The organism is Mesorhizobium sp. M0029 (assembly GCF_040323735.1).
Classification (GTDB): Bacteria; Pseudomonadota; Alphaproteobacteria; order Rhizobiales; family Rhizobiaceae; genus Mesorhizobium.
The window spans coordinates 1-56886 of record NZ_JAMYVF010000013.1 but is presented as its reverse complement, the minus strand read 5'-3'; the positions used below and the strand labels follow the sequence as shown (position 1 = coordinate 56886).

Genomic DNA, 56886 nt, shown 5'->3' with positions numbered 1-56886 from the left:
CTCCTCCCAGAGGCAGCCTATCGTCTGCGGCACGGCGACGACCGCCTGCAGTTCCGTGTACGCAACTACCGCATAATTGTATACCTATTTCAAGATAAATCGTATCCCATATTGACAAAAATATGTCTTGATCGATAAGTTGCGGGAGCTTAGGGGGATGCGATGACCAAATCGAGTCGAGCCGAAAACGTCTACTTGTCGCTGCGTCGCGCCATCATTGAGCAGGCGCTTCGCCCCGGTATGAAATTGCCCGAAGACGCGATCGGCGAGCAGTTCGGCGTTAGCCGGACCAGCGTACGAAACGCGCTTGTCCGACTGAGTGCCGAAGGCCTGGTGGAGGTCAGGAATAATCGCGGAGCCTGCGTCGCCGAACCGACGCTCGAGGAAGCGTTAGATATATTTTCCCTACGACGCTGCCTGGAGCGCGAGGTAGTGGACCGGCTTTCGCGAAAGATCACACCCGCTCAATTTGCGGCACTTGAGGCCCACGTCAAACTTGAAGGGGACGCAGTAAACACGAGCGGACCATTATCGATACGGCTGGCGGGCGAATTCCACATTCTGCTGGCCGAACTCACGGGATCGAAGCCGCTGACCCGTTATGTCAGCGAGATTGTATCGCGCTGTTCGCTGATCCTAGCCTTGTACAGCCGTCCGCACTCCGATCAGTGCGGCGTCGACGAACACGTCGAAATCATTCAGGCGCTGCGCCAACACAATCCCGAGCGCGCCATGCATGCGATGGAACACCATCTCGAGGCACTCGAGGCTCGGGCGCAAATCAGCGATCAAACTGAGCCCGACGTTCGCTCCATCCTGAGCACATACGCTCAGGCAGGGTAACCAACTCTCAAGCAGCTTGGCAAAATTCAGGAGGATATAATGCTCAACCCCCAGCCCGAGCCGGTGGGGCAGCGGAGCCACGTGAGCATCGACTTCGCCCGCATCTCGGCACGCGAACGCTACAAGCTGCTGATCGGGGCAGTGGTGCCTCGGCCAATCGCTCTGGTGACCACACGACACCCCGACGGGACTGTCAATGCTGCGCCCTACAGCTTCTTCAATTGCCTCTCGGCCGATCCTCCAATCCTAGCCCTGGGTGTGGAGAACCATAATGACATGTCCTTCAAGGATACGACGCTCAACATCCGACTGACTGAGGAATTCACAGTCAACATCGTGGACCATGCGCTGGTTGACGCCATGAACGTCTGTGCCGTCCCATTTCCTTCCCACATTGACGAACTGGCCGAGGCCGGGCTGACGCCTGCGCCCGGTGAGACGGTCCAATGCCCCTACGTTTTCGAAGCGCCTATAGCCTTCGAATGCCGCCGACATTTGACGCTTGGCCTGGGTAAGTCGCGCGAGATTGTCCTTGGTCAAGTTATGCGGATGCACATTCGTGAGGATCTTGTTGACCAAGAGCGTTTCTATATCGATCAACTCGCGCTAGACGCCGTCGGCAGAATGGGTGGACACGGTTATTCGACCACCCGCCACCAGTTTGACCTGCCAACGATGTCGCATGAGCAATGGTTGGCAATGAGGCCTATGCCACCCAACACCGATGGATAGGGCCCTGATCGCGCAACGCGCTCGTCGCTTCAATCATCCTTCCTGATCGGGCAGAGACGCTGCTTGCGGCCAAGGACTCTGCCGATGCCGGGCTGGCAGAATTTTCACTGCAGCTGGGCTACAGCGCACTGGAAGCTGTTAAAACCCCTTGCGGCAAAGGGTTTCAAGATCCGCCTTTGTCATTTCCTCGATGCCGAGCGCAGGAAGAATATCATTATCTCCCTTGAGATCCCGGCCATAAGCCGCCGACAAGATGGAAATTCCGGATTCATGGAGTATGGCCGGATTTCCGCTGATTTTCCCAAGGACTGCCGTCGGCAACAAGCCGAACGGAACGTCCTCAAGAATATAGCGACTTTCGATAGTTGTCGGGCCAAACCCGCCCCGACCTTGACGATCCATCTCCTGGTTCATGTCCGAAACAGTGCTCATGGGCACATGAAACGACAATGAAAAATGTTCCTGGACGGTACGAACCGCGATACCGAAATGGGCAGCTATGGCCAACCGTTCGGCATCCAGAGCCTCGATAAAGCGGCCAACGGCAGGAGTGACATTTCCCCCCTGGCTCCACTGCTCGGCCTTCTCCATGCGTGTGAGATTGAGAAGGGCAATTCCCAGATGGTTCTGCGGATTGAGGTTGCTGAGCGCAATCGCCAGCAGACCATCCCGCTTGACGAAACGATCGCCGAACAAGGCCGTGCAAAGCTCGTACCCTTGGTCGAGCGCATCGAAAGGCAGCGTCGCGACATCAAGCTTCTGGCGAATGGAAGTGACATTGACTTCGGTTGATCCGAGCTGGCGACCAGTCAGAAGTGTTGTGCCCCAAACGACGATCGGCAACCTGACTTTGCGTTCGGCCAACCGCTTGGAGAGATACAGCGCCCCGAACGAACTGTGCGAACTGATGACGACCGGAATACCATCTGCCAGATGAGGGACGGCGGCGTCCATCACGATCTTGTGGCCGTAAGCGGGAAGCGCGATCACCACCACGTCCGCGTGCTCGATAGCATCTCTACAATCCTTGGCAATGCGCACCGGCACCGTCGCCTCGATATCCCCCGTCGCCTTCAAAAATTCGCCAGTAGCCAACGTTCTGGTGCGGTGTCCCGACGGTGACCAAAGTGTTGGCGAGTGTCCCGATTGTGCCAAATACGCCGCAAGGCCATAGGCAATTGCTCCGGCGCCCAGAATACTCACGCGCATAACATTCCTCCTGTTGCAGGCTTTATGGTTCGAGAATCCTTGCCGTCCCCGCCTACAAGTTTTTTCATCACGAGGTTCCGAATTGGAGTCACGTCGGTTGCCCCCAGCCGTGTCGATCAAGGGCTCCGGCCCTGAGCCGGAAAGCGCCACTGTGAACATTAGTTTCCGCTTGACATATATCAAAAATGAATGAGACGATGTCAATCATACGGATTTCACATGTAGGGAGAATATGGAAACTCGGGACCTACAGACCTTCCTTGCGGTTGCTGCCAGCGGCAGCATTACCAAGGCGGCTGACATGCTCGGGCGTTCCCAACCTGCGGTGACACGCACCATTCAGGATCTTGAGGCAGAACTTGGCTTCGAATTGCTGCACCGGGTCGGTCGACGGGTGCAGCTATCTGAAGAGGGTGTCGCATTTGAAGAAGAAGCGCGGCGACTGCTGATGTCCTTCACCGAACTCGCGGCGCGGGCCAAGATGATCGCCGCCGGCCGGGGTCGGATCCTGCAGATTGTCACAACCTCTGCGATCGGCACTGGCCTAATCCCGACGGCCATGGCCGAGCTCAAGGGTGTCGAGCTTCCGCACGAGACACATCTCGGACAGTTTCTTCCCTCCATCGTCGCCCAGGAAGTGCGCAGCGGTCGTGCCGAGATCGGCTTTTCAAGCCTGCCGCTCGATACGCCCGGTCTGGATGTCCTACGGCTCTATTCGGCGCCCGATGTTGCTGCCGTGCGGGAGGACGATGCGCTGGCTGAACTTGATGTCATACCGCTTTCGGCTTTTGCGGGTCGTCGCGTGGCTACGTTGCTCAATCCGCTGCGGTTTCAGTTGCATGTCGCCAAGGCACTCGCTGCCCGGGGCATCGACACCGGCCCGGTGATCCGGACCAATACTGCCTACGGCGCGTTGCAGATCGTGCGCCATACTGGTGTCGCGGCCGTCATCGATCCCCTCACGGCCTATGGCGTCGCCCTGCCTGGGGTCGTCATTCGCCCGATCGATGTAACCGTTCTCTTTTATTGGGGCGTTGTGGCTGCCTCAAAACGTCCCCTTCGCCCAGTCGCGCAGGCGCTGATGGATGCGGTCGAAGCGGTGGCTGAACGATCGATCGTTGGTTTCAAGAAGCTCGATCCGGCCTTGGCCAGCCAATTGGTGAACGATCCCGCGTCGGGCACAAATAACGGAACTGGAATATGAAGCATACTCCCACCCCGGCAGCATCGACAGGCCTTGCCGCGTTGGAAGCCCAGCTCGCGCAGGATCTCGACTTGCTTGAGCTGCCTGCCAAGCCTTGGGTCCCCACACGCATGCATGAGGGCGCCCCGGTCCGTGATGTCGTTGTCATTGGCGCTGGCATGTGCGGACTTGCAGCCATTGCAAAGCTGGTGCTTACCGGGATTACCAACGTCGTCGCCTACGATGCGGCTCCGGCCGGGCTCGAAGGACCATGGGTAACGTTTGCCCGCATGCAAACGCTCCGGTCGCCGAAGACGCTCAACGGTCCGTCGCTCGGCCTGCCACAATTGACGTTCCGCGCCTGGTTCACGGCGCAATGGGGCGTCGAGGCCTGGCTGTCGCTGGACAAGATCCCCAAGGGCCAGTGGATGGACTACCTGGTCTGGTACCGCAGGGTTCTTGGTCTGCCAGTGCGAAACAGCGCGCGCATGACCGGACTGGCACCCGTTGGAGATCTGATTGCGATCGACATCGAGGGCGCGGAAACCGGCCGGGTTCTAACCCGTCGTCTCGTTCTGGCCACCGGTCGGTCCGGTTTGGGCGGTTTTGCCGTGCCCGATTTCCTCAACGGCATCGATCGCGCCTATTGGGCGCATTCTGCCGACGACATCGATTTCGATGCGCTGAAAGGCAAGCGTGTGGCAGTTATCGGCGCCGGTGCCTCTTCCATGGACAATGCTGCGACCGCACTCGAGGCGGGCGCCGGCTCTGTCGACATGTTGATCCGGCGCAAGGAGATGCCGCGCATCAACAAGCTGACCGGCATCGGCAGCCCGGGTGTTGTACTCGGCATGCATGAATTGCCCGATGCCTGGAAGTGGAAGTTCTTCGACTACACCGCCTCCACCCAGACGCCGCCGCCGCGTTCATCGACGCTTCGCGTGTCTCGGCATTCGAATGCTCGGTTCTTTCTCGACTGCGGCATCGTCGCGGTCAAGGAAGATGCGGGAAGCCTCCTGGTCGAAACCACACAAGGTCCGATGCGCTACGATTTCCTGATCGCGGCAACCGGCTTCTCAAATGACTTCGACGGCCGCCCGGAATTTGCAGCCCTCGCGCCACATATCCGCACCTGGTCGGATGGCCGATATACGCCGGATATGGGGCTGCCGCGTGCAGGCATGTCGGACGCGCCGGATCTTGGTCCCGCCTTCGAATTTCGCGAACGCGTTCCCGGCTCCTGCCCGATGCTGTCGCATATCCACTGCTTCAACGACGCCGCCATGCTGACGCACGGCAAGGTCTCCGGCGATATCCCAGCCGTCAGCGCCGGTGCCGACCGTATGGTCCGCGGCATTGCCGCATCGCTGTTTGCCGAAGATGTCGAAACCCACTTCGACAATCTGATTGCTTACGACACGCCCGAACTTCTGGGCGACGAATGGGTCGATTCCACACCCTTGCTACAGAAGGAGGCCGCGTTGTGATCGACGCAATGGACAAGGCCGCCGGTATTTCCCCGGACGACGCCCTTTTCGCCGCACGGCGATTTCGGCCGGAATTCGTGCGAGGGGCAGAAGAATGCCGCCTGTCCGTTCTGCAGCCAGCAAACGACCAAGGGCTTGCGCCCAATTTGAGGGTTGCTCTGGCCCGTCGCATGGCCGCTCTGAATGCCGATCCGGTCCTGATGGCCGAATATGATGTGCAGCTGGCTCAGCTCGATCCGACTGAGCAGCTTCTGGCCTTAGCCCAGGGGGAAACGGATTTGGAAGAGCCATTGGCGACCATCGCACGTCATGTGGACCTGATTACGCTGACACCGAAAAAGGCGGAAGCGGGCCACATCGCCCTGCTCGCCCAAGCTGGATTGAACAATCCTCAGATCGTCGCCCTTTCCGAGCTCATCGCCTTCGTCAATTTCCAGACGCGGGTGGCAACCGGCCTGCGATTGTTGAGGACGGCATGATTTCCGCGGTGCGCCTGAAGCCCTTGAATTGGCATCCGTACATAGCGCCGGTCGAGCTATCCGAGGCCACGCCGGAACAGCTTGAAGCGATGAAGGTCACGCCATCAGCCAAGAAAGTTTCGGAATATGTGCGCACCCTTGCGCATGACCCTGAGAGCTACCTTGCCCGCACGGTTCTGTTCAACGCAATCATGTATGTCGAAGGCGGGCTTGCCCGCCCTGACCGCGAGCTTGGTGCATTAGGTGCGTCCACCGTCAATGGCTGCAAATTCTGCGCCGTTGTTCACGCTCGCAGGCATGCAGAGCTGACCAAGAACGACGAAGTGGTCACCGCGCTCTATCTCGATAAACCTGAAGCGCTCGGCCCACGCGATGCGGCAATCTACAGTTTTGCCCGCCGCCTGTCGGCGGCCCCGTCGGAAGCGACGGCAGACGATATCGCCGCGCTTCGATCAGTCGGCATGGACGACCGCGAGATTATCGACCTGATCCACGCCATATCGATCTTCGGCTGGGCGAACCGGCTGATGCACGTTCTCGGCCATGCGGAAAGCGGGTGATGATGTCGCATGCGGTCGAAGCAGTCCGTCTCACACTTTCCGAAGGGCCAACCAGCAATGCTTGAACTCAAAGATGTAAAGCTGTCTTACGGAAGCACGCAGGTTCTGAACGGCGTCAATCTCTCGGTAAAGCGGGGTGACGTGGTTTCGATCATCGGCCCCAGCGGCACCGGCAAGACCACGTTGCTGAAATGCATCAACTACCTGGCCAAGCCGTCGTCAGGAACCATCGCGTTCGATCAGATCCGGATGGATTACCAGCGTGCCGACAAAACAGCTGTCCAGGCGATCCGGTTGCGAACGGCGATGGTCTTTCAACAATTCAACGTCTTCAAGAACATGACGGTCCTGCAGAACGTGATGGATCCACTGGTCGTCGTGCAGCGCAAGTCCGCGGACGAGGCGCGGGAGATCGCCTTGCGGGAGCTCGAGCGGGTCGGCCTCACCCCGAAGCGAGACAGCTATCCCTCCCAACTGTCGGGCGGCCAGCTCCAGCGCACCGGCATTGCGCGCGCCCTGGCGGTTCGTCCCGACGTGATACTCTTCGATGAGCCTACGTCATCGCTGGATCCAGAACTCGTCGGTGAAGTCCTGAAGGTGATCAAGGACGTCACCTCGTCAGGGATCACTTCGCTGCTTGTGACCCACGAGATGCAATTCGCAAGGAACATCTCCAACCGGATCGTCTTCATGGACCGTGGCGTGGTCGCCGCCGATGGCAGCCCGGCTGATATCTTCGACGCACCGTCCAGCCCACGACTTGCTCAATTTCTGCAGTCAGAACTCGCTTTTCAATAATCCAACAAGAGGGGAACCTAAGAAATGTCTGCAATCACATCCAGTTTTTCTCGCCGCTATGCCCTGGCCATCGCTGGCGGCATCGCAATTGCCCTTGCAACAGCCGGGATCAGCCATGGCCAGACCGTTCGGACGATCAAGATCGCCACGTCTGCCGAATCCAAGCCGCTGGCATGGGGCGCGATCGGCGTCGAGCCGCAAGGCTATGAGCCCGATCTTCTGAAGGCGATCAACGCAAAGCTGCCGCAGTACAAGTTCGAAATGGAAGGTGTCTCCGACATTGCCCAGGAAACCGGCCTCGCCACGGGCAAGTACGACATCGCGGTCGGTGGCTACTACAAGTCGCCCGAGCGCTCCAAGCAGTTCCTCATTCCGGAAAATCCCATGGGCGCCAGCCTGATGAAGATCTACAGCAAGAAAGACAGCGGCATTAAGGAAATGAAAGACCTGGTCGGCAAGAGGATCGTTCCGACCACGGCCGGCGGTGGAACCTACAAGTTCATCATGAATTGGCAGAAAGAAAACCCGCAATACAAGCTCGAAGTCACGGCATCGAGTGCCGGTATCCCCTACCCGAACCGGCTGGACGAAGTTCAGAACGGCAAGTTCGACGCTCTCGTCCTGCCGTCGAATCTCGGTGAGCAGACCGTCATCGAGCAAAAGAAACTCGATATCGTGGCGTCCGAACCAGTGTTCAGCAACAACACCTACATGCTGATCCACAGATCTGACGAGAACAAGGTTCTGGCCGACGATGTGAACAAGGTTCTCAAGGAATTGAAAGACGACGGCACGATCGAAAAGCTCTCGCAGAAGTGGTTCGGCGAGGGCATCGTCCAGTACATGAAATAGCACAGCCGTCGACCGTCATATTCGCTAGTCAGCGGCAAGGCTGAATTGCAAGAAGGAGCGTTTCAAGTGGATGTTTCTGCTATGATCCCCGAGTTGCTCTCGGCACTGCCGCTGACGCTCGCCATCACGTTCACCGCCCTCATTTCCGGGTTCTGCCTGGCACTCATCGCGACAACCCTCCGGGTCCGCAGGGTGCCAGTCATAAGTCACCTGGTGGACCTCTACGTATCTTATGCCCGGAGTGTTCCTGTCGTCCTGCAGTTGTTCGTCGCGTTTTATGGGCTTCCGTTGTTGGTGATCCTGTTCGGCGCCAGAGATTTTATTTCAGCGACTATCGCTGCCATGGTGGGGTTGAGCCTCTACCACGGCGGCTATTTGTCGGAAGTCATGCGGCCCGCATACTTGGCCGTCGATCGCGGCCAGCATGATGCGGCCGATAGCCTTGGATACACGTTCCGACAGAAAATTACTCGCGTCGTCGGCCCGCAAGCGGTGCACTTCGCATTGCCGGGCTACGGGAACTCCATCATCTACCTGATCCATAACGTTGCGCTGGTCATGTACATCGGCGCGGCCGACGTCATGGCGACTGCTCATTTGATCATGGAGCGCGACTACAACCAGTTCCAGTTCGAAACCTACCTCGTCCTGGCGGTGATCTATTCGCTGATGTGCCTGGTCGCATGGCTCATCGTGCGCTTCTTCGAGCTTCGATCACCGATGCAAGCGCCAGAGGCGACGACAACAACTCCGATCAAGAACGAGCTCCTCGCGAGCGTCTGACGTAAGGGTATTCAACCATGTTTGATACCGATATTTTACTCCAGGACACGCAGGAAATTCTGAGTGCCGTACCCGTGACGATTGGAATGGCGCTCATGATTTTCGTCCTGTCGACGATAGTCGGCAGCATATTCGCGCTTATCGAATACAGACGGGTGCCGGCGCTGCGAGAACTCGTCATGACTTACAAGATCGTCTTCAAGGGCGTTCCGATGGTAATCGTGATTTTCCTCGCCTATTTCGGTCTGCCGCCCGCATTCCAGTTCCTGTTCTCATTGCTGGGGATCAACTTCAACGCCCACGAAACCCCCAATTGGGTCATCCTTGTAGTTGCGATTACCGGCTGTGTCGCCGCATTCCAATCGGAGATTATCAAGGGAGCCCTGAATGCATTCGACACCGGTCAGTCGGACGCAGCCCATTCGCTGGGCTATACGGGCGGCCAACTGTTCCAACGTATCCTGTTTCCCCAGGTGGCCCTCACGGCAATTCCTGACCTGACAACTTCGATGATGGTCATCATGAAGGCCCTTTCTCTCGGATTCGCCATCGAGGTTGTCGATATTTTCGCCCAGTCCCAGTTGACCGCCGCGCTGAACTACTACTACCTCGAAGCCTTCGTGATTGCCGTCGTGATCTATATGGTGATTGCCTATATCGTCACACAGATTGCCGACAGGCTGGAGCAGGCGCTGAGGGTGCGGACGTGAGGCGGATGTGGGATAGAATCGTCAAGCTTCGGATATCGAGCCGCACCCGGGAGGCAATTCTTTCGGGGATGAAAAGCTTGAGGAGAAACCCAAGTAGCCGATGTATGTACCGGTGAGTTTCACGCTTTGGTTGATAAGCATCGTTGTCGCTGCCGACCGGCTTCATGCCGACCGAAGCACCGATCGCGCGGACGCAACGTTGCGCTTGTGACGACCAGACCGTTGGCGTCATCGAAGCGGTTGCCAAGATTTCGAAGAACCGCGTGGCGGATTCCGCAGCCGTCGCACGACTCCATCTACCACGGACAATATCGTGGTTGCGCTGGAGGACAGATGCAAACTCGCCTACCCGGCATCGTTATCGACGTGTATCGCCTTCAGCCCTCAGAAGGCTTGTCGCCGCATGACGCGCATCCGCCTCAAGGTCGATCTTGCTGCGTAAACTCAGGTCGAATCGTACCGTAACCGTCAAAACACGGGCATACAGAACATCGTCGAGCGTGCCGCGCATTTCATGCAGACAGGTCAGAGACGACTTCCCAACCTTTTCGACAACCGAGCGAATGGTGACCAAGGTTCCAACCGCGGTTTCGTGCGCATAGTCGATCTCCATCCTGACGTCCGCCCAGCCGAGAGTCGGCGTTAGATTGGGAGCGGCAATCCTGCCCAGCAGCTGGAAGCTGGCATCATCGAACATGGCGACGTAGTGACGAACGTTGAGATGGCCCATCGCGTCGCACATCCAAGGGTGCACGACGCCGACATAGGTTTCAATGCCGGGCGCGGTCAAAACCCGACCTCGTTGCCACCCTTGAGATCCAGCAGCTGCCGCGCCTCTTCGGGCGTCGCTATTTCAAGCGACAGTTCGCCAAGGATGCGCTTGATCTTGGCGACCTGCTCGGCATTGCTCTTGGCAAGCGCGCCCTTGCCGATATAGAGACTGTCTTCCAGCCCGACACGCACATTGCCACCCATGATCGCACCCATCGTGCAGAGGTTCATCTGGTGCTTGCCGGCGGCAAGGATCGACCAGAGATAGTCGTCTCCGAACAGCCTGTCCGCCGTCCTGCGCATGTGCATCATGTCTTCGGCGTCGGCGCCGATTCCGCCCAGAAGTCCGAAGATCGTCTGGACGAAAAGCGGCGGCTTCAGCAGCTTGCGGTCGAGAAAGTGCGCCAGCGTGTAGAGGTGACTGACGTCATAGCACTCGAACTCGAACTTGGTGCCGTAGGCCTGGCCAACCTCGAGGATGATGCGCTCGATCTGCTCGAACGTGTTGGAGACGATGCCCTTCTTCGTGTCTTCCAGGTAGCCCTTCTCCCAGTCGTACTTCCAGTCGGTGTATTTCGGCGCGATGTGGTGCAAGGCGAAATTCATCGACCCCATGTTGAGCGAGCAGAGTTCGGGTTTGGCGGCATGGGCGGCTTCGAGACGTTCGTCGAGCGTCATCTTGAGGCCGCCGCCGGTAGAGATGTTCATCACCGCGTTGGTTTGCTGCTTAATGCGCGGCAGGAAGTCCATGAAGAGCTTAGGATCGGGGGTCGGTTTGCCCGTCTCGGGGTCGCGGGCATGCAGATGGATCACCGACGCGCCGGCTTCGGCTGCGCCGACGGCGGCATCGACGATCTCTGACGGCGTTATCGGCAGATAGGGGCTCATCGTCGGCGTGTGGATCGAGCCGGTGACCGCACAGGTGATGACGACTTTCGGCGATTTCTTCATGGTTGGAGTCTCCCTTGTCTGCCTTTTGTTGTTATCTATCGAGCGCGAGGCAATCCTCACGACCACAGCCCAGCCGGATCGCCGTACCTGGATCGAGCTTCGGCTGAGACGACGAAGTAGCAAGCTTGACGATGAATTTCTGGCCGCTCGCGGTCGCGGCGACGAGCCGGACATGATCGCCGACGTAGATTGATTGAACGACCGTCGCCGGAATCTCGTTGAGCGCCGTGACGCCGTCCTGCAGAACGGACAGGCGCTCGGGCCTTATCGACAGCGTCACCCTGACACCCGCAGAAAGCGCAGCACCGCAGGACATGGCGTTCAACACAACGTCGCCGTCGTCGAGGCGGACGGATACGCCGCCATCCTCGCTCCCGGCCAGCACGGCACCCAACATGCGGTTGCTCTCGCCGATGAAACTTGCGACAAAGCTCGCCGCGGGACGCTCGTACAGTTCGCGCGGCGTCGACAGTTGCTCGATGCGGCCGGCGCTGAACACTGCGATCCGGTCCGACATGGTCAGCGCTTCAGTCTGGTCGTGCGTGACGTAGACGAAGGTCACGCCCAGCCGGGCGTGAATATCCTTGATCTCGAACTGCATCTGCTCGCGCAGCTGCTTGTCGAGGGCGCCAAGCGGTTCGTCCATCAAGACAAGATTTGGTTCGAAAATCAGGGCCCGGGCAACCGCCACGCGTTGTTGCTGCCCGCCCGAAAGCTGCGCTGGCCGCCGATTGCCGAATTCGGGCAACTGGACCATGTCGAGAACGTTCCCGACACGTCGCCTGACCTCCTCGCGGCCAAGTTTGCGGACCTCGAGCGGGAAAGCCAGATTTTCGGCGACCGTCATGTGCGGGAAAAGCGCGTAGTTCTGGAACACCATGCCGATGCCGCGACGATTGGCGGGAACGTTGTCGATGCGCTGACCGTCAATGAGAATTTCGCCCTCAGTCGTATCTTCGAATCCTGCCAGCATCATCAACGCCGTCGTCTTGCCGGATCCGGAAGGGCCTAGCAGCGTCAGGAATTCGCCGCGCATGATTTCCAGGTCGAGCTGGCGCACCGCCTGGACCGCATGCCCGTAGCGCTTGCTGACGCCGCGAAACTCGACGTGAACCGGCCCACGCGGAGATCCGCCCATCACCGCGGCTGCGCCTTCGGATCACGGCGTACCGAGGCCGGGCGCTTGCGAGCAGGCTGCGCCTCAGCCGCCGCCGCGGCGCGAAGAATGATGTCGGCGGCCTCGCGCAGATCGGCCACCAGGGCCTTGCGCGCAGCCGCGCCATCGGCGCGACGCAGCGCGGCGAGCATTTCGTCGTGATGGTCCAGGCCCAGGCCGTAGGTCACGTCCGAGCGGACGATGTTCAAAAACGGTCCTGCCTGCAGCCACAATTTCTCGATGATCTGCTGGATGAGAGGTGATCGCGCGGCATGGTACATCGTGAAATGGAAGCGCCTGTTCAGGCCGAGATAGTTAGCCATGACGTTGCTCTCGACGCACTCGCGCATCAGCCTGTTCAGCTTCGCCAATTCATCGAGTTCTTCGGGCGTGATGGTCGTCGCAGCCCATTCGGCCGCCGTCCCTTCGACGCTGCAGCGCACACGCACGAGATCCGAAATACGCGCCACCGTGGCCTCGGGGACGATGACGCCCCGGTTTGGGTGGTCGAACATCGCCTCGTCGCTGACGAGTTGCCGCAAGGCCTCGCGCACCGGCATGGCGCTGGTCCGGTACTGTTCGGCAAGCTGTCGCACGACCAGTCTTTGGCCGGGCAGGAAGTCACCGTTCATCAGTGCTTCCTTCAAGCCCGTATGGACACGAACATGAGCTGTCTTTTGCGCGGCCGAGCCAGCGGTGGCATCCTTGCGATCGAGCATCAGTTTGTCCGGCGGGGCAGTATTTTGAGGTTGCTCGACAGGAAATCGTCGAATGCGGCGGCGAAGCCGTCGAGTTCGGCGTCGCCAAATGGCAGTGACAACGCCAGCATGCCGCGCGGCGTCACGTAGTACCCTCGCAACAGCATCTCGATATGCCACAGCGCAATCACCGATGGATCGGCATCGTCGAGCCGCGCCGGCGTGTCCACCGGCCCCCTGACGAAATGCAGGTTCATCAACGACCCGCGCCCTATGACGATCCCCTCGACGCCATGTCGTTCAAGGGAGACGTTCATCGCTTCACGCAAGCGATCGCCGCGCGCATTGATGGCGCGGCTCGCCTCTTGTGTCAGCACCTGCGTCAGACCGGTGAAACCAGCAGCCATGCTGAGAATATTGTTGTTGAACGTCCCACCATGCGAGAACGCACCAGCCAAAGCCGGATCGAAGCGGTCGACGAGGTCGGCGCGTCCACCGAATGCGCCAAAACTCGCACCGCCGCCGATGTACTTTCCGAGCGTCACGAAATCGGGAAAAATTTCATGAGCGCCGTGGAGCGCTCGATAATCGAGGCGCGAGGTCATGACCTCGTCGAAGATCAGCAGCGCGCCTGTCTCCTTCGTCGCTGTGCGCAGCGCCTGCAGGAACTCGCGGGTGGCCGGGATGCAGCCGCCGCCGCCCATCATCGGCTCGACGATGACGGCGGCAAGCTCGCCGCCCTGTTCCTTGATGAGCGCCACGGCGCCTGCACTATCGTTGTAGTCGGCGAAGACAAAGGGGAAAGGCAAATTGAGCGGTGAGCCGCCATGCGCAAAAGTCAGTACGCCGCCGTGATAGCCTTCCCGGAAGGCGAGTATCTTCGAACGCTTCGTGATGGCGCGAGCGGCGGAAATCGCCATGATGTTCGCCTCGGTGCCCGAGTTGCAGAAGCGCACGCGCTCGATGGCTGGAAAACGTTCGACCACCGCCGCTGCCAGGCGCGCCTCGTAGCGGTTGGGTGCACCCAGCATGATGCCGCCCTGTATGACGTCCACAAGGGCCGCCGAAATCGCCTTGTCGGAATGGCCGTAGAAGCCGGCGCTGTATTCCGAGACCAGATCGACATAGGTATGGCCGTCGAGATCGGTGACCCTGCAGCCCTGGCCGGAGACGAACGAAACAGGGAATGGCGGGTACCAAAGTACAGCCCTCGTATTGCCGCCCGGCAACGATGCCGCGGCCTCGTTCTGACGCGCCAGGCTGTTCGGGTTGGCGTCAGCGAAACGCTGTCGCGCCTCGTCCAGAACAGCAGCGAGACTTACATTGGCGCGCACGTCTCTAGTGCCTTTCAGCATTCGATCAAATCTCCTTGTCTTTTTAACTTTTTTTCACTCTATCGCAAATTCCTGTTGCTAATCAATCCATTTTGCGTTTGAAATTTGATCAAATCGACAAGAATAGGAAAGGGGAACTGCGATGAGGACTTATCTGCAAGCCGTATCTGCCGCCGCGATCTGCCTCGCGACCTCGACTTTTGCCGCGTCCGCGGCCGATCCCGTCACGGTGGTCGGCTGGGGTGGTACATGGGACAAGGCCTACAAGGATGGAGTCTGGGACAAGTACACCGAAAAGACGGGCGTCCCGATCGTCATGGAAGAGTGGGGCGGCGAGGTCGCCAAGGTGCGTGCCCAGGTGCAGGCGGGCAACATTACCTACGACGTCGTCTCGGTGGAAGCGCCCGCCATGGAAGTCGGCTGCGCCGAAGGCCTGTTCGTCCCGCTGACGCCCGAGATCACCGGCGACGCGGCGAATTATCTTCCAGGCACCCTGCACGAATGCGGTGTCGCGTCCGACACATGGGCAACGGTTCTTGCCTACAACACGGATGTCTATAAGGGCGACGCAGCGCCAAAGAGCTGGGCGGACTTCTGGAACGTCGAGAAATTTCCGGGAAAGCGCGGCCTCTACCAGCAAGCGCAGTTCACGCTGGAGAACGCGCTCATGGCCGACGGCGTGAAACGCGAAGACATGTACAAGGTGCTGGCCACGCCGGAAGGTGTCGACCGGGCTTTCGCCATGCTCGACAAGATCAAGCCGAACGTCGTCTGGTGGTCCACCACCACGCAGGGCATCCAGAACCTCGACAGCGGCGAAGTGACGCTCAGCGACGCGTTCAATGCACGCATCACCAACGAAGCCATCAACGAGAAGAAGCCCTACGCCATCGCGTGGGACGCCGGCTTCTTCTACGGCACCGACTACTGGGCCGTGGTGAAGGGCGCACCGCACCAGCAGGGGGGGCTGGATCTCCTCAAGTGGTTCTCCATCCCTGAAAATCAGGCCGGCTTCTCCAAGCTCTATGCCTATGGCACCGGCCGCAAGGAAGCCGCCGACCTCATTCCCGCGGACTGGAAGGCCAACCTGCCGACGTCGCCGGAGCACCTCCAGTACGGCGCCGCCTATGACAACGACTTCTGGACCGAGCACAAGGAAGCGCTGGAAGAACGCTTCAAGGCCTGGCTCGCGAAGTAACTTGGGCATGTTGGTCGGGACAAAACCGGCTATGAAGCGACGCCAACGGGGCGGCATGCTCGCCCTGTTGACGGCTCCGCTTATATTATTCGTCGTCATTCTGTTTCTGTGGCCGGTGGCGCGCTTCCTCGCTCTGGCCGTCGACAACTCGGATTTCTCGAACAACCTGCCGCGCACCATTGCCGCTCTTGCCGGCTGGAAAGCAGAGAGCGGCCTGCCTGGCGAACCCGTCTTTGCAGCACTCGTCGAGGACCTGGCCGACGCGCGGCGCGCCGGGAAGGAAGGCGTCCTGGCGCAACTCGTGAACCAGCGCGTTGTCGGTAGCCGTTTCCTCGTCATCAAGACGGCAAAGGATGCGGCCGACGGCAAGCTCGGCATGCGCCCCGTGCGCGACGAGGTGCTCGCCCAACAGGCCGGCTGGAAAAACATCGATCTCTGGCAGGTCATAGCGCGTCAGCAAAGCGCGCGAACGGACTATTATCTGCTTGCGAGCCTCGACCTGAAGCGCGGCGCGGACAATTCGATCGAAGCCGTTTCGGCCGACCGCGCCATCTTCGTCGACGCGCTGCTGCGTACGATCTGGATCAGCATCGTGGTGACGGTCATCTGCGCGGTGCTCGCCGTGCCGCTGGCGCAGGCGATCGTCAGCGCGCCGCCTGCCTGGTCGAAGCTGATGTTCGCGCTGATCCTGTTTCCGCTCTGGACATCGCTGCTGGTGCGCACCGTCATCTGGATCATCGTGCTGCAGAAGAACGGTCCCGTGAATTCCACACTGCTCGGATTGGGTATCGTCAGCGAACCCCTCGACCTCATCTACACCCGCTTTTCGCTGTACCTGGCGATGGTTCAGGTTCTGCTGCCCATGATGGTCCTCTCCGTCGTCGCCGTCATGCGGCGGGTTCCGACCACCTACATGCGCGCGGCGCTGTCGTTGGGCGCGCCGTGGCTCACGGCGTGGCGCCGCGTCCAGTTGCCGTTGATCCTGCCCGGGATCCTGTCCGGCGGGGCGATCGTTTTTGTCTTCGCTCTCGGCTATTACATCACCCCGACGCTTGTCGGCGGGCCGACAGACCAGATGATCTCCAGCTACATAGCCTTCTACACCAACAGCACGCTGAACTGGGGCATGGGCGCAGCGCTTTCCCTGCAACTGCTGATGATCCTCGTATTGTTTGCGTTCCTGTTCTGGACGGCATCCGTCCTCTTCCGCAGCAAGGCGCATGTCGTATGAGCGCCGACCGCTTCCGGAAATGGCTGATGTACGCCTATGCGGCGACGTTGCTGGCTTTCATCATCCTGCCCCTGCTGATCGTGGTCCCCATGTCGCTGACCTCGAGCAATTCGCTGGCATTTCCGACGCCGGGCTGGTCGTTGCGCTGGTATGCCGAACTGTGGGTCGACGAGCGCTGGCCGAACGCGCTGTGGAACTCGGTCATCATCGGGCTATCCACCACGGTTCTGGCTTTGCTGCTCGGCATACCTGCGGCGATCGGGCTCGCCTGGGGTGATTTTGCCGGGAAACGGATCCTCTACGCGATCATCGCCGCGCCTTTGGTGACGCCGGTCGTCATCGTCGGCGTCGCGGCCTTTTCATTCTTCGCCACGTTGGGACTCGTTGGCAACAAGCTATCGATCATTCTGGTGCACACGGCGATGGCCGTGCCTGTGATGCTAACCACCGTCGTCGCCAGCCTTTCGACCTTCGACCGGACGTTGGTTCGTGCGGCGGCATCGCTGGGCGCCGGCGCCATGCGCACCTTCTTCAAGGTGGTGCTGCCGCTGATAGCGCCGGGCGTCGTTACAGGGGCCATCATCGCCTTCATCATTTCTTTCGACGAAGTCGTCGTCGCAAGCTTCCTCTCGACGGGCGCGGAGCGAACCTTGCCCCGCATGATATTCTCCGGGGTGCGCGAGTCCATCAGCCCTGCCATCGCGGCTGTCGCCGTGCTGCTGATCGCTTTCTCGGCGATCCTGCTTGGGCTCATCGCCATCCTGCAGAGCCGCTCGCAAGCTCTCCGCGCAAAGGCATCGGCATGAAACTGGTTCCGTCGGTGCAGCAACTCGAGACCGAGATGACGGCGTGGCGGCGGCATCTCCATGCCAATCCCGAGCTCGGTTTCGAAGAGTTCGAGACGGCCCGTTTCGTGGCGGACAAACTGCGCGCGTGGGGCATCGAGACGACCGAAGGCGTCGGACGCACAGGTGTCGTCGGCACGCTCAGGGGCAGGCTTGGCGCTGGTCGCAGCCTTGGCATCCGCGCCGACATGGATGCCCTGCCGATGACTGAGGCACGGCCGCTGGCGCATGCGTCCCGCACCCCCGGGCGGATGCATGGCTGCGGCCATGACGGCCATACCACTATGCTGCTCGGCGCAGCCTCGGCGCTTGTTCGCTCGCCCGACTTCGCCGGCACGGTGCATTTCATCTTCCAGCCGGCCGAGGAGGGTCGAGGTGGGGCGCTTGCCATGCTGAACGAGGGCCTTTTCGAGCGTTTCCCCTGCGATGAAGTCTACGCGCTGCACAATTGCGAACGGCCGCTCGGCGAGATCGCCGTCCACCGCGGAACGGTGGCCGCGGGGGCCGATCGCTTCGGGATCGTCGTCCACGGAAGGGGCGGCCATGCGGCGATGCCGCATCTGGCGATCAATCCACTCCCCATCGCCGCGCGCATCCTGCTGGCAATCGAAGCCCTGCCCGGCCGCGTCACCGATGTGCATTCTCCCGCAATCGTCACCGTTGGCAGCCTGCGCGCAGGCGAAGCCTTCAACACCATCCCCGATACGGCGTTTCTGACCGGCACCGTGCGCACCTTCGACCACCAGGTTCAAAAGACGCTGGAGACGGCAATCCGCCGCATCGCGAAAAACGAAGCTGAAGCTTTTGGCGCCGGCATCGACCTCCGCTACGAAACGCCCTTCGCACCGACGATAAACACTGCGGCGCAAGCCGACGCGATGATCGCGATTGTGAACGAGGTGATGGGACCGGCAAGTCTCGTCATCGATCCGCCTCCCGAGATGGGTTCTGAAGATTTCTGCTACATGCTGGAACAGCGGCCCGGCTGCTATTTCCTGCTCGGCCAGGCCGACGATGCGCACCAGGCCGCGGCTCACGACACCAACTACGATTTCAACGACGCAATCCTGCCGATTGGCGCGAGCCTTTGGGTCAGGCTCGTGGAGCGCCGCCTATCAGCCAGAGGCGCATCGTGATGCAACTGACGGAAAAGGACATCGTCTGGCGAAGCCATTGGCTGCGGCAGGCCCTGCCCGAGGACCCGAACCTTGCGCCTCCGCTCGAAGAGGCGACGCAGGCTGACATCTGCATCGTCGGCGGCGGCTATCTGGGCCTGTGGACCGCTATACGCCTCAAGCAGCACAATCCCGCCTTCGATGTTGTCATCGTCGAGCGCGACATTTGCGGCGGTGGCCCGAGCGGCCGCAACTCCGGCATGGTGCTCTCGGCATGGGCGAAATACAGCGCGCTCGCCGCGCTGCGCGACGGAAACGATGCACTTTCGATCATCAAGGCATCCGAAGCCGCAATCGGCGGCATCGAGGCTTTCTGCAAGGCCGAGGGAATAGACAGCTGGTTTGATCGCATCGGCTGGATCTGGGGTGCGACGTGCGAAGCCCAGCTTGGCGTCTGGGACGACGCGTTGAACAAGCTGGCGGCGCATGGCTACGTGCCGGCGCGACGAGTTTCGCGCGACGAGATCGCAGCGATGGCCGGCACGACGAGCCACCTCGGCGGCGCGTTCGATGCGTCGTCGGCAACCGTGCATCCCGGTTTCCTCGTGCGCGGCCTGCGCCGGGCAGCACTAACACGCGGCGTGCGCATCTATGAAAAGTCGCCGATGACGCGGTTTTCGCGCGACGGCACGCTCAAGGTGGAGACGGGGAGAGGCACTGTGTCCTGCGGCAAGATTGTGCTTGCCATGAATGCATGGTCCGGCGCCATTCGAGAACTGGCGCCGGCAATCTTCAACATCTCCAGCGACGACGCCATGTCAAAACCCATTCCAGACCTTCTCGACAAGATCGGCTACCGCCGCGCGCCGCTGATGATCGATTCCCGCGTTTTCGTCGGCGGTTGGTCGCCGACGCGCGATGGTCGGCTGTCTGTCGGCGTCAGTGGCGGCGTCATCGGCCTCGGCGGCATCGTCGACAGGCGGTTTCATGGTCTATCGCCACGGGTCGCCGACATGCGCCGCGCGTTGCGGGATGGTCACCCGGCGCTCGCCGACTTTCCGCTCGATACATCATGGAACGGCCCGATCGATCGGACCGTCAGCGGCGTGCCACTGTTCGGCGCCCTGCCCGCCAACCGCGACATCGTCTACGGCTACGGCTTCTCCGGCAACGGCACGACGATGGCCTATCTCGGCGGCAAGATCCTGACCGGCCTGTTGACCGGCGGCGAATCCGAGCTCACCCATTCGGCGCTCGTGCGCCCAGTGACGCGAGGCTTCCCATCCGAACCATTCCGGTTCGTCGGCGCGCATTTCGTCCGCGGCGCGGTGCGGCGGCGCGACGATCTCGAACATGCCGGCCGCAAGCCCGGCCTCGTGACCAGATGGCTGGCGGGATTGGCCCCGTCAGGCGTCACCCCTTCGAAAGCCAACCTCCGCGCAAGGAAAGGATGAACTGTGTCCAAGGCCAAGATATTCAAGCACAGCGAATTGACCCTGAAGCCGTCGGTCACGCCGACCGGCACATCCTCGATTGCCCGCGTGATCAATGCCGATATCAGTCGGACAATGGGCGGCGGCATCGAGTATCTCGAGAACGCCTCGATCGACTGGACCGTGACCTATGACGAGGTGCTGTTCATCCACGAAGGCACCTTGACGATCGAACTTGACGATGGCCGCCATGAGTGCAATCCGGGCGACATCGTGTGGCTGCCCAACGGCACCCATCTGAAATACATCGCCACCGAACGGACCGGTTATTTCTATTGCCTTTACCCATTCGACTGGGCAGCACGGCAGGGAACGGTAGAACCCTGAACTGACAGGCACTCCTTCTCCATCCGTTGGCCATCCGCAGCGCAGTTCCGAACCCGGACGTCCAGACATCGACTCCGGCTCCTACTCCTCGGGTTGTCACTTTCATCATATGTCATGCTGGCGCGCATGTCTGGCGGCAGATAGCAGCGACACAGCTCACCCGCACCACCTAAGCAGGAACCGGTAGCTCGACGAGTGGGGGGAAAGCCGGTAGCGCTTTCTCGCTACCATTCGCGGACAATGTGAACAAGTTTAGCGCGAAACCGCCACCGCTAGCCACACTATTGCGGTTGCACCTGAAAATTCCGTCGACTGAAAATCAGCCAACCCAAACCGCATGCCACGGCGACGTTAATCAGCGCAAGGGCGGAAAGTGTCGCCAGTGTGCCGTAGGCACCGAAGCGCTCTAGAAGCACCGCGCCAGGGAGGGCGCCGCCGCTTGGGCAATCAGGCTCGGCATGGCAAGGCGGCCCATCAGCTTGGCGTAGCCATTAGAGCCGAACATCGCGAGCGGGAGTGTTCCACGCGCGATGGACTCTAGGCCAATGCCTGCTCCGTAGAATGCGAGTGCCAACGGAACGATCGGCATGCCGAGCCAAAGAGCAGACACCCCGATCGCAACGAAGGTCACCGAAGCGAACTTGGTCCAGATCGGGTGATGGAACCGTGCGATCACCATCTCGATTGTCCGCGCAGCCACCTGGAACGGACCGACAAGGGCTCCAAGCCCCACCGCCGCCGCAAGCGTCATGCCGCCCTTCTGCAGGATCGTCAGCAGATGCACCGACAGGGTCGAGGAGATCACGGCGGCAAGGGTCAGGGTCGAGGCAAGCACGACCATGATCGGTAGATTGGAGCCGGTTTGGAGAGCAGGCGTCACTGCCGCACTCGATGCGGCCTTGACAAGCGGTTGCGGCAGGCCGCGAGGCAAGATCACAAGGTAAAGCGGTAAGGCGAGGCAGAGCTGGACAGCGGCGTAGGCCAGGCACGTGCCGCGCCACCCTATCTCCCCCAGCAAAAAGGCCGAGATCGGCCAGCAGATCGTGCTCGCAAAGCCGGCGAACAGAGTGAGCGTCGTGATAGCAGAGCGCGCACCATGGCCGTAGAGCCGGCCAAGGGTGCCGAAAGCAGCGTCGTATAGACCTGCCCCCATGCCGAGGCCGATAACCAGCCACGCCACGATGTAGGCGGCCGGATTGGGGGCTACCGCAAGTCCGACCTGGCCGAGCCCGATGCAGCGAGCGCTGAAGGCCAGAACGTTGCGGCCACCGTGCCGTTGGATCGAAGACCCGGCACGCGGCGAGATAACTCCCGCCGTGAGCAATCCGAGAGACAGGCCTCCGAGGACCCAGGGCAGAGGCCAGCCTGTATCCGCAGCGACTGACGGCGCAATAACAGCGGGGAGATAATACGATGATGCCCACGCCATGATCTGTGTCACGCCGAGCGTCGTGATGATCGTGCGACGCCCGCGCACGACGGCAATCGGCTGAGGCGAAAAGGTCATGCCGCGGCGCTGCAGCCGCAGCCAGCCTTGCCACCCTCCTTCGCTTACGCGTCCGCGACACAGCAGGCGTCAACCGCCTCGGCCGCCGGGCCACCGCAGCAGCCTTTCGAAGCTGAGCCGGAAAACGATGCCGGCACTGCAGACGCCGGTCTCCGGCAGCACCAGTTGAACGGCATCGGCCGCCGCCATGTCACCAGCGATCGCCGCAGCGACGGAGCGAACCTGCTCGTAGCCCGTCAGCAGCAGGAACGTCGGCGCACTGCCATAGCTCTTGATTCCGACCGTATAGAACCCCGGTTCCGGATGGCTGAGTTCACGGTGGCCATGCGGGGGGACGTCCCCGCAAGAGTGCTCGTTGGGATCGATGAGAGGGCCGAGGGCCTTTACGCTTTCAAGCCATGGATCCAGATCGAGCCGCAGCTCCCGGGTCAGAGCGAGGTCCGGCGCTGGCCCGTGGCCGCGATAATCCTGTCGACAGGACCGATGGTCAGAACACCATCTTTGGTTTGCCCGTCCACAAGCAGGCGACCATCTATCTCACGGATAACTGTGGTGGCAAAGCCGGTCACAAGACGAACGCGGCCGCTTTCGGCAAGGTCCTTGACTTCGGAGCCGAGTTCACCGCGTGCGGGCAAAGCGTCAGCATCGCCGCCACCGTAGATCCGTACCAGGTCGGTGCTGCGTGTCGTCCAGATTGCAGAGGTGCCTGGAGCGCTTTCTGACAGATTGGCCAGTTCCAGCAAGGCATTGGCAGCGGAATGACCGGCTCCCGCCACGAGTGTAGTGCGGCCAGCGTAGAGGTCGCGATCCCGGCCCAGGACATCGGGGATGCCGTAGCCGATCCGGTCGCGGAACTCGCTCTCGCCTTCAGCGGACAGGCCGCCGGCGCCGAGCGGGTTCGGTGTTTGCCATGTGCCTGACGCATCGATGACGGCCCGGGCATTATCCCGGCGCTGTCCACTCGTGGTTTCAACCATCAGCATGAAGGGCCTCAGTTCACGCCCCTTGCTGACGACCTTGTCGGCGCCCCAGCGAGACACGGCGATGACGCGGGCGTTGGTCTCGATGGTCGGTGCCAGTTCCGGAAGCTGCGCGAGCGGGCCGATGTATTGGTTGACCATCTCATCAGCGGTGGGAAATGCCTCGAGCTCCGGCATTGTCCATCCATGGCCCTTGAGCAGCCGTCGAGCGACAGCGTCAACGCAATAGCGCCAGGGCGTGAAAACGCGAACGTGCCCCCAGTCCAACAGGTTCGAACCCGCGTGCGAACCAGCCTCGTAAACCTTCACCTTCAGTCCACGGCTGATCAGTTGAGCGGCCGCGGCGAGACCCACCGGCCCCGCGCCGATCACTGCCACCGGGAGATCTGCCATGTCGTTCATTCGTTCGATCCTTCCAGTATCTTCGAATTATTCGGGCAAAAAAATCAGGCGACAACTTTGGTGGTCGAGGGCGCACATTTTGCGTCGGCACAGCACTCGTCAGCCAAATAGCCGATCAACGCATTCATGCCGGGATAGTTGGCGCGGCAGATCAGCGTCGTCGCCTGACGCTCCTGGGTGACAAGTCCCGTATCGACCAGCCGTTTAAGGTGATGCGACAGCGTTGAAGACGGGATCTCGAGTCTCTCCTGGATACTGCCGACCGGCAGTCCTTCGTCCCCTGCCCTGACCAATATGCGATAGAGCTGGAGCCGCGTCGGATTTCCGAGACTTTCGAGCTGGGATGCAGCTTGTTCGAGTTTCATGGAAATAGGAATAACCGTGGCAGCTCGCAGATCCCGCAGTTCCTGGACCTTCGGATGATCGGCAGATGTCGAATCGGGGAGTGGCAGGCCCGAGGGATTGAAGATACGCACCTCGGCACCCAAACGGCGCAGGATATACGGGCAGCCTCCTCCGTAGCGAGCCGGGAATAGGACCGTTCGCGCAAAGATCCGTAGAGCATCAGCACGCGCGGTTTGTGATTGGAGCGGGGCGCGTCCAGCAGAGCCTGCATTTCGATCGGCCGAGACTGCTCGTCGTCGACGTTCGGCAACGTGTCATCGGCCGCGTGGTTCTTTTCAGCCAATGCGCTTACCCTTGTTGTCGACCACGACTTCGCCATCCTGTTTCACGAACGGCCCGATATCGGGATTAGGCAGGATGTCGAGAACCGCTTCCGAGGCCGGCCTGGAACCACGCCAAGAGGTGTGACCACGATCGGCCGGTTGATCAGGATCGGATGCGCCAGCATGAAATCAAGGATTTCGTCGTCGGTCCGCTTGGGATTGACCAGATCAAGTTCGGCATAGGGCGTGCCTTTCTCGCGCAGCAAATCGCGTGGTTTCCGTGGCGGCGATCAACCCAATGAGCTTTTCTCGTGATGGCGGGGTTCTCAAACACTCGATGACTTCCGGTGTCTCGCCGGATTGCCGGATCATGGCGAGCGTGTTGCGCGAAGTGCCGCAATCGGGATTGTGATAGATGGTGACGGTCATTTTGCTGCTTTCATTGATGTGACTGGTTCGGGCTCGGCGAGCAGCCATCCGGCCAAGCCATGGCGACGCTTGCTCCCAGCAATTCGGCAACGATAAACCCCGGCACGCGACTCAGCCCGATCGGTGACGACCTCGACCGCGGCTGCTGGGTCAACGGGCCCAAATGGCTTGGCTAATCGGCAGAGGCGATAGCGGCATGGGTTTGCATGACGGGGTTCTTCTTGGAACCGCGGTCTACGGCCTCTGCATTTGGCCGACATTCTTGTGAGCCTGCCAGACGGTGCTCTTTTGAAGCGCTTGCGCGCAGCCGCCGATTGGCTCGGCGACATTGCCGGCGCCTTGCTCCAAAAGGCTTGCGTCAAAAGCGCCGCGCCGACGGGGCGCCGGCTGCGCGTCGATGGCAGTTCGATCTCGCGCCCTGGCAGTGCCGGCACGGACTGGCGGGTGCATGCCACCTACGAACCGGCGCTCGCACGCTTCACGCATCTGGAGATCAGCGACGTGCGCGGGGGTGAAAGCTTCTTGCGTGTTCCGCTACGCCAAGGCGACATTGTTGTTGGCGATCGCGCCTACGCCCGCGCTCCATCCCTTGAAAAGGTGGTGTCGGCGGGTGCCGACTTCATCGTGCGCACGGGCTAGACCAGTGTTCGGCTGACCACGCCCGACGGGCAACGGGTCGACTGGAACGCCATCTATGAGCCCATGCAGCCTGGTGAGGTTTGCGAGATGAACGTGCTCGTGGAGCATTCGGGTCGCAAGGGACGAGGCAAGCGCCCTTGCCGACAAGGCTCATCGTCAAGCGCAAGGATGAGAAGGCCACGCAAAAGGCCCACAGGCTGCATAGTCTCCTGCGTTCTGAAATCCTCAACGCCATGCTGATGGTGATGCGGCCGGGAAAAATCCTCACCCGCGTCACTGAAATCATTCGTCACGTCTGCGATCCACCAAGACGGCGCAAAAGCCAATCCGCCGCTGCAAGAAGCGCCGTCTTGGTGTAAAGTTAGCGCTTATGGGCTCTTCTCTCACCCCAGCAGGTGCACGCTATCTTTTAAGATGTGGAGGCGCTGAGCTTGCGCACCGCTCACTATCCACCCCAACGACGGCTGCCCCGATAGCCAATCCTATTGTTCGCGCAGAGCCCGACCCATGGCAGCGTAGACCGGAGCGCTAAGATATTCCCATGCTGACCTCGCTCCAGTCTCGATCATCACTTGTGTGTTCATCCCGGCTTGCAATGCCACGGGCGTTGCCTTCAGGGACTGAGGTGTCAGAACGATGCGAGCTGCATAAAATGCCTTGCCAGTGCGCGGATCGACCAGCCGGTCTGCTGAAAGGGTGCGGACATCACCGTTCATGGGCTGCTGATACCGCCTGCCCACCGCGCTGAGCCAGATGGTCGCGTGCAGCCCCACTTTCACCTGGTCGACGTCGAGCGGGTCCACGTTGGCAATCACGACGAAGTTGTCGTCGACGGGCACGATATCCATCAGAGGATCGCCTGCTGCTATCACCCCGCCAATGGTGTGAATCTTGAGCCCCACTATGGTGCCTCCGATGGGAGCGCGGATCTCGGTTCTTGTCATCACGTCATCGGCGGCGGCTATTCGTTGAGCGGATTCATATATCTTGGCACGCACCACCCCAAGCTCAGCGACAATGTCGGCCGCCGTGGATGCGTTAAGTTCAGCAACCTTGAACTTCGTCTCCTCCATTTTTTGCCTGGCAACGCCAATTGACGCGATATAGCCGCTCAGGTCGCCTCCCACATCCGCCTTTTCAGTCTCCAAATCTGTCAGGCGCGTCCTTACCACCAGCTTCTTTTGATAAAGGGCACGAACATCGCCCAGCTGCTCCTCGATCAACTCCAGTTTCCGTGTGGCCGCAGCCACCTGCCCTTCATAGCCCTCTATCTCCTTATGCAGGCTTCCGGTCGTTTGCTGCAGCAAGGAAAGTCTCTCACGAAGCAAGGTCTGACGTGTTCGAAAGATACTCTCCTGGCCGGAAACAGCCTCGGCCGCCATTTTACCGGGCTCCTTTAACTCTGGCGGAATCTCGATTGAGTCCTTGCCGTCTCTCTCGGCGATCAACCGTGCCTCGGTAGCTTTCGCCTCGTACCATTGCGCCTTGATCTCGTTCGCAGCGGCCGTAGAAGCAGTGCTCTGCAGTCGTACCAGGACCTGACTTGCCGATACGCGATCGCCCTCCTGAACCAATATCTCGGATACAATCCCACCTTCGAGATGCTGCACTGTCTTTACGTTTGAGGCTACCTCCACCAACCCGTTGGCAACAATGGCGCCCTGGATTGGAGCCGCAACAAGCCACATGCCGGTCAGGGTCGAAAAAATTGCGATTATCGCGAAACCGAGAACAATGAAGTTCTTACCAAAGGGCGCAGGATCGTCTCCGGGTTGTTTGGCGCCAACGGCGAGCGGGACTGTCACTTTACACTCCGCAACTCAGTTTTCACGGAACGAACCGCGCGCTCCGTGGGATCGGAGAGCTCAGGCGTTCGGCCGCCCAGGATCAGCGTCCGGTCGATCAATCCGACAAGACGGTTGGTTTGTCCCGACATGGTAATGACTACCGAGCATCCCGATCCCTTCATGACTTTCACCGCTGCTTCAAGCGCCCTTCTCGACGAACTGTCAAAATTGGCGAATGGCTCGTCCAGAACGATAAGTCTCGGAGCGCGAAACAGCGCCCTTGCAAGCGCAATCCGTTTCCGTTCGCTGCCAGACAGCCCGATCGTGTCGTCAAGCACTGTGTCATAGCCTTGGTCCAGGCGAATAATAACATGGTGGATTCCTGCTATTTTTGCAGCAGAAACCACATCATCGATGGAGCTTTGTTGAAACCGGGCAATATTCTGGGCGACGGTTCCCTCGAACAGTTCGACCTGCTGTGGCAAATAGCCAATGGCCTCGGCTCTAACATGATCCGGAAGCCGAGTGACGTTCATGTCTCCCAGGCGAACCTGTCCGGTTCGTGGCTTGAGCAAGCCTATCAGGAGGCGGGAGAGCGTTGTCTTGCCCGTCGCTGCGCGCCCGATGACCAATAGCAACTCGCCTGGCGCCAGCGACAGCGACAGTTTCCTGAATACGTCTTCTCGCGATCCCGCGTGCCTGAACGCTACTTCATCAAGAATTAGTGTGCCGCGCGAAGTTCCAGGCAGCAAGGACGGGTCCCCGTCCGACGGCCTGGCCAGGTCCGCCTTGATTTTGGCGTATCCTTCGCGCGCCTCGCGGAGGCCTCTGAGTTCCCCAACCGCTTTGCCAACCATCCTGTAAGCGAAGTTGGCTATGAGTCGGGCTGCAAATATCCCCCCTAGCGACGCCTGGTCGTTCAGGAACAGCCATATGCCGGAGGCCAGCAGAATAATGTAGAGGCTACGATTTAGCACCCGGATCGCGGCATCCAGGCTGGATCCCCAAGCATTAAGCCGGTCTCTTTGCAGGAAGCCGTCCGCCCGGCTCCTAGCCCAGCGCCCGGCGATTGCGTCCGCCATTGCAAAGGCACTAACAACGTCCTTGTGCCGCTCCGCCGAAACCAACACCTCTTTTGCCTGCTTGGCGGCATCGCGTTCCGCTTGACGGGGTTCGCGTGTGAACTTTTCCTTCAACAGGCTCATACCAACCAGCAAAACGGTAGCTGCCAGCGCGATCAGCCAGAGAACCGGATGGATGAAGTACACACACAACAGGAAAATCGGTGCCCAAACGACATCCAGCCAGGCAGATAGCCCGCGTTCAACAAAGCTGGAGACCTTTTCGATGCTGGCCAGAAGCGGCGGATTGGCTACGCCTGACGTCAATCCGGCTTTCACGGAATGGCTGGTCAACTGATGCTCGATCCAGACACTCCAGCGCGAGAGCATGCGACGGCGAATGGTTTCCAGTGCGACGCCGGCTACCAGGGCGAGCAAGGCAGCCAGGGTCAGGATGACAAGGGTTTCAACGCTGCGGCTCGAGATGACCCGGTCGAATATCTGTATGAGATAGAGCGGGCCGGCAAAGCGCAAAACATTGATAAACACGCTGAATACCACCAGAGCCGCAAGGCCGGGTATCGACTTTCTCCACATTTCGCTGAGGGGGCCGCTATACCGACGCCTGCCTCGTGTGTTCATCGGGACACCGTCTTTCACGCGCGTCCAAGGGGAGCGTGCTGATCAGAATGCTCATTGAAGAGGCCAGAGAAATTCATGATCACCGCATCAATGTCATCATGAGCATCCAACGGCGGCGCCTCAAGTGCGTTTTGCAGAGGTCTATCGTGATGATCGGCCGCCTCAAACATTGACCAGGTTTCGTTCAGCAGGTAGGACATCCGGGCAGCCGGGAGCGGAGCGCAGCCGAGGGCCTGCACGATGCCGCCGAGCGACGACTTGAGGGCACCGCGGCTTTTTGCCAGCACTGCTGCCTCTACTATTTCCGCGGGCGCCTGCACCGACATGAATGTGGGGATAGAACCCTGGGAACCCTGGGAAGGCCGCTCAGGCAGAGTGACCAAGATGCTTCCGAATGGACTGGGCCACGTCGCCAGGCTGCCATTGGCATTTACTTCTCCCAGTTCGGCTACAATCAACTCGCGCGCGACCTTTGCCAAGAAATCAATCCGGAGTTGGTGAGAATGGGCTCGATCCACGCCGAGCGGCATGGCTGCCTCCGACGATGCCGCAATGCGCCGCAGGTACGGGTTGTTGCTCTGTCCGTTGGACAGTTTTTCCGCAGCGCGGGCCCTAAACACAGGACCGAGCGCGCCATCCTGGAGATCCCACGGGGAATAGCAATGCAGCCCGGTAGCTTCCTCAGCCTCTCTCACGCCAAGCGGTGATCGGCCAAGTCTGCCGCTGATGGCCAGCACCTTGTGGCCGGCAGCGCGCAACGTATCCACTCCATACTTTGCACCCATCGCGTCGTAGGACGCGAATATTGTGCCAAGAGCCATGCTGCGAAATGATTCCGCCAGAATTAACTCGGACGTTTCCTTCTGCTGCAGCCCGTCGGCAATCTCGATGACAGCAACGTCGCATCCATTTTCGGCTGCATGGTTCAGCAGGCGGAAAGCGCCCTTTTCGATCATTTCCACTGAGGCAAGATAAGTGGTTGCAAACCCGGCGTCGGTGAAATCAAGAACGATGTCAGCGCCCGCATCGCGCACAATCCAGGTGTCGCCACCGGACCCAGTTCCGGTAATCTTCAGCGCGGCAACCTTAAGCCCTGCTCTTTTGAAACCTCTTACCAACGACGTCGCCGTCAATGTCTTTCCCGCGTTCATGGATGTTCCCAGCGACAGGACAATCGGCAGAGAGGGGCGAAGGTCGTCGGAGCTGACCTTGTAATCCCAAACATTCAATCGGCGACCGAACTTGTCCCCGATCAGTCCGAGAGGGGTGATCTTCGTTGGCGCGATCATGCGATCATGTCTGGAAAGCTCACACGCTGCGATGCCTCCCCCCGCCACTAGGTCACATGGTCCGAGATCAGGGCCAATAACAGCTTCGAACTGGTCCGGTGCGTATCTGTTTCCATAGCAAATGATTATCTCATCGCCGGGAAACATGATCGCCTTTCTCCCGTTGATCAGTTCCAATCTGCTGTGATTGCCGAGTTTGTCCACACGAGCCAGGACAAGATCGCCTGCGACCGGCTGCAAGGAACCTGTGATCAACGTACGCATATGCGAGGCCGCGACCCGGCGAGTCGCGAACGAACGCTTGGCTTTCTTCATGCGCCCGCGCTGAATTCTACAAACAGACATGATACTCACCCCAACGCTACTTCAATTACGCAGTCCGAGTCTTTTTATCTTAAACTTTATTGAAGTTTTATTTTCCTCTGGTTCCAACCTTTCTTTATTTTTTTGTTGCCTTAACCATTAGCTAACCATAATATAACTGAGGGTTGCGCGCAAGCGGTGGAGGCAGGAACCTTTCGTAAAGCAGACGGAAGGTTAATTGGGGGGCAAAATGTATGGTTATGGTATGCCCAATTGAGGAGTTGGAACCATTTGAGATTGCCGGTTTCAGGACGCTATCCGGCCTCAATGTGTATAACGCGAATACAGTCGTTAAATTAACGCTGAATTTAGGGCAACTGGCTACTGCCCGCGTGTCCGGTTTATCTTCCGGGGCTTGCTCAGTGCTTGCCGGACTGTTTCCGGAGTGCGAGCAGGATGCTTTGGTGCCCTCGTATCTAGCTGATGCGATCCTGGTCGCCGACCTCGAGCTTCGCCGCGCGATGAATTTTTATACGTTTCCAACTGTGGCCACGTTGGTGAGCGATCCGTCCGAGATCAATTCAGTGATCGTCTGGGAGTCGGACGACCCGCAAATGTCGCGAGCGGCCGCGGCGGCTGTCGTTGATGCGGTCAGCGAGGCAACGCGAGATGGGAATGCCACATCGAAGTATTGCCTCGCACGGGAATTGAACCTGGAAAGAGCAAAGAAACGGCGACTTTCAAATTCGACCGCAGTGCTGGTTGCGGCCGCCAAGAGGAACCGCATCCCGTTCGAGTTTGTTGCGCGCAACCACCTTCGTCTCGGCCAAGGCAAGAACCAAAAGCAGCTCTTCTCAACGATATCCGGTTCGACATCGTTTGCGTCGGCGAAAGTGGCGCTGGACAAGAGGCTGGGCAACAGGCTTTTGGCGCAGGCCGGCTTGCCCGTACCGCGCCAGCTTACGGTTCGCAGCAAATCCGAGGCGGTCGCTGCCGCCAAGCAGCTGGGCAAATCTGTGGTGGTGAAACCCGCCCAAGGCAATCAGGGGCGCGGAGTTTCAGTCAAGCTGCGGGGACGCCGCGCTATTGAAGCCGCGTTCGACATAGCGTGCCAGGTGGCTCAGTCTGACCGGTATGGCGTGCTGGTAGAAGAGTTCATCGCCGGCCCGGAGTATCGAGCGACGATTGTTGATTTTCGTGTCGTGGCAGCAGTCCTATGTTGCCCGCCGCAGGTTACCGGCGACGGCGAAAAAACGCTGCGTCATTTGATCGATGATTTGAATCGGGAACCCGACAGGGACGGCAGGCGTCTGTCGCCTCTCGAAATCGACGACGACCTGCTTAGACACCTGTCATTGCACCATCTTACGATGGAGACTATCCCGATTGCCGGGCAGCAGGTGGTTCTGCGGCCAAACGGTCACCTCGCACGCGGAGGCGTACCGGTTGACGTTACAAACTCCGTCCATCCGGACAATCATAAGCTATGTGAACGTATCGCCAGGGTCATTGGGCTCAGTATTGCCGGGTTGGATCTGATCATGCCCGACATTGCGCAATCTCACAAAGATGTCGGGTGCACTGTCATCGAGGTGAACGCTAGACCAGGGATCGAGTTTCATCTTTGGCCGCGGGCCGGCACGGCAAGGGATGTGAGCGAGATAATCCTGGCCAATATGTACGACGATCCGGCTTCATCGGAAGTTGCCACGGTGCTCGTCCTTGGCGACCGGCATACCAGCATGGTGGCAAAAGCAATCCAGCACCGGTTCATGGCAGAGGGGCGGAGCATCGGCCTCTTGTCGAAGAAAGGCGCCTACATCAACACCGCACCACAAGAATTCAGCCAGCGAGCAACACCGCAAATGCTGGCCAGGGATCCTTTATTGGAAGCGCTGGTTTATGCCGCTTCTCCAGCAAGAATCTCGGAGAACGGTCTTGGTCTGGGCGCTTGCCACGCCGTGTCGGTGACGGCGACGGACGTCGAGAATTGCGAGCTTCTCAAAAACCTGGCCAAAGCAGTTTTGAACGCCGGCAACCGTGGCTATTTTATAGTCGACAATGAGGATTTAGTATCCCGCCAGGCGTTGTCGGCGCTGCCTGTTGAAAGATTGATTCTGACAAGTGCCGAGACTGAGCTTGGCCCTGATTTGCGGCGACATCTACAACGCGGTGGATTGGCTCTATCGATGCGGTGGAGCACCGATGGGTCCGGAGCCAAGATGACGCTTGCATCGGGATCTGGCGAGCTGGTTGCGGAACCTGCCACGTTTGCGTCGCGACCGCCGCAGCTCAAGGCTGCCATGCATGCAATGGCAATTTCGTATCTGGCAAAACGGGATGCATGGTTCGATGAGGTGGCGTCGCCACCTTCGAATCGACCTTACGCAAATGGAGTTCAGCAGCAGGCAGGAGTTTCTCTGCTGAGGTAAAAAGGGAGTAGCGTTCATGGATACTGTTTCAGCAACTGCGACACCAAATGTTTCCCAAGGCGACGCAGCAGCACTCGTTGCCTTGGCCTTGCAACGCACCAAGAACAAGGCGGGGCAGCCTAGAACCCGTGCAAGGATGTCTTACAAGACATTCAGGCGCTTGACCGGGCGTCGTATAGGGGGGGCAAAATTTGTGAGGGAGTTCACTGCGGAGATGATGAACCTGGGTTGGCTGATGGTGCGCATGCCGTCGGCCTACGGCTTCGTGCGCGCAGCCTCCCTGGACAAATGGCAGCTCACAAAATCGGATGCGGTCGCGCAGGAACTCAAGCTGATTAATGAGGGGGCAGTGGCTGAGGCGTTGGACATTGCTCGGCAGGAACTGGGTGAACCCGGTCACGTGGGCAAGTCAACAAGCGCTTATGCCGCGCCAATTCCGCGGAAAAAACCAGGCGCAATGGACAAATAGATCGATCTCGGCGGCCTTGACCACCAGAAGGCTTCTGTCGACGCAAACGGTCATCTCAACCAGGATGGAGACCATGGCAAACAAACAGACACTCCCTGAAGAAGTTCGCGAACTCCCTAAACTTAGCATGAAACCGATCGAGGAGATTGACAGCATGCAAATCTCCACCGCACTCGGGAAAAATCGGCCGTTTGTTGTACGAGGCTGGGTTAAAGCCTCCGACGGTTGGGGCTTGGACGACCCCAAATGGGCGCGGCATACCGGCCAGGTTACGCTAGTTCCAGGGGACGACACCACGGTGTCCGCTGCATCCTATGTCTTACGCAAGAGCGGGATGACTCGCGAAATGACCTTTCAAGAGTTGTTCGAGCGGATCCTAGGCCAGGGGAAATGGCAACCACTGATGGACCCCAACGAGCGCTACTACATGTTTGGTGGAAAAGTTCCCAGCAGTCTTCTGGAAGCATTGCCTTGGCCAAGCGATCTGGAGTTCATTGGCTCGTCTCCCTATGTTGCTTCCGAAGGGGTTACCGCCAAGGCACACTATGATCATTGGTATGCGTTCCTCGTGCAGCTACACGGGACAAAAGCGGTCAAAATGTTTCCCCCTTGGGACTATAGTTTCATCTATCCGGAGCATGAAAAGACGACCGACAATCCTAGGCGAGCGCTTGTGGATTTGAATAATCCCGATTTTAACCAGTTCCCCTTGCTGAAGCAACTGCATGGAGAGATTGCCGTACTGAATGCAGGTGACCTTCTGTATATGCCAGTCGATTGGTGGCATGAGGTTGAAACTGCGGGATTCTCCGTCAGCATCAACCGGCGTTTGAGACGGAGTGCGCTGGACTGGGCCGGCGCTCTGCTTATATTTGGATATTCGGTCCTGCAGGGCGCATACCGTTACGGGATCGAACCGATCCCTAGCAAAGAAATTAAGGGCCTGGCCACGCATGCCTATGATGAGTGGAAGAGCGACACCGGCAAAACGCAATACGATCAATGGTGCGGATACCTTGCCAAGTTGGGGCGGGACCAATCGAAATCGTTGCGGATCCCCGAAGATTTCGGCGTCCTCATGGCGCAGTGGTTGCAGACTGAGCAAGAGCCAACGAACGCAGAGTTTAACGGGCTCTCGCATCCCACGGCTGGACTTCCTGTTCGGCAGTGACCTGCATTCCGGCTTTCGGACCATTGGGAGCTGGAAATTTCCACTGAGTTGAAAGTTTTCGGGAGCGCAGATCGCGACAGGCTGATGAGGGACGGCGGTTGCGGAGCATCGTTGGTTCACCGGACCTGAGCTCGGCCATGACCTTCGCTGCCCTCGAGCAGTGGGCGAGGCAGAGCGGGCCGCTCGACGTCTGCTATCCGCTTGTGCTATCCGCTTGGTGGCCTCGCGACCTTCGGATCGACCTCACAGGAATGGAGTTCACCGCAGGGAGGAGCTTCTCTACTGAGGTAAAAGGGAGTAGCGTTTATAGATATGTTTTTCCAACTGCTATCCACACCGACTGTTTCGCGAGTTGATGCCGCGAACTCGTGGATTTGGCCTTGCAACGCAGCAAGAGCAAGGCGGGAGCCTCGAACGAGGATGTCATACAAGAGGTTCGGGCGCTTGACCGGGGACGCTTCGGTGCTGGGAGGTTCCGAGAGAATTCACCACGGAAATGATGAACCTGGGTTGGCTGATGGTCCATATGCCGTCCGGTTACGGTTTCGTACGCGCAGCCTCCCTGGACAAATGGCCGCTCACGAAATCGAACGTGGTCGCGAAGGAACTCAAGCTGATCGGTGAGGGATCGCTCGCGCAAGTGCTGGACAATGCACGGCGGGAGCTTGGCGAGGCGACCGACCCAAGCAGCGGGCGCCCTCAATGGGGCGACCCGGAAGAAGAGTGGTCCGATAGGCACGAATTGACGGAAAAGCGGTAGCGAATATCCTCAGGGCAGCGGTTACTGCTTTGCGTACGGGTATGACGGCGAAAGCAGTAACCTCTACAGGGGAGTAAATATGGCGACTGGCTCTGTTTACGTCTGGGAGCCATGTGACTCCGACTTTACCGGCGGCCGCGTTCATCTGGCCGAGGTCGAATTGCCATATCTCTCGCAGCGCGCCGGAAGGCGCGGCCTGCGTGGGCGGTACGTGGACGTAATCAGCCATCCAGGCATGGAAGAGGATTGGCCGACAGGCCAGATGGGCGAAGTGTCGCCCGACGAAGACGGCAATTTTTCTTTCCAGCCGTCTGGCGGTGGCGTTTGCGGCGGGCTGGAAAGCCGCGAGGCCGGCGCGGGCTTTGGCCAAGTCAACGTCTACTACCACATCTCCATGATGAGCCAGCGCATCAACGATGTGCTTCGCTCACTTGGAGTGGGCCCCCTGCCGAAAGTCAGGGCGATCGTCAATGCACGTCGGCCGAAGCAAAGGTCGGGCAGTTCTGAAGACACCGGCAGGTGGGTGCCGGTCAAAGGGGTCAGATATCGTTATCCGGCAAGAATGGAAAATCTCGATGATTTTTCAATTCCCCTCTGCGGAGAGTTGCTTTTTGGACCGGGGCATGGGGTCACCGCGGAAGGGTGGCTGCCGCGAATTTCAGGCGGCGCCTATCTCTGCGACCCATCCCACGACGCCGGCATGATATACCAGGCATTCGGGCTTCACGTCGTGCGTCATACCGCTGACGTGCAGGCCGACAGGTTGCGTACACCGCGTGCCGCGTTCAGCAGACCGGGCGCCCTGGAATATGCCGTGAGCACTTACCTGGCGGCCTCCATGCTGTCGACCCCGCACGTGTGGTGCTGGCACGCTCGTCACGATGCCGAGTTTGTGCCTGCGGGCAGCCTTGCGAATGACGCTCGCATTGACGATGACGAAGTGCAGCCGCAGGAGGCGCTGGTCGCACAAGCCGTTGCGGGGGCGATATGGGATCTGCACAAGGCATTTCTCGGGCACGAATTTGCCTGCATAGAATTGGTTGTTGGTGCCCTTTTGGAGCTTGGGCGACTTTCCGACAGCCTATTCGACCCTTCCCGCGTCAGAACGATCGCGATCAGATCATCACCACGCAGCTTTGCCTCGTGTCTGCTTCATGCGGACCGCGTGAGGTCCGGCGGCCTTTATGAGAGGCTGATCCGGGAAATCTTCGAGAAGCGCGGGATAGGCTTTAGCTCGCCTGTGACCAACATGCTGAGTGCACCTTCGGTTCTGCCTCTCTCCTCTCGTCTCAATGGGTCTGACGAGGTTCAGCGCCATGTTGCCAAAATTCGCGAAAGGTTTGCGGAGGTCATAATTCCGGACGATGGCGATCTCCTCGACCCGGACCAACTTGAACTGTTCCTCTCGTCGTCTACCACCGCCCCATACCATCTCGCCGCAGTGGGAGACGTCATGACAGGCATGCGGATGCGGCATCGCATCCGCAGGTTCGGCCCGGACTATTGCTTCGCCTGGGTCCGCCCGATCCTCAGCCGCTGCGCTCTGATTACAGGGAACCTCGAAGGGCCGTTCTCCTCGGATTCCGAGAAGGAAGAAACCACGCGCAACCACTCTTACAAGATCGATCCCAAGTCTGCCTCAGTCCTGCGTCGCGCCGGCTTTGCTGCGATGACTGTCGCAAACAACCACATACAGGATTGTGGTCGAGATGGTGTGATTGAGACCCTTGACACCCTGGAACAACACCATATCAGGCCGTATGGTGGCGGAAGAAACCAGAGCGTGGCGCACGATCCCGCGATCTTTGACGGCACAGATATCCGTGTCGGACTTCTCGGCTATTACTGGAACGACCGAACGGCGGCTCGTGACGACCTCCCGGGCTCCGCCCAGGATCTTCCCGAACTCGTCGAGAGAGATCTCGCACGGCTGCGGCCACTGGTCGATCGGATCGCCGTGATGGTACATTGGGGCGCACCATACCAGCGCCAACCTTCCGAGGAAGATCGCATGAAAGCACAGCTTTTCATCGATATGGGCGCAGACGCGGTTATCGGCCATCATCCCCATATCCTCCAGCCGGTCGAGATTTACAAAGATCGCCCCATACTGTACAGCGTCGGCAATTTCGCCTTCGGATCGGGAAACAGCAAGGGCGAGTCTATCTTGCCGTGCTTCCACTTTGGCGCGAGCCAGATAGATTTGGATATATACCCAGTTTACGTTCAAAACAGAGATCCGCGCCTCGACTACCAGCCAAAAATAATGGGAGGGGCGGCCGGGCGGGCGACGATCGATCGGCTGCTCGATTTGTCGCCTGGATTGGGCGGTGCAATAGCCGATGTCCAGGACAGATGCCTCAAATTGTCTATCCCGTCGCGCTGAGATGATCGGACCGCCCTCGTTAGAGCCAAGTCGTCTCTCTCCAACCAGGCATATCGAGTCGGGAAAGCAGTCCTTCGATAAGCACCAGTCCCTATGATGAAACGAAGTCTTTACCGCCCGGGCGGTTTTGATTTGTTTAGAAGTCTCTAATGAAATATGGCATCATGCCAATCGTCATAAGGAGGGGCAGGTGCGATTTCCAATCCGTCTGTTGATTGCGGCGGTGATGGCCTGCGGCTTGGTCTACTCAGGCCCAGTGCTTGCCTGGAAGGTGGGCAAGGGTACGACCACAGCAACCATCAACGGGACGAAGCTGACCGTCTATACCTATCACCCCAAGAGCTGCAGCAACCCCGCGATTCTATTCGTCTTCCATGGGTTGAGCCGAACGGCGTCTTCCTACAGGGATTATGCGCAGTCTCTCGCGGATCGAAACTGCCTGATCGTCATGGCGCCGCTCTTTGACTTGGAAAGGTTCCCAAGCTGGAGCTATCAACGCGGGGGGATCGTCAACAGCGGCGCTATTCAGCCACGGGATCGATGGACCGTCTGGTATGTGAAGGGCCTGGTGAACTGGGCGAGGTCACGAGAGGGGTTGCCGAACGCGCAGTATTACCTTTTCGGGCACTCCGCCGGCGGCCAATTCACGTCTCGCGTCGCGGCATTCGCCTTGGCCGACGCGAAAAGATTGGTGGTTGCCAATCCATCCTCATATGTTCTGCCCTCGCTGGCGGAATCCGTGGCCTACGGGCTCGGCTGCGTCTCGTCGGGATGTGTCTATACGCCGGATCAAGCCACCCAGGAGATGAAAGCGTACCTGGCTTTGCCGCTGACGATCTATCTGGGAGAGGAGGATACAGGCGATGCAGAGTTGAACGAAGGCGCGGCCGCTATGCGCCAGGGGGCGACACGCCTGGAACGGGGCCAGTACACATACGAGTTAGCGCAAGCTGTCGCGACCGCCAACGGGTGGCCCTTTAACTGGCGTCTTGTGATCTTGCCGGGCGTCGGGCATTCGGCAAGTGATATGTTGGGTTCGGATCAGGCAGCGAACGCATTCGGACTCAAATAGCGGGATCTGCGGTCCTGTAGCTCGGCAAGATGTAGATACCTCGATGAGCGAGATAGCCTAGCGCGAGTCGCTTGGCCAAAGTTTGCGCAGCCTGCAGCGGAATGCAATTTAGTTAGGATATTCTAATTTAGTAAAGTTTAAACGCGATTCGATCTAGGCTGCTTCTCTGCGAGGGCATCTCAATGCGAAAGCTGAAGGACCTGCTGCTCGATAGGAGCGGAAACTTTGCCGTGGCAGCGGCGTTGGTGGCGCTACCGCTATGCTTGGTCTTGGGCGTGGCCATTGACCTTACCAGTGCCGTCACCTGGAAGTCCAGACTGCAAGAGTTGGCCGATTCAGCGGCTCTGGCAGCTATAGAGAGCGACGGTGGAGACGAGGAAGCCGTCGCGGCCGCCAAGAACATTGCGCTTGGCAACGGCTCTTTTGCGGTCGGCGGGGTGGTTGAAGTCGACATCACAACGCCCACTCCCGTGTCGCGGGAGGCAGCAGTTGAAATCACCGCCTCAATGCCGACGGACTTTATGAACCTTGCCGGCATTCGGGCGATCAGCCTTCACGTCACGGCAAAGGCACGAAAGGCGCCCCCGGAATACTGCATCTATGCTCTCGATCCAGAGTCAACCGGAGCGCTGAGTGTGACCGGGTTGGGAAAGGTGTCGGTGCCAAATTGTGGCATTCAGGTAAATTCTTCCAGCCCCGAAGCACTGAGACACGTTGGGGCCGGCAAAATCGCCGCGACAAAAATCTCGGTAGTCGGCAATTACCAAGGCGGCGGATACAGTGTTTCCCCGAAGACGAACCAGCCCTTCCTCGCCGACCCACTTGTCACCACACCAGAACCGGTTCCCCCGACCGGTTGCGATTACAGCAACCAGGCGCTCTCGGATGTCACCATTCCGGCCGGGCGGGTGTTCTGCGGAAGCATCGACTTCGGTGGAAAAATTGTGCTTTCCCCAGGCGTTCACTACTTTCACAATGCGATAGTCGGCATCAGCAACAATGCGAAAATCACAGGCAAGGAAGTCACCATATTCGTCGATTCCAAGTCCAGCATCATACAGGCAGGTGGTAACGGCGCCATGAAACTTTCCGCTCCTACAAGCGGCGTTTATACCGGCATTGCCATCTTCGGATCGCGTACCGCCTTGCCATTGTTGCCGACTATATCGCTTGCAATAAATAACAATTACTCTGTAAATGGTACAATATACTCGCCAATGCACCACCTTAAAATGAAAGGGAGCAATGACAAGAAGTTGGCTACCGGCCTGGGATGGATTGTTGCTTGGCAATTCTCTTACAATGGAGATTCGAGCGTCAACCTGGATGGCTACAGCGGCACCCCACCAAAGGGTCTCGGAGACGCAGCAATCGCGTTGCTGCAATAGATGGAGACGGTACCCGCTTCGTGGCTTCGAAGGTGCCCTTCCGGCTGAGTTAGCGAACTCTCAAACGCAGTCCTTAACGGAATGCGACCCGCTTCTAAAGTCACCGTCGCGGGGTAACCGTCGTTTTCACCGATCTACGCGCCTTTGCAGCATTCGCCGAGACTGCGAACCCGAGCGAGTTGCAGCAAGCTGACGATGGTATTTGCAAAGACCTCTAGCCCTCGCTGCTCTAGACGGCCATCGGTCTCTCCTTTCTGGTCATCGTAGTAGTTGCTTCTTAACCAAGTCGAGCGCATCCTCTCTCCCGGCTTGAGGAGCGATTTCCGCGTGGGCTTTTTGAGAATGCTTCTGATTTGCGCGATTGCGAGCGCCGGTGCCGGTGGGTTCGTCACCGTTGTCCAATACTTGATGTTTACCCCACCGGCTCCGGTCGCGGCCGACGCTCCGGTCCTTCTGAAGAAGGCCCCCCCAAAGAAGCGAATATGGCGGCGAGCGCTGACCTAACTTCCGCACCGAGGATAGGGCTATCGGCAAAACTGGCGATCTTCGGCCTTTGCTACGCCGGCGTCGCGGCTGGCCTTTTCCCTGAAACCTACCTCGCGGCACTGGGAACGCGGCGACTGCTGATCCTCTATTTCCTGCTGCCCTTCATCATCCTGCTCGGGATCGGCATCGCGGCACCATTCAGTGACAGGCGCGCCCCTGCGACTTGATTCCTCGGGAAAATCAGCTCCCGCTGGCGCGGCGCGACCCTCACCCTTGGCATCTTCATTCTCTGCCTGGCCGCCTTCACCACGTACAAGTATGAGCTTGCGCAGATGGTGCCGTTCTTCGCCGACCAGCAGCTTGCCGAAATCGATGCGGCCTTGCATTTCGGGCATGTCTGGAAATGGGCGCGCTCGGTTCCTTGCCAGGTGTTGTCGATCAAATCCTCTATGTCCTCTATGCCCAATTGTGGTTCGTGGTGGTCGCCTTCGTGGTGGTCGCAGCCGCATGGATGGATCACGCCGCCGAGCGCCAGCGATACTTCTTGTCGCTCTCTGCGACCGCGGTCATCCTCGGCATTGTTGCGCGGGTAGCGGGATCATCCGCAGGCCCGACTTTCTACGATCGGCTGTTTGACCCGGACCTGTTTGACGATCTCACCGCCTCGCTTCGAAGCAGCAATGCAGGCGCGGCCATCCTGCGCATAAGCGACTATCTCTAGTCGTCCTATACAAGCCGCCAGACCTCGATCGGGAGCGGCATATCCGCCATGCCAAGCTTCCATGTCGCCATGGTCACGCTTAACGCGCTGCTGCTTGGCAGCATCAACCGGCCGGCCGGCATCTTCGCCTGGCTCTACGTCGCAGCGATCATGTTGGGCTCGGTCTATTTCAGCTGGCACTACGCCATTGACGGCTATGTCTCGATCATCCTGATATGGCTGATCTGGCGTGGCACGGGAGAGTTTACAGGCGCAAAGCAATAACAGGTTATATTTCAACGGAGCCACCCGTCGAGTGGCAAGCGCTGTTTAGCCTCGATGCCAAGTCTGCATGTAGCCATGACGCCGCCCCTCAACGCGCGTTGTTAGGCGATTTGTTGGTGGAAAGGTGATCTCGTTGGAATAGGAGGTAGCCGTGTACAATCGCGGTACAAGCAGGCTCAGTTTGTTTCGACCCGACGATCTTTCATACCGATCCGAAGGCCAGGCTGGGCGTTCGACAGCCACCCTGCAATAGCCCAGATGATTGGCGTCATCAGCATGGAAGCGTATCCATCGACCGCATAGTGCCAGGCCAAGTGCACCGAGCCCAGCTGGATTGCGGCCAGAAACGCAATGCTGACCCAGCGGAGCAAACGCCGGAAACGCCAGAGATAAATCGCGTTCAGGGTCGCGACAGCCACGTGCAACGACGGAAATGCTGAAATGCCGCTGCCCAAGCGTGGACCATCAAACCCGGCATCGACCAGCAGATAATTTTGCGTAGCCAGCGCCGAGACGGGATAGGTCAAATTGGTCGACTGAAGGTAGTCCATCAGGGGAGAAAAGGTACCATCGCCGTAAAAGGGCATAAAGAATGCCGGCCCAACTGAAGCGAAGGCTGCCGCCAAAACGTTACCTATCAACACCCAGGTAAGGACAAACGCGACCAGAAACTGGGAACGCAGCCGTCCATTCCCCGCTGAAAAAGCGACGCAAAACAAAACGATGAAAACCTCGGCAAACCAGAGATTGTAAAGAACGTTCAGCGAAAAGGTGACAGGGCCAAAGCCAAGCACAGGATGAAAAAACCTCCATGCATCGACCCCGCCATGAATTGCTCTGTCGATCGCCACCAGGGACGTGTCGGCGTAGAATGGTTGGATCCTGTTGAGTCCCCCCTTGATGCTGGTGAACATCGAGAAAAAGAGCGGGATGACGAGCGCAACGGGCAGTCCGAATGCAATTCGATCCGGCAGGTTGTTGGCCAGCATGAGATCCTTCATGGCACGCAACGGTTGCTCCGGCCGTTGAATAGTCAACCGAACCAGGACTACAGCGAGAAGGATCAGGGTTACGGCTGCCCCAAAAAATAAGAAATTCTTATTATATATTTTCAAGTTTATGACGATGTTCCAATGCGCCGCAGCAATAAGCGCCAGTAGAACATAGGCGAATACCGTCACGAAAAATGGCTGATTAGCGCGCCACGCCTCCGAAGTGGTACGGATCGCCAGCCGCGCTATCGACATGGAAGAAAATCTCCGGAACCAAGCGCTAGTTAAGCTGCCGCAGTATCCCAGAACTGCCCACCAGCGCCAGAGTGGCATAGATTTGGAACGCTATCGTGCAGATCGCAGCAGCTGAAATCGGCACGCCAAAAGGCACGACGCCCTTGCGGTCCAAGTGCTGTATATAGACCCGAAACGCGCCTGCCGGCAGCATGAAAGGGTTTTTCATGATCGCCACTGTGGCGACGGCGAAAACCAATAGCAGCACCGAGAACAGGGCGAGACCGTTTCCACCGGTCAGAAACGGAACGACCGCCATCAGCTTGACGTCGCCGGCTCCGACCTTGCGCAAAATCCAGAACGGAAAGAGCGCGACGAACAGCACAAATCCGGCGACCGCGCTCAATCCCATATCCCACCACGATCCACTAGCTATGGAAACAAGCTGAAGCGATCCCAGCCCGAGACACAAGAGCAGCAGCACATCACGGTTGGATATCTTCTGCGCCGAGAAGTCTATCCAGGCGACCCATGCCAGCAGAGGGATCACAAGCGCCTTTATCGACAGCGACGCGGCAAACAACATCCTACCGCTCGATGTTCTGCACGCTGGACGACAGCAGCTTCAGATTGTTGACCACAGTCGGGTCATTGGGCGCCAGCTCGTAGGCCTTGAGGAAATTGCTGCGCGCGTCCTGCAGCTTGCCGCGCAGCAGAAAGGAATAGCCGACATTGTTGTAATATTCGGGCGTCGCACCCGACAGCTTGAAGGCCCGGCCATAGGCCCGATCGGCAAGGTCGAAGCGATGGATCCGGTCGCAAGAGGCGGCCAGTCCCATCCAGGCGCCGCCATCATTGGGGGCAAGCTGCGTCGCCTTGAAGAACAGTGCGCCGGCATTGCCGTAATTTTCTGCACGAAACTGGTTCTTGGCCTCCGCGACGGCCTGGTCCGAGGCGTAGTATTCAACATCGCCGACCGTCTTCAACCCGTCGAATGCATCGCCAAAGGACGTTACGTCGCCTTTCGACGGCTCGTTGGTTCGAACGACGCCGTCCGCTCCGTTCGTCTGGCAGCCGGCGAGTGCCGCCATGAACAGGCAGGCCACCACTGCAATTGGCCTTTTCATACAATCTCCCCGAGTCCCCCGACCGATATTAGGAACAGAGCATATAGGCAACTAGAAGAAAATGCCCTTCATGCGAATGATCACCGGCAGCATGATTACCATCATCACCACCGGAAAGATGCAGAGTCCGAGTGGGATCATCATTTTGACAGGCAAGGCGTTGGCGCGCTCTTCCGCCTGCAGAATCCTCTGGCTGCGCATCTCCGCGCTGTAGACACGCAGGGCGTCAGTCAGGCTGGTGCCCAGTTCTTCCGACTGCCGGAACAGCACGGCCAGCGCCCGCGCCTCGTCAAGGCCGATTCGGTCAGCCAGTTCGCGAAGCCCTTCCCGAAGTGGCTTGCCGGCGCGCAGTTGCAGATTCATGATCGTGAGCTGAATCCCCAGCCATTTGTGCGTGGCCGCAAGTTCCTGGCTTACCCGTTCGACCGCGGCCTCGAGGCTCATACCGGCGTCGGCGCAAGTGATCATCATATCCATGAAATCAGGGAAGGCGCGACGATAGACTTGTTTCTGTGCATTCTCGAACCGGTCCAGCATGATGCTGGGAATAACAATGCAGGCTAACCCAAGCAAGGCCGAGCCGCCGAAAGTTACGAATCCCGGCAGTCGTGGGGGCAGCACCCACGACAGCAGGGCATGCATGACCAGAAAGCCTAAACCAACGGCGCCGAGGCGACAAACCGTGTAGACGAGCGGCGCGCCCGCTCGATAAAATCCAGCGCGGAAGAGTTTCGCCTCCAGAGCATTGGGCTCGGTGCGCTCTTTCTCGATCGACCTGAAGTAAGCGTCGACCGGCTTCTGCGCCGCGATCTTGGCGAGGCGCTCCCGTCCCAGGATCGATCGCGGATCGACAGAGCCTTCGCCCAAAAGGCTGTCCGCAACCAGCTTCCGGGTTTGCAATGCCGGCAGGAAGACCAGCGCCGCAAACAGGAACAGCGCCACCGCCGACGCGAAGACTGCGATGGATACAAAAAAGGTCAGGTCGTCGGTGTTCGAAAACAGATTAATGACTGGCTCCTGTCAGAAATCGAAATTAACCATTCGATACATGATGTAGTCTCCCAACAGCGCCCAGCTTCCAAAGATGACGAATGCAGGCGTAATGAGAGGACTACTCCAGACTTTGCCGTAGTAGCTGGGTGCGATCAGCCAGAGCGCCCCAAACATGACGAGCGGAAACAAGGAAATGATCCAGGCCGAGGCCCGGCCTTCGGCCGACAATGCCTTGATCTTCAACCGCAGTTTCTGGCGTTCCCGCAGCACGGTTGAGAGATTTGCCAGGATTTCGGTAAGATTGCCGCCGGTCCTCGCCTGAATAGAAAGGGACACCGATAGCAGATTGAGTCCCTCGAAGCCGACCCGTTGCGTTAATTTTCGCACTGCCTGCTCCATGCTGAGTCCGAAAGTAATCTCGTCGGCGACGATGCCGAATTCGGTGCCAAGCGGGTCAGGGATCTCGCGGGCGACGAGACCTATCGCAACTGAGGCAGGATGGCCCGCGCGCAAGGAACGAACGATCATGTCCAGTGCATCGGGCAATTGCTTGGCGAATTTCCGAATCCGTTTGTTACGTGCCCGGCGCAAAACAAGAACAGGCAAGGCAAAGCCCACCACGAGAAAGATGATGAAGGCTGCCGGCGCCGAAACGTGCAGGAAAAGCCAGAGGAGCAAAGCCAACGCGAGGCCGGCCAGGAAAAACGAGGCTGCGAAGGTCATCGGGTTTCCGGTGATGCCGGACTGGGTATAAAGCCTGTTCAGCGAGACAAAGCCGAAGATGAAATCTCCTGAATCGGTCAGGCCGCGTTCTCGCAGCAACCCTTGCAAGGTTTTTTCCGCGGGCGCTTCATCAGCGAGACGACGGAGCCGGTGGTTCACCGCCACGAGTCGGGAGCGGCGACCGGCCAAAGAAAGGTAAAGGGCTTCGCCGGCAAGGATCACCGAGGCTGCCGCAAGCATGTAGATAAAATAAAGGAGCGCCTGTCCACTAAGCATCAGAGGGCGACCTGCGGGTTGAAGGCATCCTTGCCGAAATGGAGCCCCAGCGTTGCGGCCTCTGGCGCGAAGCGCGGGCGGACACCGGTGGCGCGAAAATCCCCGATGATCATTCCATCCGCAGCTACATCGCGCCTCACGAAGTGATAGATTTCCTGCAGTTGGACGACATTGCCTTCCATCCCGGTAATCTCGGAAATCGACGTTACGCGCCTGCCGCCATCGGCGAGCCGCTGCGTCTGCACGATGATGTCGATGGCTGAGGCAATCTGCGCCCGGATGGATTCGTGCGTCATTGGCATGCCGGCCATGCCGACCATCTGCTCCAGCCGCGAGATCGCGTCGCGCGGCGTGTTGGCATGGATGGTGGTCATCGACCCCTCATGGCCGGTGTTCATGGCCTGCAGCATGTCAAAGGCCTCCTCGCCGCGAACCTCGCCGACGATGATGCGGTCCGGCCGCATGCGAAGCGCGTTCTTCAGCAGTTCGCGTTGACGAACCTCGCCTCTGCCCTCGACATTCGGTGGCCGCGTCTCCAGACGACCGACATGCGGCTGCTGCAGTTGCAGTTCCGCCGCGTCCTCGATGGTGATCAGGCGCTCTCTGGCCGGGATGTAGCTCGAGAGCGCGTTGAGCAAGGTCGTCTTGCCGCTGCCGGTGCCGCCCGAGACCAGGACTGACTTGCGGGCCTGGACGGCGATCCGCAGCAGCTCGATCATTGGCGGGCGAATCGAATTGAACGTCATCAGGCGCTCGAGCGAATATGGATTCTTGGAGAATTTGCGGATCGACACCAGCGGGCCGTCCACGGAAATCGGTCGCACAGCGATATTGACGCGCGAGCCGTCCGCCAAGCGGGCGTCGACCATAGGCGCCGACTCATCGACGCGCCGACCGATAGCCGAGACGATCTTGTTGATGACACGCAACAGATGCGCCTCGTCGCGGAAACGGATAGCCGTCTCCTCGATCACGCCGCGCCGCTCGATGAACACGCGCTCATGCGTGTTGATGAGGATGTCGGTGATGGAGTCGTCCTTGAGCAGCGGTTCGATCGGCCCGAGGCCCAGCATCTCGTCAGCGGTGTCGCTGGTCAGCTGATCCAGCTCGCGGGCGTTTAGCGGCACGGCACGAGTGCGAACGAACTCGCGCACGATCGGACGGATCTCGTTCAGTATCTGGTCCTTGGAGGCTGTTTCAAGAGCGGACAGATTGAACCTGTCAATCAGGTGTCGATGCAGCTCGACTTTGAGCGTCAGAAAATCATCGCCATGCGGTTCAACTTCAAGCGGCGGGGCTGGTGCCGATACGCTTGCTGGCACCGGCACTTGCTGCTGCAGCGCCTGCGGTTCACTCGGTCCCTTGATAAACCGCCCCAGCATAATCCCTTATACCCCCGCTAGCCCCTTATTAGCGGAAACTAAACGTTAACCAAGCGAGGCACAAGCGCTGGAGGGTCTCACGTGAGGCCAATGCTTTCAACATAGTTAAAGAGGACGCCAGAAAAATATCGTTTTATTTCGACCCGCGCGCTTAACCCTCTACCCAACTTCCACCTCACGGGACCTTTCATGCCGAAACAAATGAGATGCGGGTGAAAAATCTCCGTAAACCCTTAGATATAAAGGAATATGCAGGTATGCTAATACTGCTATCGTTTTGCCTTGGCTGTGGCCAAATTGTGAACGAATGGTTAAGGAGGATTGAAAAATCAGCAGAATCAAGCTCTTGTAAGAATTCAAGTCGCCCTTGAACTCGCGAGCATAGGTATTGGAAGGTTAAGGAATTGTTAATCCCGTTTGACTCTGCTTTTTCGCGAGCCTTAGGATTGAGGTGACGGGGGATGCTTGGGTATGGAGTTCATCCTGGCTCTGTCTCGTCGGGTTTGAAACCTCCAGAGGGAGAAATTGACATGAAAAAGCTCATGACGATGACCCGGCAGTTCCGCGACGACGAAAACGGCGCTGCTATGGTCGAATATTCTATCTTGATCGGCATCATCGCGGTGGCCTCTATCGGGTTCATCATCGGCATTGGCATGTGGGTCACGGGTCGTTTCTCGGGCCTTTGCACCGCCATGAACGATTCCGGTATTGGCACTTGCGCCAGCGGTGCCGGTACTTGATCGCTTGATCGGAATCAGGCCCGGGTTATCCAACCCGGGCCTGAATTCAGTCGTGGCGGGCGAATTCCCGCTCTATTGGCTGGGGGCTTGGGGTTATGCGCGCCAACACACTTATTATGATAGTCCTCGCCGGCGTCTTCGGGGTGCTGGCGGTCGTGCTGATCAACATCTGGCTCGCTGGCCAGCGTAGTGCTTTGGCTCAATCAAACGGCAAAGGCAATACGATCGTTGTCGCGGCACTGCCGCTGAAGTTCGGCGACACATTGAGCGCCGACAAGTTGCATGAGATCGCTTGGCCCGCGGGCGCAGTCCCGGCTGGAGCGTTCAAGACCACCAAGGAAGCCTTGGCCGGCAGTGGCGCAAGGCAGGCGCTGCAAGCGATCAGCACCAATGAGCCGATCCTCGGCAGCAAGATTACCGGTCCAGGCCAGCGCGCCACACTTTCGGCGGTGCTGGGTGAAGGCATGAAGGCCGTATCCATCCGCGTCAACGACGTGCTTGGCGTTGCCGGCTTCGTCTTCCCGGGCGACCGGGTTGATGTGCTGCTGACGCGCTCGGTGCGCGGCGATGACGGTGCGGACAAGAGTTTTGTCGACGTTCTGCTGCAGAGCATGAAAGTGCTCGCCGTCGACCAGGTCGCTGACGTAAGCAAGGACAACCCGACGGTTGTGAAGTCGGTGACGCTTGAAGCCACCACAAAGGACGCGCAGAAACTGACGCTGGCCGCCGGTGCGGGGCAGTTGTCTCTTGCACTGCGCCAGGCTGCCGCCAACAAGGGCGAGACAACCGAACGAGTCACGCTTTCCGACCTGAATGGCGAGACGCCGGACGATGTCGCAAAGAGGCAGGCCGAACTGGACAAGCAGGCCGCAGCCGACGCCGCAGCCGCAGCCGAACGCCAGCGCGCAGCTGACAAGATCGCCGGATTGGAAAAGGCCGTGGACAGGGTGGGAACCCAGCTCGACGAGTTGAGCAAGGTCAAGCCGGTGCCGGCCGTGGTGACGGCACCCGCATCAAAAGAAGTCGTCAAGGAAGTTATCAAGTATTTGGAGCCGGAACCGCCGAAGAATGTTACAGTGGGGGTCTTTCGCGGCGTGAAGCTTGAATCCTATGACGTGCCGCGACAACCATAAAGGGATGCGGCGAAGCGGGGCAGCCGGCGGCAGCAGTTTGGGAGATGGGGATGCAGGGGTTTTGGATGAGGGTAGCGGCGGCCGCACTGTCCTGTTTGGCTGCGCTGCTGACGTCGATTGCGGCGGCTGAAGCAGCCGACCGTTTCATCGACGTATCGAACCCGAGCGTCCATCGCATCTTCCTGCCGACGTCACAGTCTGTGACGCTACAGGTGAGCGCCAATCTCGGCGATATCGTTGTCGGCGACGAGAAGATCGCCGATGCCCAGCCCATGACCGACCGAACGCTTTATGTCATCGGCAAGAGCGCCGGCACCACTACAGTCAATCTCTTCTCTCCGGAAAAGCGCTCGCTCGGCGTCATCCAGATCGAAGTCGGCGTAGACGTCAGCGACATGGCGCAGGCGATCCGCCAGGTGGCGCCCAGGGCGCGCATCGAAATCGGTTCGATCAACGGCAAGGTGAGGCTTGGCGGTCACGTCAAGGACGGCGCCACGCTGGCGTCGATCCTGGAAGTGGTACAGCAGTATGGCCCCGACGCCATCATAAATTCCGTCATCGTCGACGACAGCCAGCAGGTCAATCTCGAGGTGCGCGTGCTGGAAGCCAAGCGTAATGCCGGCCGCGATCTCGGCGTTTCAATCAGGAGCACGAATGGCAGTGGCACAACCCGTACAGGGACAGGCATTGCCGCCGCCGACAAAGATAACGTAGTGCTTGGCCCGGGCGATCTGCTCAGTGGCCTACTGTCGACCAGCAATCCCTTCGCGGCACTGATTACCCGCGTCATTGACAGCAACATCAAAGTCGACCTGATCATTGAAGCGCTTGAGGCCAAGGGCGTCGTGCGCACGCTGGCAGAACCAAATCTCACCACTCTGTCCGGTGAGCCAGCCAGCTTCAACGCCGGCGGCGAAGTGCCTATCCGTGTCGTGGGCAATGATGGCCAGATAACCATCACGTATAAGCAATTTGGCGTCAATCTGCTGTTCACGCCGGTCGTACTCGACGACGGCAAGATCCATATGAAGCTGGCGCCGGAAGTGAGTGACCTCACCGGTTTCACCACCGCCGGCGACCCGATCTTCACCAACCGCAAGCTGGAAACCGTCGTCGAACTCCGCGACGGCCAGAGCTTCGCGGTCGGCGGGCTCCTGTCCAGCAAGACCACCAAGTTGCAGAACCAGGTGCCGTGGCTGGGCCAGGTGCCGGTCATCGGTGCGCTGTTCCGCAATTCGAGCAACCAGAAGGAAGAGACCGAACTGGTGGTTATCGTCACGCCGCACATCGTCCGGCCGGTGAAGCCTGGCGAGCAGCTGGCGACCCCGTTCGACAAGACACGGCCGGCCAATGACCCGGAGTTCTTCATCCTTGGTCAGCTCGAGGTGAACAAGGACATGATCCGAAAATATGAAACGGGCGACGGCGTCACCGGCCCCTATGGCCACATGCTGGACTTTAAATCGAAGGACAAGATGCTCTATGTCAAGAAATAGCGCCTCGATCCTCTTTCTGTGCGCCGGCGCCCTATCGGGCTGCGCCGCGGACTATCTGAACCACTACGACACGGTCACCCTGGCCGCCGGCGACACGCAAAAATTCAATTCGCTGGCGCAGACGGTGGATCCGTTCAATCCGAACGCGAAGAACACACATATCGAAGGCGACGGCGCCCGGGCAGCCGCTGTTGCACAGGGCTACAAATTTCCACCGCCACCACCGCCACCGCCTGCGATAACGGTCAATGTCGGCGGGTCGGGGGTGACCAACGGAGCGAATTGAACAGAAGGATGCGGTTGCATTGCGCCGGGCGAGCGAGGGCCCTGGTGCAAAGGAAGCAGAGAGTAAGGTCATGTTGGGGACCATTAGGGCGTTCTGGAATGATCAACGCGGCATAGCGATGATCCTTGTCGCAATCATGCTGCCTGTGCTGGTTGGCTTCGCATTGTTGGCAATCGATATGAGTCGGGCCTACGGACTGCACAATGATCTTCAGAAGGGTGTCGATGCGCTTGCGCTTGCGACAGCCGCGGAACTGGATGGCAGATCGGATTCGATCACCCGAGCCAACCTGGCGGCGTCCACTCTTCTGACCGAGCAGAAGACTAAGTTTTCGACCGTAGGCGATCATACGCTCGCCCTGTCTGACGTGACCATCAGATATCTGACCGGAATACCCGCCAGCGACGACACCAGGTTAGACGCTAGCGGCGTCGACTCCAACGGCGTAACATGGGCCAGCACCGATCCTAAAGTGGTGTCATTCTCCTTGGTGACTGTGAATGCTTCCGGCCTCACTGATGGTGCGGGTGCCTTCGCAACGATCTTTCCAGCAAGCTTTATCGGCAGCAACGACACCATGGACATCCGGCCACAGGCCGTCGCCGGGTTCAAGCAATCGATCTGCGAAACGGTCCCGCTGTTCATGTGCAACCCGTTCGAGACGAAAGACCCCTCGACCAGCAAGACCATCCAGCAGGCTTTCGCATCAGGTGACACCTATGGTCGCGAATTTCGCATCCTGAAGGCCGGCAACACCCCCGGTCCCGGTAATTTTGGCCTGCTCGACAACAACCTGACCTCGCTACGCGACGCCATAGCGATGGGAACGGCTGGCACTTGCTACAGCCGTGATGCGATTACCACAAAAACCGGTGTCACCTTGGGTTCGGTCAACACTGGACTGAACACGAGGTTCGATCTGTACAGTGGCTCTCTCAGCAAGAACATGAAGGATTGGGCATACCGGCCGTCGAGCAATGTACGCAAAGGCCAGAAGACTGGCTGCACCAAATACGACCCCGTCGTGGATAACACTGCTTTGCCCCTTCCTCCTGGCACCAACTACGTCGACGCGAACGGCATGTCCGACAAGATCACAGCGCAAAACTTCTGGACCAGCTACTGGTCGGTCAATCACGGGACGGCCTATCCAAACGTCCCCAGCGCAACCAATCCGACCGGCAGCAAAACTGCGCCTGCCTCGCGATACGACGTCTACCAATACGAGATCTCGAAAGGCCTCGTCGGGGACAAATCGAAAGCGCCGACCAAAGAAACCGGCACGCCGTCATGCTACAAAGGAGACAACCCGACGCCGGACCCCGACCGACGGCTACTCAACATGGCAATTGTCGATTGCTACGCCAACACCGCCAAGATCAACGGTCACATCGCGATCAAGCCGGATGGCTATGCGAGCGTATTCGTGAACACTCCAATTCAAAAGCAGGATAATACCAAAGACCCCGACGACCCTTCGGCTGGTGAAAAACCAATCAGCCTGGAGATCGTCGACGTCGATGGCGGCTTTGCCAACAACACTCTGGTCGACAAAGCATTCCGCAACGAAGCCCAGCTGTACCGGTAGAGCCGACATGACCAAGCTTGGCCACATCATCAGGCGGTTCCAGGGCGACGAAAGGGGCGCCGCCTTGGTGGAAGTCGCGATTACCGTCCCGTTCGTATTGCTGCTATCGGCCGGTGTGTTTGAATTCTCCAATATTCTGAACACGCGCCTGCTCCTTGCAGCAGGCGTCGAGGATGCAGCTCGCTACATGGCGCGATGCAGTAGCGACTGGGACACTTGCAAGGGGTGGGCGCAAAACCTTGCTGCCAAAGGGGCAGTCGTTGGCGGCAGTGACAGAGTGTCTGGATGGCTTCCTGCGACAGTTAACATTACCCCTACGTCTACGCCTGCGACCGATGTATCCACGGGCGCCCAGCTTTATCTCAGCAACACGAGCATGGTCGTCGTCGTAAACGTCAGTACATCCTATGCTTACCCGGACGTTGGATTCTTTTCGTATCTTGGCTTTGGTGCCCTTACCCTCAGTGTCTCCCATCAAGAACGAGTCATCGGATGGTGATGGGAAACCAAAGGTTTTGCGCGGAGCAGTCGGGCACCGCGATGGTCGAAATGGCCATCGCTCTGCCATTGCTATTGACGCTTCTGCTCGGCTTCGTCGATTTCGGCTACGCCTTTTACCAATGGAACGCGGGAAACAAAGCTGTGCAAGCTGGCGCAAGACTGGCGCAAATTTCTGGTCCTGTCGCACTCGGCCTTCCATCTGAAACGATAACGCAGGCCGATGTGACCAAAGTCGGCACCGCAGTGCCGGCCGGCACGTACGATTATGTCTGCACTGCAAGCACGGCAGGTGTCGCCTGCTGCAGTATCGGAGGAGGCTTGTGCCTACCCGCGAATGCGAGCCAGGCCTCGTTCGACGCAATTTATGACGGCACGGCCAACCGTGCCGGAATGGAAGACTACCTGCCGATGCTTGAGAAAGCGCAGGTGCGGATCGAATACGCCGCCTCCGGCCTCGGCTACTGGACGCGCCCCAGTGGCCCGGTCCCGACCATCACGGTCAGCATCACCAATCATCCCTTTCAGTTTTTCTTCCTGGCCGGGCTGCTCGGATTCGGAAACATCACCATGCCCTCCATGCTGAGCACGGTTACGGGCGAAGACATGAAGAGCACGTGGACACCATGAACGCCATCAACACCAAGGTTACACCGACCAAGCGAAAGCAGGTGGCGCTGTTCTCGTCGGATGCGAATTTCAAGCGCGATGTGGCGACGCGCCTCGATGCGCTGGCGATCTACGACGTCAGGGTTTCCGAGACCGGCGACTTCCTCGGGGGGCCGCCTGCGGACACCCGCCCAGGCATCGTCATCCTCGACCTCGGCAATGGCGAGTTGCTCGGAAGGCCGGGCATCGTCGAAGCGCGCGCCCTTTGGGCGACCGTGCCGCTGATCGCGGTCTCCGACGAGCTATCGTCGGAGCAGACCCGCGTGCTGGTGCGCATGAACGCTTCGGACTGGCTGCACAAGCCGCTCGACGGCAAGGAACTGCTGAACGCCGTGACCTTCCACGACACCGGCAACCAGGGAACGAAAAGCCGCATTATCACCTTCATCAGCGCCAGCGGCGGCGCCGGCGCGACGACGCTCGCTTTGTCGGCGGCCGAATTCCTGGCGTCGAAATCGAAGGAACGCGGGGCTTCCACCTGCCTGGTCGACCTCGATTTCCAGAGCGCCAATTGCGGCGCCTATCTCAACCAGTTCAACCAGTTCGACCTTGGCGGCATTATCGGCCAGCCGGAGAGGCTCGATGTCGAACTGATGGACGTCATCAAGCTCTCACGCCCGTCCGGGCTGACGCTCTATTCCTTCGAGAGGCCACGGTTGCCTTTCGAACCGCAGGGCAGTGACTTTGTCTTCCGGCTGCTGGACCTAGTCGCCTACCGGTTCGACGACATCGTCATCGATCTGCCGAACATCGAGACGCCTTGGCACAATTCGGTGCTGTCGACGAGCGACGAGATCTTCATCGTATTCGAACTGAACGTCGCCTCGCTGCGACAAGGCAAGCGGCTCTACAAGAAGATCCGCGAGTTGCGTGGCAATGCTGTCAGCATCACGCTGGTCGCCAACAAGCACAAGCGCAAATGGTTCGGCAACCACTTTTCGCGCAGCGAACTCGAAAAGATCTTCAAGGCGCCGCACATCAAGTCGGTCGCGCTGGACAATGCGCTTCTGGCCGATGCGTTGAACCGTGCTATCCTGCCTGCCGAGGTGGATGGGCGTGCGCGCTTCAACAAGGACCTCAAGCGGATGTTCAAAGAGCGGCTCGATGACGCTGCCAAATAGGGGGCGGCCAAGTAGGTATCGAATTGGCCCGGGATTGGCCTGCGTCATGGGCATTGCGCTGATGATGCTGGTGGATTTCGCCAGCGCACGATCGGCACTTTCGGATCGGCCGCCGCTGCCGGCAATGGGCCCCAGCCTGCGCAAGACAGTTGCCTTCGAGACGACAGAACAGCCCGGAACAATCGTTATCCGCAAGGACGAGAAAGCGCTTTACCTGGTGACCCGACAAGGCCAGGCGCTTCGCTATCAGATCAGCGTCGGACGCGACGGATTTGGCTGGACCGGAGTGGTCGAGGTGGGGGCGAAGACCGAATGGCCGGAATGGCGCCCACCCCGCGAGATGCGCGCCCGCCAGCCGGACCTGCCGCAAATGGTGCCTGCCGGTCCCTACAACCCACTCGGCGCCAGGGCGCTCTATCTCTCTCGGGACGGGCGTGACACGCTCTATCGGATACACGGAACCAACGATCCCAAGGGTGTTGGCTTCGACGGAACATCGGGGTGTTTTCGCCTTACCAACACCGATGTGATCGATCTCTTCAAGCGCGTCGCGATCGGCGCAAAGGTGGTGGTTCAATGACGATGATCAGCGAACCGGACATGCCGGCAATCGAGATTGGGACAGCAACCCGCATTGGAGAGCAAGCTGCCGTTGTGAAACCGAGCGACAAAAGCATTATCGGCGCGGTCATGATCGGCACGTCCCTGCTCACTTTGGTGAATATGGTAGCCGCAGTTTATCTCTACCGCGGTATCAGCGATATGCGGTTTTTGGAAGGGCGGCTGGAGGAACTCGGGACGTTCGAACAACGAATCGGCGGCCGGTTGGACACGGTCAACAACGGTTTTCAGAGCCGATTTGAAAAAATGGACAGTCAGCTGCAGAGCAGCTTTGGTGAAATCAACCGGAGCATAGCCCGGCTGGAACAGAACCAGCCTATTGTCCGTGACGAAATCACGTCGAGCGCAGCGGAACCTTCCGTCGACACGACCAGCAGCATGGCGGAGGCGCCTGCTGTTCTCGATGGTGAAGACGCGACCGAGCCCAGCGTCGTCGATACACCGCGTCCGCCCAAAAGGAGGATTGCAGCTGCTTCGCCTGCCCCAAGCCCCGACTACCAGCGCATAGAGCAGGCCGACGGCAAGGTTTACTACCGGAAGATCAACTAACGCTAGAAAAATTGGGGCTGCCTTAAAGATCTCGCTGCAGAGCAACAAGCCTCGCGGCCAGCGCTCCGGATTGCTCTCGAGCTTCGCTGAGAAAGGCAACATGACAGTAGGCGCATGCTGTCAGACCCAGAACCAGCACAAGGCTGTTCTTCAAGGTGAAATCAACTATCAGCGAGAAGGGAAGCCCCCCGGGCACGGCGAATGAAGCGATCGTGCTCGCTGTTTCGGAATGGCTGGTGACGGCGATCATCAACCCGGCGAAAAGCAGGGCGACGTGATTGGCAAGAAAGAAGAAGGCAGCCGACTTTCTTGTGCGGCACGCCGTCCAGCAAACGATCGACGCGGCAGCCACGATGGAGGCATCAACGACCATCGACCCTCCCAGACAGACATCGACCTGTTGCCAAAACATCGTCGATAGCGGCCTTAGTTCAAGCCAAACCCGCCACATTGTGGGACTGGCCGGATATGCTCCCAGCAAGAAAGTCGCCATGCGCTCCCCTGCAAGGATCAGCAGGATCAGAGCTGGGAAGGCAAAGAGCATTATCGAGTTGCGCTTCATGTCACCCTCAACAATCTTGCCTTCAAGATAGATTGCAGAGATTACGCGAGGCTTAACGGAGCGGTGGTGATTCTGTGGTGGCGCGGCCAGTGGGGCATGGCAGCCTGCAAGAGCCATTCGCGTATGGCGCAGCTGCTAGGTGTTTAGTCCCAAGGTTTGATGGGTTGGATCGAGCCTGAATCGTTCGGGCTCTTTTGTCCAGATTTTGCAGATGTATTCAAAGGGCGTGAGGCCCTTGAGGGTCTTCAGTCGACGGCCGAAATTATAGGCTAAGACGAAATC

Annotated in this window: 55 protein-coding genes and 5 pseudogenes; 37 read left to right on the top strand and 23 right to left on the bottom strand. The window is 59.1% G+C overall.

Translation table 11 applies throughout. The features are described from left to right. The first annotated feature begins 162 nt into the window (after positions 1-162). Entirely contained in the window at positions 163-843 is a 681-nt protein-coding gene (locus NKJ76_RS21070; RefSeq protein WP_023708295.1) for a GntR family transcriptional regulator, read from the top strand. Positions 844-882: 39 nt separating this feature from the next. Next, on the top strand, positions 883-1575 hold the full coding sequence (locus NKJ76_RS21065; RefSeq protein ID WP_352538262.1) for a flavin reductase family protein: 693 nt from the start codon (positions 883-885) through the stop codon (positions 1573-1575). A 138-nt stretch (positions 1576-1713) separates the two neighbouring features. On the opposite strand, the gene NKJ76_RS21060 is transcribed toward NKJ76_RS21065, so the two are convergent. Continuing rightward, positions 1714-2784, bottom strand: coding sequence for an NAD/NADP octopine/nopaline dehydrogenase family protein (locus tag NKJ76_RS21060; protein ID WP_352538261.1), 1071 nt, complete (start codon positions 2782-2784; stop codon positions 1714-1716). 232 nt (positions 2785-3016) lie between these two features. Between NKJ76_RS21060 and NKJ76_RS21055 the strand changes: the two genes are divergently transcribed. From NKJ76_RS21055 to NKJ76_RS21020, 8 genes are all read left to right on the top strand, one after another. Next, on the top strand, positions 3017-3988 hold the full coding sequence (locus NKJ76_RS21055; protein ID WP_352538260.1) for a LysR family transcriptional regulator: 972 nt from the start codon (positions 3017-3019) through the stop codon (positions 3986-3988). Then, positions 3985-5454: an NAD(P)-binding domain-containing protein gene (locus tag NKJ76_RS21050; protein WP_352504255.1), complete on the top strand. Its 1470-nt coding sequence runs from the start codon at positions 3985-3987 to the stop codon at positions 5452-5454. Before NKJ76_RS21055 ends, NKJ76_RS21050 begins: the two co-directional genes overlap by 4 nt. Further along, a complete protein-coding gene (locus tag NKJ76_RS21045; RefSeq protein WP_352460629.1) occupies positions 5451-5933 on the top strand; it encodes a CMD domain-containing protein in 483 nt (160 codons plus the stop codon). Before NKJ76_RS21050 ends, NKJ76_RS21045 begins: the two co-directional genes overlap by 4 nt. Continuing rightward, on the top strand, positions 5930-6493 hold the full coding sequence (locus NKJ76_RS21040; protein ID WP_352445350.1) for a peroxidase-related enzyme: 564 nt from the start codon (positions 5930-5932) through the stop codon (positions 6491-6493). The genes NKJ76_RS21045 and NKJ76_RS21040 overlap by 4 nt, the downstream gene beginning before the upstream one ends. Before the next feature lie 57 nt (positions 6494-6550). Further along, positions 6551-7291 carry an amino acid ABC transporter ATP-binding protein gene (locus NKJ76_RS21035; RefSeq protein ID WP_352445348.1) on the top strand — a complete coding sequence of 247 codons (741 nt, stop codon included), beginning with the start codon at positions 6551-6553 and terminating at the stop codon, positions 7289-7291. 24 nt (positions 7292-7315) lie between these two features. After that, positions 7316-8143 carry a transporter substrate-binding domain-containing protein gene (locus NKJ76_RS21030; protein WP_023708287.1) on the top strand — a complete coding sequence of 276 codons (828 nt, stop codon included), beginning with the start codon at positions 7316-7318 and terminating at the stop codon, positions 8141-8143. 66 nt (positions 8144-8209) lie between these two features. Continuing rightward, positions 8210-8926, top strand: coding sequence for an amino acid ABC transporter permease (locus NKJ76_RS21025; RefSeq protein ID WP_352504253.1), 717 nt, complete (start codon positions 8210-8212; stop codon positions 8924-8926). Between the two features lie 17 nt (positions 8927-8943). Continuing rightward, on the top strand, positions 8944-9636 hold the full coding sequence (locus NKJ76_RS21020; protein ID WP_023708285.1) for an amino acid ABC transporter permease: 693 nt from the start codon (positions 8944-8946) through the stop codon (positions 9634-9636). Between the two features lie 358 nt (positions 9637-9994). Here the strand turns inward: NKJ76_RS21020 and NKJ76_RS21015 are convergent, their stop codons facing one another. The 5 genes from NKJ76_RS21015 to NKJ76_RS20995 form a co-directional block, all read right to left on the bottom strand. Beyond that, entirely contained in the window at positions 9995-10426 is a 432-nt protein-coding gene (locus tag NKJ76_RS21015) for an acyl-CoA thioesterase (RefSeq protein ID WP_023708284.1), read from the bottom strand. Then, entirely contained in the window at positions 10423-11358 is a 936-nt protein-coding gene (gene kce, locus NKJ76_RS21010; protein WP_023708283.1) for a 3,5-dioxohexanoate:acetyl-CoA acetone transferase, read from the bottom strand. The genes NKJ76_RS21015 and kce overlap by 4 nt, the downstream gene beginning before the upstream one ends. A gap of 31 nt (positions 11359-11389) precedes the next feature. Further along, entirely contained in the window at positions 11390-12418 is a 1029-nt protein-coding gene (locus NKJ76_RS21005) for an ABC transporter ATP-binding protein (protein ID WP_023713978.1), read from the bottom strand. A gap of 77 nt (positions 12419-12495) precedes the next feature. Further along, positions 12496-13233 carry a GntR family transcriptional regulator gene (locus NKJ76_RS21000; RefSeq protein ID WP_352538259.1) on the bottom strand — a complete coding sequence of 246 codons (738 nt, stop codon included), beginning with the start codon at positions 13231-13233 and terminating at the stop codon, positions 12496-12498. Beyond that, complete coding sequence (locus NKJ76_RS20995) at positions 13233-14567, bottom strand: aspartate aminotransferase family protein (RefSeq protein ID WP_352538258.1); 1335 nt, start codon at positions 14565-14567, stop codon at positions 13233-13235. The genes NKJ76_RS21000 and NKJ76_RS20995 overlap by 1 nt, the downstream gene beginning before the upstream one ends. A gap of 121 nt (positions 14568-14688) precedes the next feature. On the opposite strand from NKJ76_RS20995, the gene NKJ76_RS20990 reads away from it, so the two are divergent. Genes NKJ76_RS20990 through NKJ76_RS20965 form a run of 6 tightly spaced genes read left to right on the top strand, consistent with a single transcriptional unit; the run spans position 14689 to position 20755 of the window. Then, on the top strand, positions 14689-15744 hold the full coding sequence (locus tag NKJ76_RS20990; RefSeq protein ID WP_023683358.1) for an ABC transporter substrate-binding protein: 1056 nt from the start codon (positions 14689-14691) through the stop codon (positions 15742-15744). Positions 15745-15775: 31 nt separating this feature from the next. After that, on the top strand, positions 15776-16975 hold the full coding sequence (locus NKJ76_RS20985; RefSeq protein ID WP_352538257.1) for an ABC transporter permease: 1200 nt from the start codon (positions 15776-15778) through the stop codon (positions 16973-16975). Further along, positions 16972-17781, top strand: coding sequence for an ABC transporter permease (locus tag NKJ76_RS20980; RefSeq protein ID WP_050590882.1), 810 nt, complete (start codon positions 16972-16974; stop codon positions 17779-17781). Before NKJ76_RS20985 ends, NKJ76_RS20980 begins: the two co-directional genes overlap by 4 nt. Next, on the top strand, positions 17778-18956 hold the full coding sequence (locus NKJ76_RS20975; RefSeq protein ID WP_023708278.1) for a M20 aminoacylase family protein: 1179 nt from the start codon (positions 17778-17780) through the stop codon (positions 18954-18956). The genes NKJ76_RS20980 and NKJ76_RS20975 overlap by 4 nt, the downstream gene beginning before the upstream one ends. Next, the gene (locus NKJ76_RS20970; protein ID WP_352538256.1) at positions 18956-20389 is read left to right on the top strand and encodes an NAD(P)/FAD-dependent oxidoreductase; all 1434 of its coding nucleotides are present in this window, start codon (positions 18956-18958) and stop codon (positions 20387-20389) included. The genes NKJ76_RS20975 and NKJ76_RS20970 overlap by 1 nt, the downstream gene beginning before the upstream one ends. Positions 20390-20392: 3 nt before the next feature. Next, positions 20393-20755: a EutQ-related cupin domain-containing protein gene (locus tag NKJ76_RS20965; protein ID WP_023822801.1), complete on the top strand. Its 363-nt coding sequence runs from the start codon at positions 20393-20395 to the stop codon at positions 20753-20755. Positions 20756-21036: 281 nt separating this feature from the next. On the opposite strand, the pseudogene NKJ76_RS20960 reads toward NKJ76_RS20965, so the two are convergent. The 5 genes and pseudogenes from NKJ76_RS20960 to arsC form a co-directional block, all read right to left on the bottom strand. Continuing rightward, a pseudogene (locus NKJ76_RS20960) lies at positions 21037-22262 on the bottom strand (MFS transporter). A 44-nt stretch (positions 22263-22306) separates the two neighbouring features. Continuing rightward, positions 22307-23644 (bottom strand): annotated as a pseudogene (locus NKJ76_RS20955) (NAD(P)-binding protein). A 44-nt stretch (positions 23645-23688) separates the two neighbouring features. Then, positions 23689-24009, bottom strand: a complete 321-nt coding sequence (locus tag NKJ76_RS20950; protein WP_023673340.1) for an ArsR/SmtB family transcription factor — start codon at positions 24007-24009, stop codon at positions 23689-23691. Between the two features lie 27 nt (positions 24010-24036). Next, positions 24037-24260 (bottom strand): annotated as a pseudogene (locus NKJ76_RS20945) (NADPH-dependent FMN reductase); the annotation flags it as partial. A gap of 64 nt (positions 24261-24324) precedes the next feature. Then, a pseudogene (arsC, locus tag NKJ76_RS20940) lies at positions 24325-24741 on the bottom strand (arsenate reductase (glutaredoxin)). 264 nt (positions 24742-25005) lie between these two features. Between arsC and NKJ76_RS20935 the strand changes: the two are divergent. Beyond that, positions 25006-25380, top strand: coding sequence for a hypothetical protein (locus NKJ76_RS20935; protein WP_156932591.1), 375 nt, complete (start codon positions 25006-25008; stop codon positions 25378-25380). A 137-nt stretch (positions 25381-25517) separates the two neighbouring features. After that, positions 25518-25739 (top strand): hypothetical protein, encoded by a 222-nt coding sequence (locus tag NKJ76_RS20930; RefSeq protein WP_023708273.1) that lies wholly within the window; start codon positions 25518-25520, stop codon positions 25737-25739. A 123-nt stretch (positions 25740-25862) separates the two neighbouring features. On the opposite strand, the gene NKJ76_RS20925 is transcribed toward NKJ76_RS20930, so the two are convergent. The 3 genes from NKJ76_RS20925 to NKJ76_RS20915 form a co-directional block, all read right to left on the bottom strand. Then, positions 25863-27185: an HlyD family type I secretion periplasmic adaptor subunit gene (locus tag NKJ76_RS20925; protein WP_023723907.1), complete on the bottom strand. Its 1323-nt coding sequence runs from the start codon at positions 27183-27185 to the stop codon at positions 25863-25865. Next, a complete protein-coding gene (locus NKJ76_RS20920) occupies positions 27182-28789 on the bottom strand; it encodes an ATP-binding cassette domain-containing protein (RefSeq protein WP_198023249.1) in 1608 nt (535 codons plus the stop codon). The genes NKJ76_RS20925 and NKJ76_RS20920 overlap by 4 nt, the downstream gene beginning before the upstream one ends. 95 nt (positions 28790-28884) lie before the next feature. Continuing rightward, positions 28885-30474, bottom strand: a complete 1590-nt coding sequence (locus NKJ76_RS20915; protein WP_023708270.1) for a hypothetical protein — start codon at positions 30472-30474, stop codon at positions 28885-28887. A gap of 269 nt (positions 30475-30743) precedes the next feature. On the opposite strand from NKJ76_RS20915, the gene NKJ76_RS20910 reads away from it, so the two are divergent. From NKJ76_RS20910 to NKJ76_RS20880, 7 genes are all read left to right on the top strand, one after another. Then, the gene (locus tag NKJ76_RS20910) at positions 30744-32894 is read left to right on the top strand and encodes an ATP-grasp domain-containing protein (protein WP_198027441.1); all 2151 of its coding nucleotides are present in this window, start codon (positions 30744-30746) and stop codon (positions 32892-32894) included. A 16-nt stretch (positions 32895-32910) separates the two neighbouring features. Continuing rightward, on the top strand, positions 32911-33363 hold the full coding sequence (locus NKJ76_RS20905) for a hypothetical protein (RefSeq protein WP_196814078.1): 453 nt from the start codon (positions 32911-32913) through the stop codon (positions 33361-33363). A gap of 73 nt (positions 33364-33436) precedes the next feature. Continuing rightward, the gene (locus tag NKJ76_RS20900) at positions 33437-34534 is read left to right on the top strand and encodes a cupin-like domain-containing protein (RefSeq protein WP_196814079.1); all 1098 of its coding nucleotides are present in this window, start codon (positions 33437-33439) and stop codon (positions 34532-34534) included. Positions 34535-35030: 496 nt separating this feature from the next. Beyond that, positions 35031-35294, top strand: coding sequence for a hypothetical protein (locus tag NKJ76_RS20895; RefSeq protein WP_031208144.1), 264 nt, complete (start codon positions 35031-35033; stop codon positions 35292-35294). Positions 35295-35373: 79 nt separating this feature from the next. Beyond that, positions 35374-37680, top strand: coding sequence for a CapA family protein (locus tag NKJ76_RS20890; RefSeq protein WP_352538254.1), 2307 nt, complete (start codon positions 35374-35376; stop codon positions 37678-37680). 190 nt (positions 37681-37870) lie between these two features. Then, a complete protein-coding gene (locus NKJ76_RS20885) occupies positions 37871-38752 on the top strand; it encodes an alpha/beta hydrolase (protein ID WP_155927166.1) in 882 nt (293 codons plus the stop codon). Between the two features lie 182 nt (positions 38753-38934). Continuing rightward, positions 38935-40140, top strand: a complete 1206-nt coding sequence (locus tag NKJ76_RS20880) for a TadE/TadG family type IV pilus assembly protein (protein ID WP_023708262.1) — start codon at positions 38935-38937, stop codon at positions 40138-40140. A 524-nt stretch (positions 40141-40664) separates the two neighbouring features. Here the strand turns inward: NKJ76_RS20880 and NKJ76_RS20875 are convergent. Continuing rightward, a complete protein-coding gene (locus NKJ76_RS20875) occupies positions 40665-41012 on the bottom strand; it encodes a hypothetical protein (RefSeq protein WP_155927168.1) in 348 nt (115 codons plus the stop codon). A gap of 17 nt (positions 41013-41029) precedes the next feature. Here NKJ76_RS20875 and NKJ76_RS20870 point away from each other — a divergent pair, with 17 nt between their 5' ends. Then, positions 41030-41347, top strand: coding sequence for a hypothetical protein (locus NKJ76_RS20870; protein ID WP_023807448.1), 318 nt, complete (start codon positions 41030-41032; stop codon positions 41345-41347). Positions 41348-41374: 27 nt separating this feature from the next. Next, complete coding sequence (locus tag NKJ76_RS20865; RefSeq protein WP_280790681.1) at positions 41375-41611, top strand: phosphatase PAP2 family protein; 237 nt, start codon at positions 41375-41377, stop codon at positions 41609-41611. 176 nt (positions 41612-41787) lie between these two features. On the opposite strand, the gene NKJ76_RS20860 is transcribed toward NKJ76_RS20865, so the two are convergent. The 6 genes from NKJ76_RS20860 to NKJ76_RS20835 are packed head-to-tail and all read right to left on the bottom strand — an operon-like array spanning position 41788 to position 47338. After that, positions 41788-42858: a phosphatase PAP2 family protein gene (locus tag NKJ76_RS20860; protein WP_050590881.1), complete on the bottom strand. Its 1071-nt coding sequence runs from the start codon at positions 42856-42858 to the stop codon at positions 41788-41790. Between the two features lie 25 nt (positions 42859-42883). After that, a complete protein-coding gene (locus tag NKJ76_RS20855) occupies positions 42884-43423 on the bottom strand; it encodes a prepilin peptidase (protein WP_023708256.1) in 540 nt (179 codons plus the stop codon). Between the two features lies 1 nt (position 43424). Beyond that, entirely contained in the window at positions 43425-43964 is a 540-nt protein-coding gene (locus tag NKJ76_RS20850; RefSeq protein ID WP_023708255.1) for a tetratricopeptide repeat protein, read from the bottom strand. 51 nt (positions 43965-44015) lie between these two features. Next, a complete protein-coding gene (locus NKJ76_RS20845; protein WP_023708254.1) occupies positions 44016-44966 on the bottom strand; it encodes a type II secretion system F family protein in 951 nt (316 codons plus the stop codon). Between the two features lie 18 nt (positions 44967-44984). Beyond that, positions 44985-45956 (bottom strand): type II secretion system F family protein, encoded by a 972-nt coding sequence (locus NKJ76_RS20840; RefSeq protein ID WP_023708253.1) that lies wholly within the window; start codon positions 45954-45956, stop codon positions 44985-44987. Further along, complete coding sequence (locus NKJ76_RS20835) at positions 45956-47338, bottom strand: TadA family conjugal transfer-associated ATPase (protein ID WP_023708252.1); 1383 nt, start codon at positions 47336-47338, stop codon at positions 45956-45958. Before NKJ76_RS20835 ends, NKJ76_RS20840 begins: the two co-directional genes overlap by 1 nt. 530 nt (positions 47339-47868) lie before the next feature. Between NKJ76_RS20835 and NKJ76_RS20830 the strand changes: the two genes are divergently transcribed. From NKJ76_RS20830 to NKJ76_RS20785, 10 genes are all read left to right on the top strand, one after another. Then, positions 47869-48081, top strand: coding sequence for a Flp family type IVb pilin (locus NKJ76_RS20830; protein ID WP_023708251.1), 213 nt, complete (start codon positions 47869-47871; stop codon positions 48079-48081). Between the two features lie 95 nt (positions 48082-48176). Next, positions 48177-49214, top strand: coding sequence for a Flp pilus assembly protein CpaB (cpaB, locus tag NKJ76_RS20825; protein WP_023708250.1), 1038 nt, complete (start codon positions 48177-48179; stop codon positions 49212-49214). 50 nt (positions 49215-49264) lie between these two features. Next, on the top strand, positions 49265-50710 hold the full coding sequence (locus tag NKJ76_RS20820; RefSeq protein ID WP_023708249.1) for a type II and III secretion system protein family protein: 1446 nt from the start codon (positions 49265-49267) through the stop codon (positions 50708-50710). After that, on the top strand, positions 50697-50996 hold the full coding sequence (locus tag NKJ76_RS20815) for a hypothetical protein (protein WP_352538253.1): 300 nt from the start codon (positions 50697-50699) through the stop codon (positions 50994-50996). Before NKJ76_RS20820 ends, NKJ76_RS20815 begins: the two co-directional genes overlap by 14 nt. Positions 50997-51066: 70 nt before the next feature. After that, positions 51067-52584, top strand: coding sequence for a TadE/TadG family type IV pilus assembly protein (locus NKJ76_RS20810; RefSeq protein WP_081725392.1), 1518 nt, complete (start codon positions 51067-51069; stop codon positions 52582-52584). 7 nt (positions 52585-52591) lie between these two features. Beyond that, complete coding sequence (locus NKJ76_RS20805) at positions 52592-53083, top strand: TadE/TadG family type IV pilus assembly protein (RefSeq protein WP_031196329.1); 492 nt, start codon at positions 52592-52594, stop codon at positions 53081-53083. Then, positions 53077-53712, top strand: a complete 636-nt coding sequence (locus NKJ76_RS20800; protein WP_023708246.1) for a TadE/TadG family type IV pilus assembly protein — start codon at positions 53077-53079, stop codon at positions 53710-53712. Before NKJ76_RS20805 ends, NKJ76_RS20800 begins: the two co-directional genes overlap by 7 nt. Further along, on the top strand, positions 53709-54872 hold the full coding sequence (locus NKJ76_RS20795; RefSeq protein ID WP_352538331.1) for a CpaE/TadZ family protein: 1164 nt from the start codon (positions 53709-53711) through the stop codon (positions 54870-54872). Before NKJ76_RS20800 ends, NKJ76_RS20795 begins: the two co-directional genes overlap by 4 nt. Beyond that, positions 54856-55452 (top strand): L,D-transpeptidase, encoded by a 597-nt coding sequence (locus tag NKJ76_RS20790; protein WP_023750728.1) that lies wholly within the window; start codon positions 54856-54858, stop codon positions 55450-55452. The genes NKJ76_RS20795 and NKJ76_RS20790 overlap by 17 nt, the downstream gene beginning before the upstream one ends. Beyond that, positions 55449-56042: a hypothetical protein gene (locus NKJ76_RS20785; protein ID WP_023707047.1), complete on the top strand. Its 594-nt coding sequence runs from the start codon at positions 55449-55451 to the stop codon at positions 56040-56042. Before NKJ76_RS20790 ends, NKJ76_RS20785 begins: the two co-directional genes overlap by 4 nt. Positions 56043-56064: 22 nt before the next feature. Here the strand turns inward: NKJ76_RS20785 and NKJ76_RS20780 are convergent, their stop codons facing one another. Both NKJ76_RS20780 and NKJ76_RS20775 read right to left on the bottom strand, forming a co-directional pair. Beyond that, positions 56065-56604 carry a hypothetical protein gene (locus tag NKJ76_RS20780; RefSeq protein WP_023707046.1) on the bottom strand — a complete coding sequence of 180 codons (540 nt, stop codon included), beginning with the start codon at positions 56602-56604 and terminating at the stop codon, positions 56065-56067. Positions 56605-56739: 135 nt separating this feature from the next. Further along, positions 56740-56886, bottom strand: a pseudogene (locus NKJ76_RS20775) (IS481 family transposase); the annotation flags it as partial.

Coding starts and splice junctions, on each gene's coding strand:
- NKJ76_RS21070 (WP_023708295.1), top strand. CDS start 163: ATGACCAAATCGAGTCGAGCCGAAAACGTCTACTTGTCGCTGCGTCGC.
- NKJ76_RS21065 (WP_352538262.1), top strand. CDS start 883: ATGCTCAACCCCCAGCCCGAGCCGGTGGGGCAGCGGAGCCACGTGAGC.
- NKJ76_RS21060 (WP_352538261.1), bottom strand. CDS start 2,784: ATGCGCGTGAGTATTCTGGGCGCCGGAGCAATTGCCTATGGCCTTGCG.
- NKJ76_RS21055 (WP_352538260.1), top strand. CDS start 3,017: ATGGAAACTCGGGACCTACAGACCTTCCTTGCGGTTGCTGCCAGCGGC.
- NKJ76_RS21050 (WP_352504255.1), top strand. CDS start 3,985: ATGAAGCATACTCCCACCCCGGCAGCATCGACAGGCCTTGCCGCGTTG.
- NKJ76_RS21040 (WP_352445350.1), top strand. CDS start 5,930: ATGATTTCCGCGGTGCGCCTGAAGCCCTTGAATTGGCATCCGTACATA.
- NKJ76_RS21035 (WP_352445348.1), top strand. CDS start 6,551: ATGCTTGAACTCAAAGATGTAAAGCTGTCTTACGGAAGCACGCAGGTT.
- NKJ76_RS21030 (WP_023708287.1), top strand. CDS start 7,316: ATGTCTGCAATCACATCCAGTTTTTCTCGCCGCTATGCCCTGGCCATC.
- NKJ76_RS21020 (WP_023708285.1), top strand. CDS start 8,944: ATGTTTGATACCGATATTTTACTCCAGGACACGCAGGAAATTCTGAGT.
- kce (WP_023708283.1), bottom strand. CDS start 11,358: ATGAAGAAATCGCCGAAAGTCGTCATCACCTGTGCGGTCACCGGCTCG.
- NKJ76_RS21000 (WP_352538259.1), bottom strand. CDS start 13,233: ATGCTCGATCGCAAGGATGCCACCGCTGGCTCGGCCGCGCAAAAGACA.
- NKJ76_RS20995 (WP_352538258.1), bottom strand. CDS start 14,567: ATGCTGAAAGGCACTAGAGACGTGCGCGCCAATGTAAGTCTCGCTGCT.
- NKJ76_RS20990 (WP_023683358.1), top strand. CDS start 14,689: ATGAGGACTTATCTGCAAGCCGTATCTGCCGCCGCGATCTGCCTCGCG.
- NKJ76_RS20985 (WP_352538257.1), top strand. CDS start 15,776: ATGAAGCGACGCCAACGGGGCGGCATGCTCGCCCTGTTGACGGCTCCG.
- NKJ76_RS20980 (WP_050590882.1), top strand. CDS start 16,972: ATGAGCGCCGACCGCTTCCGGAAATGGCTGATGTACGCCTATGCGGCG.
- NKJ76_RS20975 (WP_023708278.1), top strand. CDS start 17,778: ATGAAACTGGTTCCGTCGGTGCAGCAACTCGAGACCGAGATGACGGCG.
- NKJ76_RS20970 (WP_352538256.1), top strand. CDS start 18,956: ATGCAACTGACGGAAAAGGACATCGTCTGGCGAAGCCATTGGCTGCGG.
- NKJ76_RS20950 (WP_023673340.1), bottom strand. CDS start 24,009: ATGAAACTCGAACAAGCTGCATCCCAGCTCGAAAGTCTCGGAAATCCG.
- NKJ76_RS20915 (WP_023708270.1), bottom strand. CDS start 30,474: ATGAAGAAAGCCAAGCGTTCGTTCGCGACTCGCCGGGTCGCGGCCTCG.
- NKJ76_RS20905 (WP_196814078.1), top strand. CDS start 32,911: ATGGATACTGTTTCAGCAACTGCGACACCAAATGTTTCCCAAGGCGAC.
- NKJ76_RS20900 (WP_196814079.1), top strand. CDS start 33,437: ATGGCAAACAAACAGACACTCCCTGAAGAAGTTCGCGAACTCCCTAAA.
- NKJ76_RS20895 (WP_031208144.1), top strand. CDS start 35,031: ATGATGAACCTGGGTTGGCTGATGGTCCATATGCCGTCCGGTTACGGT.
- NKJ76_RS20890 (WP_352538254.1), top strand. CDS start 35,374: ATGGCGACTGGCTCTGTTTACGTCTGGGAGCCATGTGACTCCGACTTT.
- NKJ76_RS20880 (WP_023708262.1), top strand. CDS start 38,935: ATGCGAAAGCTGAAGGACCTGCTGCTCGATAGGAGCGGAAACTTTGCC.
- NKJ76_RS20875 (WP_155927168.1), bottom strand. CDS start 41,012: ATGCAAGGCCGCATCGATTTCGGCAAGCTGCTGGTCGGCGAAGAACGG.
- NKJ76_RS20870 (WP_023807448.1), top strand. CDS start 41,030: ATGGGCGCGCTCGGTTCCTTGCCAGGTGTTGTCGATCAAATCCTCTAT.
- NKJ76_RS20860 (WP_050590881.1), bottom strand. CDS start 42,858: ATGTCGATAGCGCGGCTGGCGATCCGTACCACTTCGGAGGCGTGGCGC.
- NKJ76_RS20855 (WP_023708256.1), bottom strand. CDS start 43,423: ATGTTGTTTGCCGCGTCGCTGTCGATAAAGGCGCTTGTGATCCCTCTG.
- NKJ76_RS20850 (WP_023708255.1), bottom strand. CDS start 43,964: ATGAAAAGGCCAATTGCAGTGGTGGCCTGCCTGTTCATGGCGGCACTC.
- NKJ76_RS20840 (WP_023708253.1), bottom strand. CDS start 45,956: ATGCTTAGTGGACAGGCGCTCCTTTATTTTATCTACATGCTTGCGGCA.
- NKJ76_RS20835 (WP_023708252.1), bottom strand. CDS start 47,338: ATGCTGGGGCGGTTTATCAAGGGACCGAGTGAACCGCAGGCGCTGCAG.
- NKJ76_RS20830 (WP_023708251.1), top strand. CDS start 47,869: ATGAAAAAGCTCATGACGATGACCCGGCAGTTCCGCGACGACGAAAAC.
- cpaB (WP_023708250.1), top strand. CDS start 48,177: ATGCGCGCCAACACACTTATTATGATAGTCCTCGCCGGCGTCTTCGGG.
- NKJ76_RS20820 (WP_023708249.1), top strand. CDS start 49,265: ATGCAGGGGTTTTGGATGAGGGTAGCGGCGGCCGCACTGTCCTGTTTG.
- NKJ76_RS20815 (WP_352538253.1), top strand. CDS start 50,697: ATGTCAAGAAATAGCGCCTCGATCCTCTTTCTGTGCGCCGGCGCCCTA.
- NKJ76_RS20810 (WP_081725392.1), top strand. CDS start 51,067: ATGTTGGGGACCATTAGGGCGTTCTGGAATGATCAACGCGGCATAGCG.
- NKJ76_RS20805 (WP_031196329.1), top strand. CDS start 52,592: ATGACCAAGCTTGGCCACATCATCAGGCGGTTCCAGGGCGACGAAAGG.
- NKJ76_RS20800 (WP_023708246.1), top strand. CDS start 53,077: ATGGTGATGGGAAACCAAAGGTTTTGCGCGGAGCAGTCGGGCACCGCG.
- NKJ76_RS20795 (WP_352538331.1), top strand. CDS start 53,709: ATGAACGCCATCAACACCAAGGTTACACCGACCAAGCGAAAGCAGGTG.
- NKJ76_RS20790 (WP_023750728.1), top strand. CDS start 54,856: ATGACGCTGCCAAATAGGGGGCGGCCAAGTAGGTATCGAATTGGCCCG.
- NKJ76_RS20785 (WP_023707047.1), top strand. CDS start 55,449: ATGACGATGATCAGCGAACCGGACATGCCGGCAATCGAGATTGGGACA.
- NKJ76_RS20780 (WP_023707046.1), bottom strand. CDS start 56,604: ATGAAGCGCAACTCGATAATGCTCTTTGCCTTCCCAGCTCTGATCCTG.